The sequence below is a fragment of the Orenia marismortui DSM 5156 genome (assembly GCF_000379025.1).
GTDB lineage: Bacteria > Bacillota > Halanaerobiia > Halobacteroidales > Halobacteroidaceae > Orenia > Orenia marismortui.
On the sequence record NZ_KB900617.1, the window covers coordinates 476,232 to 533,902 of the forward strand.

The 57,671-nt window shown below is 30.9% G+C and carries 50 protein-coding genes (2 of these 50 cut by a window edge); 5 read left to right on the forward strand and 45 right to left on the reverse strand.

The genetic code is table 11. The annotated features are described in order from the left end of the window. From OREMA_RS0102065 to OREMA_RS0102185, 25 genes are all read right to left on the reverse strand, one after another. Window positions 1–85, reverse strand: partial view of a glycoside hydrolase family 3 protein gene (locus tag OREMA_RS0102065; protein WP_018247629.1) — the start only. 1,817 nt of this gene lie to the left of the window's left edge; only the first 85 of its 1,902 coding nucleotides appear in the window; it begins with the start codon at window positions 83–85; the stop codon falls past the left edge of the window. Between the two features lie 29 nt (window positions 86–114). After that, window positions 115–1,743: a methyl-accepting chemotaxis protein gene (locus OREMA_RS0102070; RefSeq protein WP_018247630.1), complete on the reverse strand. Its 1,629-nt coding sequence runs from the start codon at window positions 1,741–1,743 to the stop codon at window positions 115–117. 274 nt (window positions 1,744–2,017) lie between these two features. Then, window positions 2,018–3,505, reverse strand: coding sequence for a sensor domain-containing diguanylate cyclase/phosphohydrolase (locus tag OREMA_RS17025; protein ID WP_018247631.1), 1,488 nt, complete (start codon window positions 3,503–3,505; stop codon window positions 2,018–2,020). An 820-nt stretch (window positions 3,506–4,325) separates the two neighbouring features. Next, window positions 4,326–7,103 (reverse strand): carbohydrate binding domain-containing protein, encoded by a 2,778-nt coding sequence (locus OREMA_RS17030; protein ID WP_018247632.1) that lies wholly within the window; start codon window positions 7,101–7,103, stop codon window positions 4,326–4,328. Between the two features lie 107 nt (window positions 7,104–7,210). Beyond that, on the reverse strand, window positions 7,211–8,581 hold the full coding sequence (locus OREMA_RS0102085) for a glycoside hydrolase family 30 protein (protein ID WP_018247633.1): 1,371 nt from the start codon (window positions 8,579–8,581) through the stop codon (window positions 7,211–7,213). A gap of 134 nt (window positions 8,582–8,715) precedes the next feature. Beyond that, window positions 8,716–9,840, reverse strand: a complete 1,125-nt coding sequence (locus OREMA_RS0102090; RefSeq protein WP_018247634.1) for a glycoside hydrolase family 16 protein — start codon at window positions 9,838–9,840, stop codon at window positions 8,716–8,718. A 109-nt stretch (window positions 9,841–9,949) separates the two neighbouring features. After that, entirely contained in the window at window positions 9,950–12,181 is a 2,232-nt protein-coding gene (locus OREMA_RS0102095; protein ID WP_018247635.1) for a carboxypeptidase regulatory-like domain-containing protein, read from the reverse strand. A 191-nt stretch (window positions 12,182–12,372) separates the two neighbouring features. Continuing rightward, a complete protein-coding gene (locus tag OREMA_RS0102100) occupies window positions 12,373–14,280 on the reverse strand; it encodes a porin family protein (RefSeq protein WP_018247636.1) in 1,908 nt (635 codons plus the stop codon). A 351-nt stretch (window positions 14,281–14,631) separates the two neighbouring features. Continuing rightward, on the reverse strand, window positions 14,632–15,660 hold the full coding sequence (locus tag OREMA_RS0102105) for a LacI family DNA-binding transcriptional regulator (protein ID WP_018247637.1): 1,029 nt from the start codon (window positions 15,658–15,660) through the stop codon (window positions 14,632–14,634). A gap of 209 nt (window positions 15,661–15,869) precedes the next feature. After that, window positions 15,870–19,130: a hypothetical protein gene (locus tag OREMA_RS0102110; protein ID WP_018247638.1), complete on the reverse strand. Its 3,261-nt coding sequence runs from the start codon at window positions 19,128–19,130 to the stop codon at window positions 15,870–15,872. Between the two features lie 255 nt (window positions 19,131–19,385). Beyond that, window positions 19,386–20,366 (reverse strand): phosphotransferase family protein, encoded by a 981-nt coding sequence (locus OREMA_RS0102115; RefSeq protein ID WP_018247639.1) that lies wholly within the window; start codon window positions 20,364–20,366, stop codon window positions 19,386–19,388. A 127-nt stretch (window positions 20,367–20,493) separates the two neighbouring features. After that, the gene (locus tag OREMA_RS0102120) at window positions 20,494–20,694 is read right to left on the reverse strand and encodes a hypothetical protein (protein ID WP_018247640.1); all 201 of its coding nucleotides are present in this window, start codon (window positions 20,692–20,694) and stop codon (window positions 20,494–20,496) included. A 30-nt stretch (window positions 20,695–20,724) separates the two neighbouring features. Continuing rightward, complete coding sequence (locus OREMA_RS0102125) at window positions 20,725–21,153, reverse strand: cupin domain-containing protein (protein ID WP_018247641.1); 429 nt, start codon at window positions 21,151–21,153, stop codon at window positions 20,725–20,727. A gap of 423 nt (window positions 21,154–21,576) precedes the next feature. Next, window positions 21,577–22,572, reverse strand: a complete 996-nt coding sequence (mgrA, locus tag OREMA_RS0102130) for an L-glyceraldehyde 3-phosphate reductase (protein WP_018247642.1) — start codon at window positions 22,570–22,572, stop codon at window positions 21,577–21,579. Between the two features lie 71 nt (window positions 22,573–22,643). Continuing rightward, the gene (locus OREMA_RS0102135) at window positions 22,644–25,379 is read right to left on the reverse strand and encodes a GH36-type glycosyl hydrolase domain-containing protein (protein WP_018247643.1); all 2,736 of its coding nucleotides are present in this window, start codon (window positions 25,377–25,379) and stop codon (window positions 22,644–22,646) included. Window positions 25,380–25,434: 55 nt separating this feature from the next. Beyond that, window positions 25,435–26,754 (reverse strand): 6-phospho-beta-glucosidase, encoded by a 1,320-nt coding sequence (locus OREMA_RS0102140; protein WP_018247644.1) that lies wholly within the window; start codon window positions 26,752–26,754, stop codon window positions 25,435–25,437. Beyond that, the gene (locus tag OREMA_RS0102145) at window positions 26,744–27,094 is read right to left on the reverse strand and encodes a PTS lactose/cellobiose transporter subunit IIA (protein WP_018247645.1); all 351 of its coding nucleotides are present in this window, start codon (window positions 27,092–27,094) and stop codon (window positions 26,744–26,746) included. The genes OREMA_RS0102140 and OREMA_RS0102145 overlap by 11 nt, the downstream gene beginning before the upstream one ends. Window positions 27,095–27,141: 47 nt before the next feature. After that, window positions 27,142–28,494 carry a GH1 family beta-glucosidase gene (locus OREMA_RS0102150; protein WP_018247646.1) on the reverse strand — a complete coding sequence of 451 codons (1,353 nt, stop codon included), beginning with the start codon at window positions 28,492–28,494 and terminating at the stop codon, window positions 27,142–27,144. Window positions 28,495–28,576: 82 nt separating this feature from the next. Further along, window positions 28,577–29,452 carry a carbohydrate ABC transporter permease gene (locus OREMA_RS0102155; protein ID WP_018247647.1) on the reverse strand — a complete coding sequence of 292 codons (876 nt, stop codon included), beginning with the start codon at window positions 29,450–29,452 and terminating at the stop codon, window positions 28,577–28,579. Between the two features lie 14 nt (window positions 29,453–29,466). Then, window positions 29,467–30,378, reverse strand: a complete 912-nt coding sequence (locus OREMA_RS0102160; protein ID WP_018247648.1) for a carbohydrate ABC transporter permease — start codon at window positions 30,376–30,378, stop codon at window positions 29,467–29,469. 51 nt (window positions 30,379–30,429) lie between these two features. Continuing rightward, a complete protein-coding gene (locus OREMA_RS0102165) occupies window positions 30,430–31,764 on the reverse strand; it encodes an ABC transporter substrate-binding protein (protein ID WP_018247649.1) in 1,335 nt (444 codons plus the stop codon). A gap of 752 nt (window positions 31,765–32,516) precedes the next feature. Next, entirely contained in the window at window positions 32,517–33,809 is a 1,293-nt protein-coding gene (locus OREMA_RS0102170; RefSeq protein WP_018247650.1) for a PTS sugar transporter subunit IIC, read from the reverse strand. Window positions 33,810–33,883: 74 nt separating this feature from the next. Next, window positions 33,884–34,183, reverse strand: a complete 300-nt coding sequence (locus tag OREMA_RS0102175; RefSeq protein WP_018247651.1) for a PTS sugar transporter subunit IIB — start codon at window positions 34,181–34,183, stop codon at window positions 33,884–33,886. 14 nt (window positions 34,184–34,197) lie between these two features. Continuing rightward, window positions 34,198–34,917 (reverse strand): GntR family transcriptional regulator, encoded by a 720-nt coding sequence (locus OREMA_RS0102180; protein ID WP_018247652.1) that lies wholly within the window; start codon window positions 34,915–34,917, stop codon window positions 34,198–34,200. 346 nt (window positions 34,918–35,263) lie between these two features. Beyond that, window positions 35,264–36,415 (reverse strand): YkvI family membrane protein, encoded by a 1,152-nt coding sequence (locus OREMA_RS0102185; protein ID WP_018247653.1) that lies wholly within the window; start codon window positions 36,413–36,415, stop codon window positions 35,264–35,266. A gap of 391 nt (window positions 36,416–36,806) precedes the next feature. Between OREMA_RS0102185 and OREMA_RS0102190 the strand changes: the two genes are divergently transcribed. Then, window positions 36,807–37,229, forward strand: a complete 423-nt coding sequence (locus OREMA_RS0102190) for an Hsp20 family protein (protein ID WP_018247654.1) — start codon at window positions 36,807–36,809, stop codon at window positions 37,227–37,229. Between the two features lie 155 nt (window positions 37,230–37,384). On the opposite strand, the gene OREMA_RS0102195 is transcribed toward OREMA_RS0102190, so the two are convergent. Continuing rightward, the gene (locus OREMA_RS0102195) at window positions 37,385–38,140 is read right to left on the reverse strand and encodes a tetratricopeptide repeat protein (protein ID WP_018247655.1); all 756 of its coding nucleotides are present in this window, start codon (window positions 38,138–38,140) and stop codon (window positions 37,385–37,387) included. 35 nt (window positions 38,141–38,175) lie between these two features. Beyond that, on the reverse strand, window positions 38,176–38,616 hold the full coding sequence (locus OREMA_RS0102200; RefSeq protein ID WP_018247656.1) for an S-ribosylhomocysteine lyase: 441 nt from the start codon (window positions 38,614–38,616) through the stop codon (window positions 38,176–38,178). 225 nt (window positions 38,617–38,841) lie between these two features. Here OREMA_RS0102200 and OREMA_RS0102205 point away from each other — a divergent pair, with 225 nt between their 5' ends. Then, window positions 38,842–39,132, forward strand: a complete 291-nt coding sequence (locus OREMA_RS0102205; protein WP_018247657.1) for a hypothetical protein — start codon at window positions 38,842–38,844, stop codon at window positions 39,130–39,132. A gap of 30 nt (window positions 39,133–39,162) precedes the next feature. On the opposite strand, the gene OREMA_RS0102210 is transcribed toward OREMA_RS0102205, so the two are convergent. The 8 genes from OREMA_RS0102210 to sigG all read right to left on the reverse strand — a co-directional run bounded on the left by OREMA_RS0102210 (window position 39,163) and on the right by sigG (window position 45,442). Next, window positions 39,163–39,942 carry a nucleotidyltransferase domain-containing protein gene (locus OREMA_RS0102210; protein WP_018247658.1) on the reverse strand — a complete coding sequence of 260 codons (780 nt, stop codon included), beginning with the start codon at window positions 39,940–39,942 and terminating at the stop codon, window positions 39,163–39,165. A gap of 33 nt (window positions 39,943–39,975) precedes the next feature. Continuing rightward, window positions 39,976–40,626 carry a hypothetical protein gene (locus OREMA_RS0102215; RefSeq protein WP_018247659.1) on the reverse strand — a complete coding sequence of 217 codons (651 nt, stop codon included), beginning with the start codon at window positions 40,624–40,626 and terminating at the stop codon, window positions 39,976–39,978. Between the two features lie 169 nt (window positions 40,627–40,795). Beyond that, a complete protein-coding gene (gene nrdR, locus OREMA_RS0102220; RefSeq protein ID WP_018247660.1) occupies window positions 40,796–41,248 on the reverse strand; it encodes a transcriptional regulator NrdR in 453 nt (150 codons plus the stop codon). Window positions 41,249–41,417: 169 nt separating this feature from the next. Further along, on the reverse strand, window positions 41,418–42,488 hold the full coding sequence (locus OREMA_RS0102225; protein ID WP_018247563.1) for an IS30 family transposase: 1,071 nt from the start codon (window positions 42,486–42,488) through the stop codon (window positions 41,418–41,420). A 175-nt stretch (window positions 42,489–42,663) separates the two neighbouring features. Then, the gene (locus tag OREMA_RS18770; protein WP_018247661.1) at window positions 42,664–42,807 is read right to left on the reverse strand and encodes a hypothetical protein; all 144 of its coding nucleotides are present in this window, start codon (window positions 42,805–42,807) and stop codon (window positions 42,664–42,666) included. A gap of 611 nt (window positions 42,808–43,418) precedes the next feature. Then, window positions 43,419–43,688, reverse strand: coding sequence for a YlmC/YmxH family sporulation protein (locus tag OREMA_RS0102235; protein WP_026188887.1), 270 nt, complete (start codon window positions 43,686–43,688; stop codon window positions 43,419–43,421). A gap of 243 nt (window positions 43,689–43,931) precedes the next feature. Then, the gene (spoIIR, locus tag OREMA_RS0102240; protein ID WP_018247663.1) at window positions 43,932–44,651 is read right to left on the reverse strand and encodes a stage II sporulation protein R; all 720 of its coding nucleotides are present in this window, start codon (window positions 44,649–44,651) and stop codon (window positions 43,932–43,934) included. Between the two features lie 11 nt (window positions 44,652–44,662). Continuing rightward, a complete protein-coding gene (sigG, locus tag OREMA_RS0102245) occupies window positions 44,663–45,442 on the reverse strand; it encodes an RNA polymerase sporulation sigma factor SigG (protein WP_018247664.1) in 780 nt (259 codons plus the stop codon). Between the two features lie 181 nt (window positions 45,443–45,623). On the opposite strand from sigG, the gene OREMA_RS0102250 reads away from it, so the two are divergent. From OREMA_RS0102250 to OREMA_RS17035, 3 genes are all read left to right on the forward strand, one after another. After that, window positions 45,624–46,160 (forward strand): LysM peptidoglycan-binding domain-containing protein, encoded by a 537-nt coding sequence (locus OREMA_RS0102250; protein ID WP_018247665.1) that lies wholly within the window; start codon window positions 45,624–45,626, stop codon window positions 46,158–46,160. A gap of 305 nt (window positions 46,161–46,465) precedes the next feature. After that, window positions 46,466–46,870: a helix-turn-helix domain-containing protein gene (locus tag OREMA_RS0102255; RefSeq protein ID WP_018247666.1), complete on the forward strand. Its 405-nt coding sequence runs from the start codon at window positions 46,466–46,468 to the stop codon at window positions 46,868–46,870. After that, entirely contained in the window at window positions 46,860–47,207 is a 348-nt protein-coding gene (locus tag OREMA_RS17035; RefSeq protein ID WP_018247667.1) for a hypothetical protein, read from the forward strand. The genes OREMA_RS0102255 and OREMA_RS17035 overlap by 11 nt, the downstream gene beginning before the upstream one ends. A gap of 92 nt (window positions 47,208–47,299) precedes the next feature. Here OREMA_RS17035 and cobC read toward each other — a convergent pair whose 3' ends face one another. The 10 genes from cobC to OREMA_RS0102310 all read right to left on the reverse strand — a co-directional run. Further along, window positions 47,300–47,908 carry an alpha-ribazole phosphatase gene (cobC, locus tag OREMA_RS0102265; protein ID WP_018247668.1) on the reverse strand — a complete coding sequence of 203 codons (609 nt, stop codon included), beginning with the start codon at window positions 47,906–47,908 and terminating at the stop codon, window positions 47,300–47,302. Window positions 47,909–48,041: 133 nt separating this feature from the next. Continuing rightward, the gene (gene cobD, locus OREMA_RS0102270; protein WP_018247669.1) at window positions 48,042–49,103 is read right to left on the reverse strand and encodes a threonine-phosphate decarboxylase CobD; all 1,062 of its coding nucleotides are present in this window, start codon (window positions 49,101–49,103) and stop codon (window positions 48,042–48,044) included. A 4-nt stretch (window positions 49,104–49,107) separates the two neighbouring features. Then, on the reverse strand, window positions 49,108–49,986 hold the full coding sequence (locus tag OREMA_RS0102275) for a GHMP family kinase ATP-binding protein (protein WP_018247670.1): 879 nt from the start codon (window positions 49,984–49,986) through the stop codon (window positions 49,108–49,110). A gap of 178 nt (window positions 49,987–50,164) precedes the next feature. Then, the gene (cobS, locus tag OREMA_RS0102280; RefSeq protein WP_018247671.1) at window positions 50,165–50,899 is read right to left on the reverse strand and encodes an adenosylcobinamide-GDP ribazoletransferase; all 735 of its coding nucleotides are present in this window, start codon (window positions 50,897–50,899) and stop codon (window positions 50,165–50,167) included. Continuing rightward, window positions 50,899–51,501, reverse strand: a complete 603-nt coding sequence (cobO, locus tag OREMA_RS0102285; RefSeq protein WP_018247672.1) for a cob(I)yrinic acid a,c-diamide adenosyltransferase — start codon at window positions 51,499–51,501, stop codon at window positions 50,899–50,901. The genes cobS and cobO overlap by 1 nt, the downstream gene beginning before the upstream one ends. 96 nt (window positions 51,502–51,597) lie before the next feature. Then, entirely contained in the window at window positions 51,598–52,098 is a 501-nt protein-coding gene (locus tag OREMA_RS0102290) for a hypothetical protein (protein ID WP_018247673.1), read from the reverse strand. A 170-nt stretch (window positions 52,099–52,268) separates the two neighbouring features. Beyond that, on the reverse strand, window positions 52,269–53,651 hold the full coding sequence (locus OREMA_RS0102295; protein WP_018247674.1) for a cobyrinate a,c-diamide synthase: 1,383 nt from the start codon (window positions 53,649–53,651) through the stop codon (window positions 52,269–52,271). A gap of 232 nt (window positions 53,652–53,883) precedes the next feature. Then, a complete protein-coding gene (cbiB, locus tag OREMA_RS0102300; protein WP_018247675.1) occupies window positions 53,884–54,837 on the reverse strand; it encodes an adenosylcobinamide-phosphate synthase CbiB in 954 nt (317 codons plus the stop codon). A 174-nt stretch (window positions 54,838–55,011) separates the two neighbouring features. After that, entirely contained in the window at window positions 55,012–56,532 is a 1,521-nt protein-coding gene (locus OREMA_RS0102305; RefSeq protein WP_018247676.1) for a cobyric acid synthase, read from the reverse strand. Window positions 56,533–56,534: 2 nt separating this feature from the next. Then, window positions 56,535–57,671, reverse strand: partial view of a cobyric acid synthase gene (locus OREMA_RS0102310; protein WP_018247677.1) — the 3' portion only. 390 nt of this gene lie beyond the right edge of the window; 1,137 of the gene's 1,527 nt are visible here — the last part of the coding sequence; its start codon lies beyond the right edge, outside the window; it ends in the stop codon at window positions 56,535–56,537.

Genomic DNA, 57,671 nt, shown 5'->3' on the forward strand with positions numbered 1-57,671 from the left:
CACTTTTTTCCTGCTTCATACAGCCTACAGATAAAATAATCAAAATTAAACTTAGATAAAAAAAATATAATCTTTTATTATACAAAGTTTATCCTCCTTATTTGCTCCAGATTATTATTTTAAATTCTGATTAACTTCTACCACATTATTGATTAAATTCAACTGTTCTTTAGATATTTTGGCCTGATCTTGAATTTTAAAATATAGATCTGTATTGGCTTTTGTTACTTCCTTAATTATCTCACCCATCTCATTTACAGAGACTAGTGCTTCTTGACTTTGACTAGATACCTCTTCACTTGATGCAGATATTTGTTCAGTCAAGGAACTTAGCTGTTCACTAGCAACAGCTTGATCTTGAGCTGAATTAGTAACTCCCTCCATTCTAGTAGTGATGTCAGTAACTAAATCATTAATCTCACTAAAAATATTAACTACATTATCTTCTTGATCACTAGACTTTGACATCATGGCTACAACTACCTTTACTACATCTTCTATTTCATCAGTCATCTTCTTAACCTCTTTATTTGCTTCCATACTCTCATTAGCCAAATCCTTAATTTCTTCTGCTACTACTGCAAAGCCTAGACCAGCCTCTCCCCTCCGGGTTCCATTAGAACCCTCCGTAGTAAAACTTACCCTAGCTGCTTCAATAGCAGCATTTAAAGCCAATAGATTAGTCTGATCTGTTATCTGCATAATCTTATCTGAGAACTTATTAATCTTCGCTACACTAGTCTGCAATTCTCCCATAGCATCTGCTGCTCTATTAACAATTTCTGATCCTGATTTGATTCTTTGATTAGTAACTTTGATAGTATCATAAGTTTCTTTACCAGATAGTGAAATAAACTCAGCTTTTTCTGATAATTCTGTAATTCCAGTGGATATTTCTTTAATAGCTATAGCTACTTCTTCTACAGCTTCTGAGATTTCATTATTTCCATCCATAAGATTTTGAATAACTTCATAACTTTCAGTCACTTTATCCTCTAATTCATCGGCAATATTTTTCATATCTTGAGCAGAATCATTAACTGCTTCTGACTTGTTAACAGCTTGATAGGTTTCAGATTTAATTTTACTAGTAACCTTATCAATACCTTTATTAATTGTTAAGCCTAGAATAAAAGTAATCATCATACCTATTAAATTTATTATTATTATTTTCTTCCTATTTGCTTCTGATTCCTCAATAACATCATTAAGAGTTTTATATAATCTATTCCAATTATACTCTTTTAAATATTCATTAACTGTATTAATATTACCCTCTAATGTTCTTAGATCTTTTAAGAGAATATTTTTCATCATTCCTTCACTATCTTTCATCTCTTTATTTATTTCTATAAAATCATTATTATAAGCCTTCAACATATTTAATGCTTTTAAGGTTTTTTCATCCTTTATATATTCTTTTAATTTATCTATACCTTTCCCTATTTCATCAAAACGTTCTTGATCTGTAAGCCCCTCAGAATCTGTAAAGGATATTCCTGCTTCTTCTCCATAAATTCTCTTAAGTTCTTTAGATAAGTGATGATCAATACTACTTGCAGTTTTAACAGCAGGAACAAACTTAAAATTCAACAATTCAACCTCTTTTTTCATCTGATTAGTATTGGAGACTACAAAAAAACCAACAACAAATATTATTAATAATAATGAGGTAAAACCTATTTTAAATTGTTTATTAATTGTTAATCTAGTAATTTCTTTAAATGGTTTAAGCATTTTCATTAGTATCACATCCATTCTGATTGAGTTTTAAACTAATGCTGATTAGATTAAAACTATAATTACTCTTTAATCTAAAAATAAACCTATATAATACTTCTGAATATATCATATTAAAGACATTTAATTAAAAGATTTCAAAAATCTTAACTTCACCTCTTAAACAGATCAAATTTAAGATTTATAAAAACTTTCATCTCATCTAATAAGTTTGTAAACTTTTTTAAGATTACATACTAAAGTAATCGATCAATAGGTAGCTATTCACTATCTAAGACTAATCAAACAAAGTAATAAAAGCCTCTATTATCTTGGGATCAAAAAATGTACCTGCTTTATCCTTTATTTCTTTTAATACAAATTCTTTAGAAATATCATTCTGATAATCATAACAATTATAATGACTACCTAGTATATAAGCAGTCTTATAAGTCAAGGCATAATAAATATCTAAAACATGAGCAATACGAGATAAAAGAGGAATTCTTTCTCCCTTTAATCCTTCTGGATATCCACTACCATCCCAATTCTCATGATGATATAATATATATTCTGAAATTGAATTTAGATAAGTAAAATTTCTCGAAATATGATAACCTAGGATAGAATGTTCTTTCACTTTTCTTTGCTCTTTAGATGTCAATATTTCTTCTTTATTAGCTATATCTTCTGTTAAATTTAAAATTCCTATATCATAAAATTCAATTAATAAGGATAGCTTTTCTAAATCATTCTGGCATAAATTCAACTTACGCCCTAGTCTTACAGCCATATCTTTCATACTTTCTATATAAGAGATCCTTTGATAGTCGGTTTCAGACAACTTATTAATTAGAGCATTTAATAAAAAATTATCTGATGAGTTTTTAATTTGTGATTTATTTTCATACATTTTTTTACCTGCTACCTTAAATATATCTTCTATAGATTTTATCCCTTTTTCAAATTCATATTTAGTAGAAATCCCCAAAGATATACTAGGGGGAATAGGTTTTAAATTTGACTTTTGGCATAGATCTTTAATTCTTCTGACAACATGATCTGCTCCTTTATCATCAGTTTGAGGTAGAATAATACAAAATTCATCACCACCCCAACGCACTACAATATCAGAGCTGCGAGTCGATTTATTTAATATATCTGCTACCTCTATTAATAATTTATCACCCATTTGATGTCCAAAGATATCATTTGTCATTTTTAAACCATTTATATCCCCCATTATTAGGCTCAGGGGATAATTACTTTCTACATCTAATTTTTTGATAGTTTCTTCATAATAATTACGATTATAAAGACCAGTTGTTGTATCATGAAAGGTAAGATAGTTTATTTCTTCTTGAACTTGCTTTTTTTGGGTTATATCATGAATTATTGAATATAATAGTTTCTTACTTTTAGTCTTTATAAGACTAGCATAAACCTCTACATCTCTTATATCTCCATTAGCCAATCTATGTTTAAAATAAAAATGATTTTTTTCTTCATCCTCTACCTTTCTTATTTTTGCCAATAATTTTTGGAAGGATAAAGTATTTATATCCGTTAAATTTTTCTTTAAAATTTCTCTTTTACTATAGCCATAATAAGATAGTGCAGCAGAATTAACATCTATAATATCACCATTTTTAGGATCAGCTAAAATAATAACTGAATAATTATCTTCAAATATATTTTTATAATAACTTAGATAATTTCGATTTTGATTTATCTGAAATATAGTATAAATCAGAAAAATAACCAGTAGTAATATAACTAATGACATATTTTTCTCCTTTTTATTATTTATTTTCATCTATATAACTTTAAAAATATGAAAACTATATTTATAAAATATTTATTTTGAAAAATCTAAAACCTAAAATTTAATCAATTATTTACGACTTAATAATTAGAGAAAATAGGGTAAGAAAGGAGGCACAATGCTCCTCTCTCTTTATATTTATGGGTATTTAATTGAAGAAAACTTAGTTGTTAATTTATTATCTATATTAACAATCTCATTCCCATAAATCCTTAGTAGTTGAGAAAGGAGTTATGATGCTCCTTCCTCTTTAGATTTATAGGTTTTAATTGAAGATAGCTTAGTTATTAATTTATTATCTATATTAACAATCTCATTCCCATAAATTATCAGTAGTTGAGAAAGGAGTTATGACACTCCTCTCTCTTTATATTTATAGGGATTTAATTGAAGGCTACTTAGTTAATGTTTCTATAGATCAATCAAATAAAAATAAATTAATAAAATAGTCCACATAATATTAATAGCAAAATAGAATATTTCTTTTATTAACTATGCAAATATTTTAATTTGTAAGAGAAAGAGGTTAACCTCTTTCTCTTATCTATTTTAAAGGGAAAACAACAATTTAAGAAATCTTTATATCTTCAGTGAAAGTATATAAAAATTCTAACTCATCTTTTTATTTGAAAACTACTTCAATACAATTATCACTCTCTAATAGAATATATTGTAAACCTTTGTTTTTCTTCTAATCATCAAACTTATATCTGAAAATATAGACCAAAAAAAGTTAGTTATCCAATCTTCCTAATATATACTAATATATAAGTTAAACTGATTAATTGATCTGTTCAATACTTACATCATCAATATAAATTGTAGTTGCTACTCCATCTTTAGTTTTTCCTAAACTAAATACTAACTTTGGATTATCATCTCTACTCATTGATACATCAAAACTATACTCTTTCATCTCACTACTAAGAGTGGAATTAGTTTCACCATATATAGTCCATGATCCTCCATCTTCTTGTACCATTACTATTATATCTCTATCTTCTTCTGCTCTTGCTTTGAAAGAAATTTTGTAATTTCCTTTGCTCAATTTTAAATTTTGTGCAAATTGAATTGCCCAACTTTGACCTCCAAGAGCAGCCACATCAATCTTAAATTCACCATTTTCTGCACCATATTCATTAACTGCCCCACCTTCACCAGTCCATACATACCAGTTACCTGGAGCACCTAACTTGTCTTGAATTTCTTGATCAAAATTACCATTAGCAATTACACCTTCTTCAGCAGAGACAGCATTAGGGTTTTCTGAGCTATGATCTCCCCAATTCTTCTCATATTCACTATCCCATACCTCTTGACCATCAATTGATTCTGGATTTTGATCTTCATAAATTTTAATATAATCTATCTCCATAGTCTGTGGGAAAGTTGTTGTTTCATCAGGATTTCCTGGCCATGTTCCACCTACAGCAATATTTAAGATCAAGTAGAATGGGTGATCAAATACCCAAGTACTACCTACTTCGGCCTTATTTGCAACATGGAATAATTCTCCATCAAGATACCATTCAATCTCATCTTCATCCCACTCTATAGTAAAGTTATGGAAAGCTTCAGAAAACTTGCTTCCATCTTCTAATCTGTATCCACTACCTTCACTACCATGTCCAGTTCCACCAGGTCCTGGTCCATGAATTGTTCCATGAGTAGCAGAGTCTCCATCTCCTCCACCAACCATTTCCATAATATCTATCTCACCAGATCTTGGCCAACCTACTTCAGCAATATCATCACCTAACATCCAGATTGCAGGCCAGATACCTTGACCTTCTGGAAGTTTAGCTCTTACTTCAATCTTTCCATATTCTTGATTGAAATTACCTGCTGTAATCATTCTAGTTGAAGTATAGTTATAGCTTCCATATCTATCTCTTCTTTTTTCCTCTTTAGCAGTAATCACTAACTTACCATCTGATATCTCTACATTTTCACCATCAGTATAATACTCTAATTCATTATTACCCCAGCCTGGGATACCATTGGCATGACCATTTCCTACCTCAAATTCCCAGTCAGATAAGTCTGCCTTAGAATCAAAGCTATACTCTTTAACAAGCTTCCAATCCTCTAGCTTATCTTCCTCTGCTTCAGTTAATGTGCCCTCTTCAACCAACTCTACTTCTCCTGTCTTAACTAAAAGAACATCATCGATATAATAAGTACCAGGATTTAGTAACCAAAACTCAAAGCGAGCATTAGCATTAGTATCTTTCTCCATCACAAAACTTGCTTCATAAGTACGCCATTCAGTTGTTAATCTATTGTTGGTTTGAACATATGATGCCCAAGCTGCATCTCCTACTCCACCAACTTTCATAGTTAAGTCTATTTTAGACTTAGCTTTAGCCTTAAATTGAACTTTGTACTTACTTCCTCTAGTTAAAGTAAGTGGACCTTGTAATAGTTGAACAGAATAACCTGCATCATTTCTATTAACATCAATCTTAGCAGCTCCATTAACTATAGTAGCACTTCCTGAACCACCACTACCTTGATAATAAGACCAGCTTCCCTCTGAATCTAGACTTCCTGATGGAAGATCTCCAGTACCATCAGCTGGTTTTTTATCTGATAAAGGCAGATCAAAAGTACCATTACCTAAAATACTATCGGCAGGATCAATAGGTGCATTATCTTCTGTACTTAAACCTTCTGATTCACCCTCACCTTTAGCCACTTCAACCATAACTACATCATCAAAATAAACTGTACCTTTTGTTCCATTAGACGTCTTTCCTAATTCAAAAGCAATCTTAGCTAGATTTGAAGTTACACCTTCAGCAGTAAATTCATAACTATAGCTCTTTCTATCTGTTGTTAGATCAATAATCTCTTTACTGTATTCTCTTCCACCTTGGACATCTTCTAGAACCTTTACATTCATATCTCTAGCAACATCTGCCCAAGCATTAAAAGTTACCTTATAAGTTGAACCTTCTACTAACTCTAAACCAGTTTGGAATAATTGTAAGTTCCAAAATTCCTCACCTACATTACTAATATCAAACTCTAAAACACCGTTATTTATATTATAGTTTGCTTTAGCAGGTCTCCAATTCTCATACTCTGTAATATTAAATACCTGCCAGGCAGCTTTAGCATTAAATTTAGCAGAATCTCTACTAGGATCTGCAGCAAATCCAAGCTTATTTATATCAAAGCTACTATTTTTAATCATGTTAGGTACTATAGCAAAATCTTCTGCACCTAAAGTAACTATCTGGTTTAAATCTCCAGCATTAATTACTACCCCATCAATATTTTTAGTTCCATACTTTTCATTACTTACTTTTAAAGTGTAATTACCCTGTTCTAGTCCAAACTCCACTGCAGAACCTGTTTTTGGACCAGCAACTTTAGCTCCATCTTTAAGTACTTCTACAGTAGCCTCTACAGCATCTTGATTTTCATCTTGAAATGCAATTCTTAAATAAGGCTTTCTTGAAACCTTATCATCTTGGCATCCTGCAAAGACCATTACTCCTATTAATAAAAATGTTAATACAATAAATCGATTTCTAGAAAATGATTTTTTCATTTTTCTCCTCCTTATAATATTTAATATATATATCATCAGGAGTTGATTATAAAGAGAATTTATAAACTCTTTTTCTTATATTCTTATAAATCCTTAATAATCTATTACTAATACAATAAAGTCTGAATAGAATGAGCTGGGATCACTAATTCTACAACCTTCTCTCCATCCTTTAATGCAAATACTTCTTCTTTATCACTTTCATTCATTACTACAACGGCTATACTTCCATCGGTATTTTCAAAAGCAGTAATATTTAATTCTTCTAAATCAGACTTCCATTCAATCCTTTTTGCACCTGGAAGGATATATTTACTGAAATGCCCCATATAGTAATAAGGTGTATTATAATATAGAATATCTTTCTCTCTATCTGCCATAATAGGTGCATCACAAAGATTCCCTACATGATTTGGTCCACCTTCTTCATTTAAGTACATATTCCAATCACACCAAGCTACAGTCCAATGATTTAGATCAGCAATAATATGGCGAGCATACTTCTCACCAGTCCACCATTCACCAATTAAATTATCAGTATCGATATTATAATAAGGATTACATCCTTCAGTAAATACTAGATTGGTATTATAAGTCTCATAGGTATAATCTAATACACCATTATCTACTGTAGATTTGCTGTCTTCAGGACCATACCAGTGAAATCCTACTCCCCAAACCCATTTAGCAGCTTCAGGGTCAGACATAATAGTATCCACTCTTGACTTCATAATATCTTTATTATGATCCCAGACCATAATCTTCACATCTTCTAGACCCTCTTCTTTCAAGGTTGGTCCTAAAATCTTAACAAAGTCTCTTTCTTGCTCATCAGTATAAATACAATTATCCCAAGGAGTTGTAGCCATTGGTTCATTCTGAATTGTTACTCCCCAAATATCTATACCTTCTTTTTTATACTCTTTAATATACTTAGCAAAATATTTAGCCCATACTTCTTTATATTCATCTTTTAGGCTACCACCATTATTCATTCTCTCATTAGTCTTCATCCAAGCAGGAGGACTCCAGGGAGAAGCAAATAATTTGAAGTTTTCTCCTTTAGTCTTCAAAGCATCTTTAATCAAAGGAAGCAAAGACTTTCTATCTCTTTCAATTGTAAAATCTTTCAACTCTACATCACCAGGGGTCTCAGTATAAGCATAGTTCCCTAAGGAGAAGTCACAACTGTTGATATGAGTTCTACAAAATGTATAATTAATTCCCTCATCTGGATCAAAATAAGCATCTATGGCTTCTTGTCGTTTTTCAGGACTTAATTGATCAAGAGTTGAAGAAGCTGCTTCTGTAAAGGCTCCTCCAAAACCAATAATCTCTTGGAATTTCTTATTTCTATTAATCTCTACAGTAGGGATTTTTTTAGTATAGTCTTGTTGAAAGGATAAAGCTTCCTTTTCTGTTAATCTATCATCTGTATCTTTTGCTGTTTGAATTACTGTAATTTTATCTAGCTTCATCATTATACACTCCTTTACTTTTTATTAAGTTAGAGTTAGGATTAATAGCTGAACATTAATCACCTTAAACCTTAGTAATCAAGTTATTCCAACTTATATTATCTAAATATAATATAATCAACCTTAAAAATATATTATTGATATACTCTTACCCAATCAATATACATCTTCTGTGGAAAATTTGTTGTAGAATCAGGATAACCTGGCCACTCTCCACCTACTGCCACATTTAAAAGTATATAAAATGGTGCTTCAAATTCATCAAACATAGGATCACTCATATCTTGTCTATGGTATTCAACACCATCTAATTTCCAGATAATTAAATCAGAACTCCACTCTACTTCATAGACATGGTAATCATTAGATAAATATTCTGACAGAGCCTTAGACCCACCTATATATTGCCATTCATTTAATTGATTGGCAAAATGAACCGTTCCATGGACTGTCTGCTCTTTAGAATTATTACCTCCTATTTTTTCCATGATATCGATTTCACCACAGTAAGGCCAATCAACTGTTCCACCAGTTTCACTAATATTTGTACCAAGCATCCAAAATGCTGGCCAAATCCCTTGCCCTTTTGGAACTTTAATTCTGGCAGCTATCTTTCCATACTTATATTCTACTTTCTCATTAGTGATCACTCTTGCTGAGGTAAAATTACCTCTATCAAGACCATTACCATTATACTTTGCTTCAATTACAAGTACACCATCACTATTATCTTCCTGCATTTGGATATAAGAGTTTTCAGAACTATCAGTATAAGCCTGCCATTCCTTATTGAATTTGTATGTTGTTTCTACCGGAAGTACTTGCCGAGTCCAGTTAGAGGAGTCTAATGTTGGAGAATCAAATTCATCTCTCCAATCAAGAACCCAACCAGCACCAGGCTTCCAATTATCCGGTGGAATCGATATTTGTGAAAAGCTTATGTCTATCCTTTCGTTACTACCATTAATTAAAATATCTCTAATTTTAGTATGAGATTTATTATATATCTTTATAGTATAATTCCCATTACTTAATCTGAATTGAACTAAATCTCCTTCATCACTAGTAATCATTTCTCCCTCTTTATAAACCTCTACTTGGAAAGTAGAATCTAAACTATGCTCAATATTAATAGTCAAGGTATATTGTTGATCAATATTACCTCCTCCACCACTAGTTTCTTCAGTACAACCACTTAAAATCATAATTATCCAAATTAAAAGTAATATAAAAAATGATTTCCCCTTAATCTTAAGCATATTATTATCTCCTAGTCTATAGGTTTTAAGTTCCTATTTTAGCTAATTAAGTTAACCATCAATCGCAGACACCTCAGCATCCACGATTTTGATGGTTTTGAAACTATTACTACTGAGCAGATTCAAAATAAATATCTGTTAATAATATTTCCATACCTGCTGTTTGATCTGCCGAATTATTGTGTATTGCTAGTTGAGTAACTCCTGATAAATCTCCATAACGAGCTAAATCAATAGTAAGCTCTTTCCACCCGTTCCCTAAATCTATTATTGTATAGTTACTATCTGAAGTAGTCAAATCATATGGAAACTCTGGTGTATCGGCTCCTGTTAATTGTACTAAAATCATTGGATAATCACTTGTTTTAACTTTAAGCTTCATTGTATCATAACCTGCTAATGAACCTGCTTCAATCTCATTATAGGCTAGTACATTACCCCAACCAGAACCATATTGAATGCTTATACAAGGGTTATAATCTGTATCATCTGCATAAGAGAGATTTTGTGTTGTTCCTGTACCCCAAGTATCTAAGCTACCTACTAAATCTATAGCACCACTTGGAATTCCATCAGTTGCATATAAATATACTGGATCTGTTGTTGCTTGAATTTCTTCTAATGTAAGATTGATAGTTGTGTCCCCTGATAATACTATAGTTTTTGAAGCTTTTTGATATCCTGCTAAATTTGCTTCTACAGTATATTGTCTATTCTCTAAATTGAACACTGCATTTCCTAAAGCATCTGTTGTTAGTGGAGTTGCTGTATTAGTCTGCTTAATTGATACAGTTGCTCCCTCTAATGCGGCTGTCCCATCTGTTAGATTTACTGTCAACGATGATGTTGATAATGCTGTACCTGATGTTACTTTTACATTATCTATTGTTACAGTAGATGCTAGACTTGCATCACTTATTGCTCCTAAACAAAAGTTAAGTTTATAAAGGGGAGCTGTTGTGAGTCCAGAAAATTCAAAACTTGCTTGATAAGTCTGCATTGTATCTGTTAAGCGAAAATCAAATTGTCCTGGTGATACAGCTGCACCTGTTGGTGCTACTTCTAATCTAATATCTCTTGGCACATTTGACTTTGCCTCAAATGTAACTAGATATCTTCCTGCTCCTGGTACTGTTATACCTTCTTTATAAAACTGTGTCTTCCAAAATGCATCTCCTACTTCATTAACATCTAATTCTACCGCTCCACTTTCTACTGTAGCTGTTGTTCTTCCTTCTGACCAAATTGTCCAATCTTCACCATCTAATGTAACTGTTCCATCTGTTGTTCCAGTACTTGTTGCTGTAGTTAAAGAGAAGTCTAAAGAATTATCTGCTCCATTAATAGTCAACGATTGAGAAGTAGTCTCATAGCCACTAGCACTTACATCTACTGTATAAGTTCCATCTGACAATGTAAATGTAGCTACACCATTTGCATCTGTTGTAGAATCTATTCCATCAACTGTTACTGTTGCCCCCTCAATTACACTATCACTAGAATCTCTAACAGTTGTTGTTAACATATATTCTGCTGGTTTTTGTGCTTGAACTTCTTTTAGTGAAACATTATCAATATAGAATTTTGTTGCTTCACCTGTTCCTAGTTCAAATATTAAATCTCCTGTAGTTGCTACACTCATATCTGCAGTAAACTCTACAGTATATGTCTGCATTTCTGTATTCAAACTCTTAATGTGATTTCCTCCTATATCATTGAACCAAGGATCTGCATCAAGCTGTTCTCCAATATTAACTACAATATCTCTTGCTACATCTGCTCTTGCATCAAATCTAAGTATATAATCAGTTCCATCTACTAATGTTATTCCAGATTGAAATAACTTTGGATCATAAGTATTTCCACCAGTAGCTGTTACATCTGCTACTAATTCTCCATTTCCTATTGCAAGTGATACTGCTCCTGCATCACTCCAAGTTTCCCATTCACTTCCTAGTTCTGTTTCAAAGTCTCCATTTGTAATTAAGTTTGTAGAGTTATCTGTAGAACCACCATCAGTACTCTCAGTTAATGTTATGTCTTTACTGCTACCGTCTCCATCAATAACTACAGCTTCAGTAACAGTTTCATAACCAGTAGCACTTACCTCTACTGTATAATTTCCGTCTGTTAATACCACTTGAGCTATACCATTTGCATCTGTTGTAGCAGTTGTTCCATCAATTGTTACTGTAGCACCTTCAACTGCACCACTAGAATCTGCAACATTTACTGTTAATGTATACTCAAGAGCATTATTTGTATCATTATCATCACTACTACATCCAGCAAAAACCAATAACCCTATTAATAAGATCATTAAAATAGGTAATCTCTTCATTATTATCCCCCTTTGAATTTATATCAAGGTCAGTAAAATTCAATTCAATTTCTGATCAAAGATAATGATTATTAGTTCATATTAAATGAGGTAAGGATAACTTAATTTAGTATTTAATAATAGTTGTTATGAAAGCTTACAACCTATTTCAGCTAACCTTACCTATATAACTTTTATAATTTGATTTTTGCTTAGAAGTTTACGTTATAAGTAGCTTTAATCTCATGTGTTGTATAGCCACTATAGTTTGGAGCAATTGTACTAGTATTAGGCCAATTATTCCATGCATAATTCTCTGGTCCATGTTCCCAACTTTCTGCACCATCATACCATTGATGCTCTGCTTCTTTTTTATACACTGAATTTACTAAATCATCTGCAGTAGCATCTCTATCTAAATTATAATTATCGTATTTATACATTAAACTAAAGCTACTATTTTCAGTAATCTTATAGCTAGCTCCTAATTTAATTAAATGTTGTCTACCACTAGCATCTTTTATCACATCATTATCCTCTGTTGCATAACCGAAATCATAGCTAGTAGTTAAAGTAACAAATTCATTTAATTTATAACTACTTCCTGCCCCTACTTTAAAACGAGTTTCAGTAGAGAAGTTCTGATCAATAGCCTTATCATCACCAGTATAGTAATTAATATCACCATGTAAATCTGCAGTTAATCTTTCATCATCAACCAACTTATATGAGCCATTTACATTAAAATCATTATATTCCATATCTACATCAAAGTTATCATTCTCTCTAGTCATAACTCTATATGAAGCACCTAGACTCCAAGGACCATCACCAAAGGATACACCAGCTTCAACCTCTGTCTCAGTATCATCTTCGTCACCATTTAATTGGCTTCTAGTCATTTCATAATTAGTTAAATCTAAAGTAACTGTTGGATTAAACATTGTCTTTAAATCATAACTAGCATTCAAACCTAAACCTTTCTCATACCCTGTACCATCTCCATAATTGAAATTAGCATCTCCAAACCAAGAATCCATATCATGATCTGCTCCAATTACAGCTATATAATCTTCTCCTACATTCTTATAAAAAGTATTAACCTTTAAATTAGGTAATGGATTTACAGTAGCACCAACCTCAAATATATCAGTATCTTCCTTAGCTCCTTGGCCGCTTAAATCATAAGCTGGTGTATGCCATGGAATATTCTGCACATTAATAACTTCTGTTACATCATCACCATATTTAGCAGTAATAAATTCACCATTTAAAGTAACCTTATCTGTTAAATAATAATCACCATTAATAACTAAATGTAAATTATCAAGGTCTTTATCAAAGTTCTCTCCTTGTTCATCAGAACTTTTATCATGAGTATTTATAATAAGAGCCCCAAGCTTTCCTTTAGCCAAATCCTTCTTCAAATCTGCACCATAAATTAATTTATCTGCTTTCTTAAATGTATCATGCTCATTAACTATTATGTCATCTCCAGCACTACTTGCAGTACCAGGAGTACCCTTACTTGTTTGGAAGACAAATCCCTGTGTAGCCACTCCAGCTATATCAGTCTGTACCAATATCCCTTCACCATAAGGAGTCATTTCTCCCCAGTTATCTTCAAATTGAGTAGCAAGAACTCTTTCATTAAAATTATAGTTGAAATTATTAGTAGCAATTATTTTAGCATATTTAGTATCTGCAGTAAGAGTTAAATCTCTTAACTGAACTGGAGAATTATCTCTTACAGTTGGAGTCTCTTGTACTCTAGTAGCTCCTGTACCATTAGGATAACCATTAAACTCATCTGTAAGTGATTCAAATCCAGCATTGATTGTTACAGTATCATCTACTGTAATTTTAGTATTTAATAATATCTTGCTTTCAAATTTCTCTCGATTATCATTTGGATTATCAGTTGTAGACTGTTTCCAGTCACCAGTCCCAAATATATTAGTGTTACCATTCATAGAATACCAAGGATTTCCATCAACTTCTGTAAATTCATCAAAAGTCAACCATAATCCCCCATCAAATTCGATTTCTGTCTCTGCAAATGCAGGTAGTGCTAATGAAAAAACTAATAAAAAAGTAAGTAATAAGGAAATCTTTTTCATAAATAAACCCTCCTAATATTAATTAAGTTTAAATTCTAATATGATTTCTTTCAGATTTAAATTATTAGGACTTATAGGCTTATAAACTTATGCATATAATTCAAATTAATATTAGCTAACTATCCCCCTTTTTAATTTAATAGTTTTGCTATTATTATTAAACTGTCAAATATCACAATGATATTGAACAGTCTTCCTTATCAAAGTTAATATATATTGATGAGTTGTTTTGTTGACTTATACAGGACTATACCACTAGATCTAAAATTTAATTATAACCTTATTATTTTGTACACTTTGATATATAACACAAAATATACATAATAATAAAATTATAATTCAACATTAATTCTAAAGTTTATTTAAAGAGATTACAGATTCTCTTTTAATTAATTCCATATCATAGACTATATCTTTAGAGCTATCTATTATTAATTTATCATCTATTTTATTCATTAACATTTCCATTCCTACATATCCCATTTCATATCTAGGCTGTTTAAGAGTAGTTAATGGAGGTGTTATTAAAGAAATTATATCTAAATCATCACAACCAACTATAGAAATATCTTCCGGTATTTGCAGACCAAATTCCTTGATAGCCCGAATACCACCTAAAGCCATTGCATCATTAGCATAAAAAATTGCTGTTACTTCTCTATGATTCTTCAAGATTTCACAAGTAGCTTGATGTGAGTCTTCCCCATTAAAATAACCCGATTTAATTAGTCGATAGTCTATCTCAAAATCAGCTAATGCCTTCTCATACCCCTTCACTCGATCTCGAGAAGATTGTAAAACATCTGGACCTTTGACACAAGCTATCTTTCTATGTCCCAATTCCAAAAGATAGTTAGTAGCTTTATAAGCAGCTTTACAATTATCAACATTAACTGAAGGTATATTATCAGAATCAACTCTTCTATCTATAAATACAATTGGTATGCTGCTCTCTTCCAAAAATTCAAGATAGGATTCAGATATATCTATCCCGCCACCAATCATCAAAACTCCATCTACTATTCCCTCTCTTAGCATTTTAATCTCTCTTAGTTCTTCTTTAGCAGTCCAATGACTACTACATAACATTAGATTATAATCCTCTTCAATAACCTTCTTTTCGGCACCTTTAATATATTCTGAGAAAAAAGGATTAGCTATATCAGGTATTATCAAACCAATCGTTTGAGTCTTATTAGTAGCTAAACTTCTTGCCAATTTACTAGGCAAGTAATTAAACTCTTTCATCACTTTTAAAACCTTTTCTCTTGTTTTTTTACTAACATCAGATTTATTATTTAAAACTCTAGATACTGTACTTTTTGATACTCCAGCTTCCTCTGCAATAGTATATATATTTACACTTTTATTGCTAGACATAATATAAGATCCCCTTTTCGGTACCGCTCCCAGTAGATATTTATATTATAATATAATCCCAGTGACTTTTCAAGACTTATTTTAAAATAAGATGTATTTTTTTCCACTTGATTTGAGGAGATTATTTTTATTTAGATTTTTAAAGTAGGTCGCTAAGTAAATTTCTTTAATTCAATCTATATATTTAGCAACCTACTTTTAATGATAAACTAAGCTAAGAAGATATCTATTCTACTAATCTCTCCTTGTCTAACTTTTTCAGCAAGATCAGCTTTAACTTCTGAATCTTCTACTACAATCTCTTCCCCATTTTTAGTCAACAACTTATAACTTTCAATATCTACTCTATTATCACCAAAAGTATTAGCTCGACTAGGGTTATGATAAACCACTAAAGTCTCACCTAGGAAACGATGAGCAAAACTATTTTGAGGAATTGCTATCTCTTTGCTTTCAACTTCACTAATCTGAAGTTCTATAGTTTTAGCTTCAGTGGTAAATAAATTACTAGATAATACTGGTTCTGGTTTATAAATTAACTCTCCATCATTTACAGTAAATGGATTAGAACCAAAGCACATTAATGACCACATATGAATATATTCAGCAGTAGCTCCACTTAAACGAGCAATATATCCTCGACCATGATTTTTCTTATCACTATTAAGAGTACTTAGAATAAAAGAACTATTTTCCAATATGCTACGACCGTAAACTTTAGGGTCTTGGAAAGGAACTAAAGCAGTATCAATAGCTTGATAATATTCATCATAAAGTCCTGCTTTCAATAATTCTAGCAAGTATTTATATTCCATATGCATCCAAATAGAACCATTCTCGAGCCATCCTGGACTGAATGCTCTAGCACGACCAATTTCATAGCTTTCATCATTTAAATCACCATTAACTCGATACATCCCTAAAGGTTGATCATATAAATCACTATTATGAACACTTTCATGTAGTTTACGAGCTTCTTCTTTATCCTCTAAAACTTTCATAGCCCTTACCTGTCCTTCTAAGAATGCAGGTAATCTATGTTGCTCAAATTTAGTTACTTTTACATGAGCTAATCCTTTAGACGAAGTTTCACCAGTCTTTTCATACTCTACTGCATCATAGGAGAAGTACATTGTAAATAATCCTGTATCCTCTTCCTTAGCAGCCTCAATTCCATAATTTAATTTAGCTAAAGCCTTATTGAAGAAATCTTTAAGAGTCTTGACAGATATTTCTTCTTCTGCTCCAGCAAAGCCCATAAATACTTCTTCACGATATCCTTCTCTTAAAGAAGTAGCAAGCTCCCAATATTTAAAGTTATCTTTATCTTCAATCCAGGCATTTAAAGCATCTACAATGCCTTGATAGAAACTATAAAGCTCTTGAGGTAATTTAATAGTATCATCAACATCTGCTAGAGAATCATTTAAAAAATCTATAATTCTCTTTATTTCAATACTTTCTGCTATAGCAGAACCAAAAAGTCCAGGTAGACCATTAAGAGCATCATACCACCCTGGCTTATTAGCTTCCATCTCAATTCCCATACCATATGGATCTAAAGCAGAGACTTTATTAACTGCTAAAGCAAGGAATTTAACAATCAAATTCGTATAATAGACCTCACCTGTTCCTTTATTAGTTCTGACAGCATAAGGAAGATATTCTCTATTAGCAATTAACTGCTCTTTTTCTTCATCTTCATGGACAGATTCATATTGTCTTGGACCATTATCAGTTAAAACATACTTTTTGCTTCTTGGCAAGACCTTAGTAAAGTTATCATAGAAGGTATAACTTTCATCAAATAATAAATCTTTTAAATTTTCAGGATATACAGCTAGATAATTCTCTACTAAATCTAATGTATAAGTCCAGTGATCTATCCAATATCCTTCACCATGCTTAGCCACTGTCCAAGAATCAGCATTATCTATAACTAGATCAATAAAATCTTTCATTTCCAAGTTGATATCTATATTAAAGTTATCAATAAACACAGCAATTTCACCTGGCGTAAAAGGTTTTTCCAACCTTTTTGCTAATTTTTCTTTAGCTTCTTCAGAAACTTCATCTAATACAACATCTCTAGCTTCTGTTGTCGGAATATAGAATTTACTTCCCTCAATTACTAATGGATTATAGCCATCAGCTTGGATTAAATTAGCAAACACTTTGATATTATCCTCTTTTACTTTAGGATTAAAGTAGTTATCACAACGACGGTTCTGATTTACATCTCTAAAGTTACCATTACCCTGTGAGTAATAAGTAGGTTCTAATAAGAATTCATTATAGTCACGTTCTAAGTCTCCATGCTTACGAGAAAAAATATGGTAAGTCTGTTCATTCCCCTGGCTTCCTAGGCTAATAGGGAATCCGCCTCTAAGTAAGTTATCCATAAAGGTTTGACGACTATAAGCATCTAAAGTAGGCTCACCACTTACAGTGAAAATATAGTCAGCATAGTAGTTATGAACCTTTTTCGTTTCTTCTTCTTTATTATCCAAGAAACTAGCTGCTAAAACCTTCTCTGCTACTTCTGCAAGTCTATCTTGATCAGCAAGGTTTCCATAAACTGAATCAATTTGAACCTCTTGACCTGCTTCTAGCATTTTTTTAGTTGCAGACATAGCTGTTGGGAATCTATTCTCTAAGATCTGTTCTCCCTTATAATCAGCTAATTCCTCTCTAATAAACCCAAGTGGTTCATCTAAGCTAGTCATTTCAGCAAAAACAACATCTGGGTCAACTAATGGCATTAGTAGTTTATTATTTTCTCCTTCTTTTACAAAAGAAAGATAGAAATTACCTGCATCCATCTGTTTTACTTCTGCTTCATCCTCAGCTGAAGCTCTAAGCTTATAAAAAGGAGTCTTATTTTCAAAAGAATAAACCTTAGCCCATGCAGAAACAGTCTGACTAACTTCTTTTAAAGCCCCATTCTCCATACCATAAGGTACTAATATAGGCATACCATCCAGAACTTCAACTTCTTGATCTTTATCAGAAATATTTTTTACTTTTACCCTGCGGACTAAAGCACCAAAATCTTCATTAGGTACGATGAAATAATTTACTTTAACCTTAAATCCTAATTTTAAATTTTCTTCTTCAATTGTTAAAGCATGAGGAGCAATTGTCATCTTGGTTGAAACTCCCTCACTCAACTTTCTAAAGGGTTCATAAACAATTTCTTCTAAATCTTTTTTTAGCTTAATAAAGGTTCTAAAACCTTTAGTTGGAACATTGCGATAGGACTTATTAGCTGGGAAAAATTCCATAATCGGATTATCCTTATCCTTAGATCCAAAACTAGCAATTCCTTGACCCCGATTAACATAGAAAGCCCAGATAGGAATTCCTAATTTACCAGCAATCCCAGGTAAGAAACTTGCAAAAGTACGTTTATTCTGATAATTTTCTATAATAAAATGTCCTTTTTCATTTAGTGAAAATTCTTTACTCATTTATGTTACCTCCCTCTATTATTGTTCTAAATAAAGATAAACTTAATGATATTTTCAAATTTATTTGTTCATAACTATACAAGTTGAACTAATTATTTTCATAAAGGATATAAAGCAAAACTTTTTTGATGCAGACTAAAATCTGATTTAAAACTTTAATTCATTTAATTTTTCAATCTTTAATCTCTATTTATCTGTGTAAATCTTCATCCCAATCTTCTTATAGTGAGCTTAATATAAAGAACTTTAATACAGTTATATACACTTTATTTCAATTAGATCATTCAATGTATTATTAAGCTCTGATCTTGCCCAATTAGCTATACTTTTGTCCTTATATTGCCTATAAGTGGACTCAATTATCATGATAAGATATAAATATATTTTATACAACATACACCTTATTTCCTCATCTTTACTTAAACTATCTTTTCCCATATATGCATCCATGAAAATATTATTTCTCATAAGAAACCCACATACTGCTTCCAATAATGGATCTCCAAATAAAGCACGCTCACAATCTACAATTCCAGTAATTTGGGCTGATTTGGGATCTACAAAAATATTTCCTTCCCATAAATCCTTATGAACAAGTGATGGGGTTTTTACTTGATTTAATATATCTCTTTGTTCATTGAGAATATCATATAACTTATCATTTTTATATGAAAATGATATTCTAACATCTTTAGCATCATCCAAAAGATCTTTTATCATATTTAAAAAAGCTTCTGCCCATGTACTAAACCTCTTATTTTCTTGAGAGATATGACCAAAATAATCTCCTCTTATCATATTTATCTTCTTAACAATTTTACCTAGTTCTAAATAAATAGCATTATACTGTTGCTCTGTAAGTTGTTCACGTATCTTATCAAGAGAAGATCCAGATACAAATTCCATGAAAAAAAACTCACTATCAATAATCTCTCCACTACTATCATAATATAAAACCTTAGGAACAGGAATACCTTCGCTTTTATACATCTCATTTAAAGCAAATACCTCTGTTTTCATAAGATTATTCTCATATCTCATAACTTGAACATCTTTCACAGGAGAAACCTTCAGTACAGTTTTTGGACCTTCACTAATATCTATCATATAAGCAGTATTAAAAAAACCATCGGTTAATTCTCTGATCTTTTCTAGCTTTACATCTCTTCCAAAAGCTTCTTGTGTAAGTCTTATAACTTCTTCTTTTCTAAGCTTTGTTTTGGTTATGCTCTGCATAATCTCTTAAGGCTCCTTATTTGAATTTAAAAATAACTTAGCAAAGGCTTATTAGTCAATTATACCAATTTCCTCTTTAGTTATTACTTGAATCTATCTCTAAAGACCTTAAAACTTATTAATTAATTCACATCTTAATTGACTTATAATACTCTAAAACTAATTCATTTAAACCTTCTCTAGAGTCAGTGATATCTGCAACTATAAATTCTGCTTCTTCTCCTATGATTATCGCCATCAATTTATTGATTCTACTATTAACTTTTTTAAAAAATTGAGTATATATATCACTATAGAATTGATGGTATACTTGCTCATATGCTTCCATTATTAGTCTCCTTATAATTTCATTAACTTATTATTTCCAAAGAGATTCTGTTAACTCAACTAATTTACTCTGTTGCTTTTCATTTAACTCTATCTCTGGTGAGTTCTCTAAAGTGGTATCTCTATTCTCTACAATTAAAACCATAGCATCTTCACTTAAAGTATGGGTATGCCAAACTCCTTGCTTAATATTGTACATTTTACCTGGCTTCATATCTTGACCATATATTTCTCTAACCTCTAATTCATCACCATCACCGATAAATAAGATACATTTACCTTTTAATAACACAAAAACCTCATCAGTCTGATCATGCTTTTGCATTTTAGTAATCTCCTGTGGAAGCAACTCATCACAATAATTTAAAATTGCTACTCTCCATTCACCATAATCAACTACAGGCTTATATCCTTCATCAATATACTCTTTTACCTCTAATAAATCTTTGATAATCCCCATAGTTTCACTTCCCTTTTCTATCATATTAAAATCTTAAACTTTCTAATGATATCTATAAGCTTCAAAACTTTACTATCTATATAGAAACCGATAAATATTTCATTATAAGTTGAAGTAATTACTTTAACAAAAGATATAAATAAAAATCTTCTTTTAGCACGAATAAACACGCGCCCTGAGAGTGATTTTCTCGAAGAAGTACTCTTGGGGTGAATCTATACTAATAGTTCAAAAGAATTTTATTGATAAGTTAATTTTTTAGTCCTTTATTCGTGTTAATCACCCCAAGAGTACTTCCTCAATCGACAAAAGTCCTCTCTTTCAAGGCGCTGTGTTAATTCGTGGTTAAAAAATCTTTAAATTTTTTTGTGTTCTATATAGAATCTGTGCCATTCTGTGTCTAATTCTGCTTTTGCACAACATTTAAGCTTTTAAAATTGCTTCTATCTTAGCTAACTCTTCATCACTGAAATCTAAGTTTTCTACAATCTTTACATTCTCTTCAATCTGACTGGCCCTACTTGCCCCTACTAACACAGAAGTCACTCTTCCTCTTCTTAATACCCAAGCAAGTGCCATTTGAGCCAAAGTCTGATTCCTTGATGAAGCAATCTCATTTAAACTTCTAACCTTATTAAGTTTCTCTTCTGTAATATCTTTATCATTTAGAAATTGACTTGAACCACCAGCTCTAGAATTAGAGGGAATCCCTTTTAAATACTTATCTGTCAATAACCCTTGAGATAAAGGAGAAAAGACTATTGAACCAACACCTTCATCTTCTAATAGATCTAATAGTCCATCATCTTCAACCCAACGATTAAACATTGAATAAGAAGGTTGATGAATAAGGCAAGGAGTTCCTAAATCTTTTAATACAGCTAAAGCTTCTTTAGTCTGTTCAGAATTATAATTAGAAATACCAACATAAAGAGCCTTACCTTGGCGAACAATACTATCTAATGCACCCATAGTCTCCTCAATTGGTGTATTAGGATCTGGACGATGATGATAAAAAATATCTACATAATCTACCCCTAACCTTTTAAGACTCTGATCTAAACTAGATATGAGATACTTTCTTGAACCCCAATCACCATAAGGGCCTTCCCACATTCCATAACCTGCCTTAGTAGAGATAACTAATTCATCGCGATACCCTGCTAAGTCTGTTTTAAGTATTCTTCCAAAATTCTCTTCTGCTGAACCAGCAGGAGGACCATAATTATTAGCTAAATCAAAATGAGTTATACCTAAATCAAAAGCTTTACGAATCATAGTTCTACTATTTTCAAAATTATCATTATTACCAAAGTTATGCCACAAACCTAAGGAAACTGCAGGCAATTTCAAACCACTATTACCACAACGATTATATTTCATATTCTTATATCTATCTTTGCTTGCTACATATTTCATATATTAGCCTCCTATAATAAGGCTATAAGTGTGACATTAATAAGCAATCACACTCAATACCTTTTTTATAATTAACCTAATGTAATCTCTACTTGATGAGTATTATCTGCACTTAATTGATCTACTACATCTCTTTTAATTACTGTATATCCATCTTTTACTTCAAAATCAACCTCTTTACCATTGATTATAACTTTTTTAATACTGTATTCTCCAAATTCAATACCATCTTTATTGTTATAAGTCACATTTAAAGGTCTATTAGCAAAAATAGTATAGATACTAGCATTCCCTTCATTATCAAACTGTTCTTTTAATAATTTAGGGTCTAATACTAAATTACCTAACTCTCCTCTAACTCCATAAACTTGAGTTACTTCTGTTAATAACAACCAGCTAGCAGATCCAGTCAAGTAGTGGTATAGACCTCTTCCACGTTCATTGATATACTCTGGTATCCCTGGATAGATTCTGCTTCTTTCAAAGTCATTACAATGTTTATAAATAGAGTTAATAACCTCATATCCTTCCTTAGCAAAACCACGTTGGTAAAGAGCATTACCATACATTACAGCCATATGGCTAAACATTGCTCCATTCTCTTTATGACCGAAAGCAAAACCAAATAATCTTCCTAAGTTGGTCTTCAGCTCTTTAAAGTTAGTATTTAAACGATATCCACCAACTCTATCATCTTTTAGATAATGGTCAGCTGCTTTGACTATCTTCTCTATCTGTTCATCAGTAGCTACTCCACCCATAATAGGAAATACCTGACCTGTTAGAGTCATTCTTGTACCTAATGGGTGATCACCTTCTAATCTCTCTCCATCATTATCATAATAAGCATTGAACCATTCATAACCTTCACTATTTCTAATCAACTCATTCTTGCGTAGATGATCTACAATCCACTTACCTTTAGCTTCTAAATCATTTGCAAGTTCCTCAATGGAAATTTCAACCTTATCGCCAGAAAATTCACTCGCACAACTATCAAAATATTTATCTAACAATTTATGCTTAGCTTCTACTGAATCATAATCTATCCTATCAGCTAATGTATCTAATAATAACTTCATCTCTTCAGCAATCTCTATTTTATCAATACCTTTGTTTTCTGATAGCTTGCGTAATAGCTTAGCCATCTCTAATAAATTACTAGAATATAAAGCTGTAAAGGCTACACTCTCCCCTCTTTCTTCAGCCATATCTAAACCATCATTCCAGTCAGCACCCTCTAGCTTGAAGTTATTATGCTCACCTACATTAAAGAATAAGGTCAAATGCTGAACTAACATATGCTCTAAAATACTTCCCTCATAAACATTACCTTCTCTATCTAATAATTTATTTCCATCTTCAGGCTTCCAATTTTCATCCTTCTTCTCTGAGCGATAAATTTGAGCATCTTTAAAATAAGTCTGACCTTCTAATAAGAACTCTAAATCTCCACTCTGATCGATATATAGCTTAGTAGTTAGAAATGGCCAAGAACCATGATCCATCCATACCCTGCTGATATTATTTCTATCTGCTATAAATTCTCCAGGCTTAGAACCAATAATAGTAGCGTTACTTCCATCAATTCTGACTCCAGCAAAGTTATTGAACAATAGATCCCTTACACCTTCAGGCTCCATTAAAAGAAGTGCCAAACAATCTTGCCATAAATCTCTCCATCCTCTTCCTCCACGACCATAATCGTGATGTGGTAGGAAAGAACAACCATAAATTCTTCTTAAAATAGGTTGTAAAGTAACCCACTTCATCCATTGATCATAATCTTGATTGCCAGAATTGAATTGCACTGTATTAATCTTCTCTTCCCAGTAAGCTTTATTCTGACTTATATACTTATCAAATAAATCTTTACTTAAATATTTTTCTGCTATTTTTTCTAAATTGGTAGCGTTTTCATTAATTACAATAGCCAGAATATAAGATTTCTCTTCCCCAACTTTTAATATCCTGTCTTTAAATCTCAATGCTCCAATTGCCTCAAAACCTTCTGTTTCTTCACCAGATTGACAATAAACATCTGTATCTTTAGCAATAGACTTAGGCCACTCTAAATTTCCACCTTCTCCAATGAAATCTTCTACAACTGGACAGAACTCTATAGGTTTCTTCCCATCCTGCTCTGCTCCTAAAACACCATAGCTAACATTATTAACCTTATGTCCCCGTTCATCAAAAGATAATGTAGGATTGACAACTATACCACTGTCTATAGTCTTAATCTTATGTAGCAAAGAAGTTACATGCCGATGATCTCTTAAATTATCAGCAGAACGACCATATACAGGTATAGCAGCTGTAGGAGTTATCTTCTTATCTTCATCTCCTGTATTAATAATCTTAACCTCCATCAATTCTACTGTATCATCATTAGCAGGAACAAAACTAGTTATCTCTGATTTAATTCCTAACTCACCATTTTCTCTAATTACCTTATGCCATAGTAGACCAGCTTCAACAGTAACGCTTTCACCATCTTGCTTAAATCGTGAAGCTATTTGTTGAGCTGAATTTCCTGTAGCAGACCAGATATCTCTTCCATCTATATTAATCCAAAAGTTTCTTGCTGATTTAGTATTATGCAAATCCTCAACTGAAACTGGCATCAAAGCAAAGGTATTCTGACCTGTCTTAATATCCCCATGCAAATTAGGAGTGATCGCAGACATCATTCCAGCTTCATTTGTCAATGGAAAATAAAGATAATTACTCTTATCTGCATCTTCTAATCTAAACTCTCCATTCCCTCCAATAAATTCCCAAGTTTTATATGATTTTTCTGCCATAAACTTATTCCCCTCTCTTTTTATTATAAGAGTCTTATATTTAAACTCAGTCTTACTAACTATTTAGACTAAACTGAGGTAAGTAATCTATATTCTCTCTAATAATATCATCTAATAAAGGCTTTACAACACTACTTTCAACTAAGGGATGCAAAAGTAAAGCTTGATAGGCAGCATCATAATCACCATGAACCCCTGCTTCAATAGCTAAGATTTCATAGTCATTAATCACCTGTATCAAACCTCGAATTTTAGGAGATAATTCTTTACAATCCAGAGGATGAGCTCCTTTACTATCTACGTAACATGTTCTCTCAATAACTGAATCATTAGGTAAAGAAGCTATAGTTTCTTGATTTGGAACATTTAAATAATGAATATCACCTTTATCATTATAGATAGCACTCATAAGTTCACAAGCGGCATCAGAATAATAGTGCCCTCCTCTTTCATTTAATTCTTGAGGCTTCTCCCTTAAACTAGGATTCTGATATAATTCAAATAGAAAATCCTCTAGTTCTTTAACAACCTCTCCTCTAGTACCTTCATTTTTGGAAGCTATAAGCTCCGCTTCTAATATTTTCGCCGTATTATAATAATATTTATGATAAGGACAAGGCAACATCTTTAATGACTGAATTAAATCTTTCTCCCAAGGAAAATCTGATATATTCTTTACTGTAATCTTTCGTTCAGAAATTAAACCTTCTATAATATCATCTATTTTACTCTCACCTTGATAAATTACATCTCGACCCCAGACCAAATGATTTAAACCAACTATATCTAAATAGATATCATCTCTACTTAACCCTAAAATATCAGCTGAAACATTATGCATTACTACTGGGACATTACACAAACCTATACATTTTATCTCAGTATACTTCTTAACTGTTTCTGTAATAATCCCACTTGGATTAGTAAAGTTAATTAGCCAGGCATTAGAGGCTAACTCCTCTATATCCTTACAGATATCTAATATAACTGGAATAGTTCTCAAAGCCTTTGCCATTCCTCCGGCTCCTGTAGTCTCCTGGCCTAGACAGTTATATTTCAAAGGAATCTTTTCATCTCTAATCCTAGCATCTAACTGACCAACTCTAAACTGAGTAATGATAAAATCAGCATCTTTGATTGCTTCTTTTCTATTCAAAGTCAGATGAACTCTGATGTCAACTCCAGCTTCTTGCACAATTCTTTTAGCTAATCCACCAACAATCTCCAACTTCCACTGCCCTTGCTTAATATCTACTAAATATAAATCTTTGACCGGAAATTCATCATACCTTTTAATAAGACCTTCAATAATCTCAGGGGTATAACTGCTTCCTCCTCCAATAACAGTAAGCTTTAAACCATTCTTAGAGTTCAATATTATCCCCCCTTTTATTCAAACTCTTCTTCAAGCTATGGATCTCTTTTTCGGATTGAATTAGCTCTTTGACTAAATCTCTACTTAACATAGCATTCATCAAATGATCTTGGGCATGTATCAATAATAAACTTATTTCAAAATCCTTTCCTTGGGCCTCTTTAGTCATCAAATCTGTCTGTTTCTTATGAATTCCCTGTAATACTTCAGTTGCTTCGTTTAATTTAACTTCTGAATCGTTAAACCTTCCTGCTCTAGCTAATGACAAGGCTTCAAAAATAATGCTTTTAGCCTTACCTGCCTGAGCAATTATTGTGAATATAGTTTCTTTAGGGATCATAATAAACTCCTCCTAACACCTTATCTTGTAAAAATAATTATTAACAATTAAATATCTAAAGTATTATTTGCTATTACATTTTGATACCAATAAGCACTATCTTTTAAAATCCTTTTTCTATCTTTATTATAATCTATATATATAATTCCAAAACGTTTGTCATATCCATAAGCCCATTCAAAGTTATCCATTAATGACCATACATAATAACCTTTTAATGGAACCCCTTCTTTTATAGTTTTATAAGCCCTTTGAAAATGGCTTTTTAAGTAGTTAATTCTCTCTTGATCATGGACTCTACCATCTTCAGATATCTCATCATCAAAAGCAGCACCATTTTCAGTTATATATAGAGGCTTTTGAGTATATTCTCTATTAACTTTAATTAATAAATCATAAAGCCCATCAGGATAGATCTCCCAATCCATAGCTGTATATTTACTATCTTCAGGTTTTACTCCTTCAATTTTGAAGAAATCAGAATCTTCATTATGTCTAACTAAAGAACGACTATAATAGTTAATACCTAAAAAATCTATCTCCTCTTTAATAATATCCATATCACCAGCTCTAATATCTAGTTGATTAAATTTTGCTCCATAAAGTTCAATCAACTTTTCTGGATATTTCCCCTTAAAAAGTGGTTCTAAGAACCAACCATTAATACAAGCTTCCATTCTTTTGGCTGCTTCATTATCTTCTTGACTATTAGAATTAGGATAGGAAGAAGTTAGATTTAAGGTAATTCCTATCTCACCATCTAACTCCAATTCTCTATATTTCTTAACTGTTAAACCATGTGATAATAAGATATTGTGAGCAACCTGCATAGCAACTTTAGGATCTTTAATCCCTGGTGCATGTGATCCAGTAAGATGACCATGAACAGCTACTACATAAGGCTCATTATGAGTAATCCATTGTGATACCACATCTCCAAATTCATTAAATAGAATCTCAGCATAATCTACAAAGTACTTTACAGTTTGACGATTAGCCCATCCACCTTCATCTTGTAAAGCCTGTGGCAAATCCCAATGATAAATAGTAATTGCAGGTTTAATTCCAGCTTTTAAAAGTTCATCAATTAGATTTCTATAAAAATCTAAGCCTTGTTGATTAATTTCTCCTTTACCTTCTGGTAATATCCGTGACCAGGATATAGATAAACGATAGCTATCAATGCCTATCTCCTTCATTAATGCTATATCCTCTTTATATCTATGGTAATGATCACAAGCTACATCCCCTGTATCTCCATTCTCTACTTTACCTGGTGTATGACTAAATCTATCCCAGATAGATTCACCCTTAGCATCTTCATCAAAAGCACCTTCTACCTGATACGAAGCTGTAGCCGATCCCCAGATAAAATCTTTAGGAAAAATCAATTTATTCATATCCTGCCTCCCATCAACTAAGTATTCTATTCAATAATCTATTTCAGATGTTTTTTCTTTAAATTTAACTGTAGATTAATCTTTAGCCTTTAGTTGCACCATCGGTTATACCAGCAATAAACTGCTTAGAAGCAATAACAAATGCAATTACAATTGGAGCGATAGCTAAAGTAGCACCTACAGCTTGGCCACCCCAGTTTTGATCTATCTTTCCTCCTAATTTAGAAAGAGCTACAGGAATAGTGTACATCTCTTTCTCCTGTAAGATTAAAAGTGCTTGCATATAATTGTTCCATGCTGCAAGGAAAGTTAATATTCCCAAAGTTCCTAACCCTGGCAAACTCATTGGAAGTATAATTCTAAAGAATATTTCAAGTTCTCCACACCCATCTATTCTAGCCGCCTCTATAATATCATCTGGAATATCCTCCATAAATTGTCTCATCAAGAAAATCCCAAAGGCATTAGCCATACCTGGTACAATTAAAGGCTTAAAACTATTAATCCAACCAAACTCCTTCATCATAATAAACCATGGAATAACAGACAATAGACCTGGAATCATCATTGTACCTAACATAATCAAAAATAGTTTTTCTTTACCTTTAAATTCATACTTAGCAAAACCATAGCCTCCTAGAGAACAGAAAAGTAAAGTAGCTGCTGTAGCTAAGACTGAAACGATTATACTATTCAAGATATTCTTATAAAATGGCATAGCATCTAGTAAAGTCTGTAAGTTATCCTTGAAAGAATCTCCAAACCAAATTGGTGGTGGGAAACTGAAGATTTCTACATTGGATTTTGTCGATAATACTAACATATAGTAAAAAGGAAATAATGTAACTATAACCCCTAAGAATAATAGAAAGTATATTAACCCCTTCTTTAATCCTCCTTTAAACTTTTTAGCATATCCCTGTGAGGCATCAATCTCTGTATTAACATTTGCCTTCATCTAATTCCCCTCCTTTATGAATCGTCTCTAAAGAATTTATTATTTAACAGTGATAAACCAACTATTAGGAAACAAAGTATATAAGCCATAGCACTTCCAGCCCCAAAGTCTAGATACTCAAAACCAGTTTGATATAAATACACAGCTGTAGTTAGACCAGCCTGATTTGGACCTCCACTACCTCCAACTAATAGCATAGGTTCAGCAAATAACTGTAGATTTCCTATAATAGACATCGTTACACCAAAAAAGATAATTGGTTTTAATAGTGGCAAAGTAATATTAAAGAATTTCTGTCTAGTACTTGCCCCATCAACCTCTGCTGCTTCATATAAGCTATCAGGTATTTTTTGCAAACCAGCATAATAAATAATCATATTCCAACCTGTAAACTTCCAAGTAACTAATAAAGCAATAGCCGGTTTTACCCACTTTGCTGACCCTAACCATCTTATAGGTAACTCCAAACCAATCAGATTAAACAACCAGTCTATTGGTCCAAAGGTCGCTAAACTCTTCAAAAAAGCATTTAAAATCCCAAAATGTTCTCCATATAAAAGTCCAAATACCATTGCTATTGCTACTGAAGAAGTTATATATGGAAGAAAATATGCAGATCTAAAAAACTCTTTGAACTTTACTGTTCCTTTGTGTAGCATAAATGCTAAGAAAAGAGCTATTACATGTTGAGGAATAGTGGTTAACATAAATATTACTAATGTATTATAAATTGACTTCCAAAACCATGGATCTGTTAAAACATATTTATAATTACCTAATCCAACAAACTCCATTGCAGACATACCATCCCAGGTATGAAAACTTAAAAAGAACGAATATAAGATAGGGAATACTCCAAATATGGCAAATAAAATAAAAAATGGAGAAACAAAAATATATGGTGCTACTTTTTTACTTAACCTCATCATCAGACCTCCTTTTTAACCAAGGGGATGCCATCCCCTTGGTTGTTATTCTTATCTTCTTTTAGTCTTTCTTTCAATTAATTGTTTAGCTTCTGTTAATGCTTTCTTAGGATCTTTATCATTTTCTAATACTTCAGTTAAAGCACTTCCTAGAATATCTCTAGCAATCGCATCATTTGTATTAGTAATAACATTAGGGATGTTTTGAGCTGTTTCAGCCCAAAGTTTTCTTACTTTCTGACCCCCATAAAACTCTACTTCTTCATCAAATATTGGAGCATCATATGTTTCTGTTAAAGATGGGAACATATCAGCTGACTCAAATGATTCTAATTGAATATCTTGTCTTGTAGCTACAAATTTAATAAATTTCCAAGCAGCATCCTTATGATCTGCATCTTTAGGGATTCCAGCAAAAGATCCTCCCCAACTTACATTCATACCATTTGGAAGTTCTGCAACTCTCCATTTTCCTGCTGTATCAGGAGCAATCCAATTTTTGATATGTCCACCTAACCAAGCACCTGAAGGAGCTATCAAAGCTGTTCCTTGTTTAAAGGTTGCATACCATTCATTAGTCCACTCTCCAATTTTACCATCCAATCCTAAATCTCTAACTTTCTTAGCCATTGTAAAAGCCTTTACAAACCGTGGAGAATCAACTATACAATTTCCTTCTTCATCAAAGTATCTCTCTTCACCACTTTTAGCAATCATATTATAAACATTTGTTGCATCTGCTATTAACCACTGATCATTAACACCATCACCATCTCTGTCTTTAGCAAATCTCTTTCCCACCTCAATCCAATCTTCCATAGTCTTAATGTCATCAATGCTAACACCTAACTCATCAAGCTTATCTTTTCTATAGAAAATTGTACCAGGAGCAATATCAGTAGGCATTGCAACCATCTTACCATCTTGAGTTGTTGCTTGAGCCCATGCATAAGATACAACCCCATCTTTAAATTGTTGAGCGTTATAAGGTGCTTGATTTAAGTCTTCAAATCCACCTTTAGCTGCAAACTTTCCAATGTGAGCAATTTCAACATAAGCCACATCTGGAACTTCTGCACCTGCTGCAATCTTAGTTAATAAAGTATTGTGATGATCAGCAATATCTGTTATCACTGGTTCAACCTTAATATTTGGATATTTCTTCTCAAAAGCAGGAATCACAACATCTACCATAGCCTCATCTGCCCAAGAAGATACCTTAAGTGTTATTTGTCCTGCCTCAGTATCTTTACTGGATTCTACCATCTTTTCACCATTAGATGAATCCTGAGAAGTCTCAGGTGCTTTTGATGAACAAGCTGATAATAATAAGACAAAAACTAACATACCCATAATAACTAGATTTTTCAAACCATCTTTTTTCATTATTATTTCCTCCTCTGAAATAAAAGTGATTTTTCAGTTAATTTTATAAATTACTCAAGTTATATAAAAATCTTATAATATTAATCAATCACTTATATTGTATCCATAAACATTAGTATCATTTATAAAATTAACTATTGTGTAAATAGGATGCTGTTAACTAAAAAACTCCTACCTTAACTATCCTTATAAAAATATCTAACTTATCTAAGTTATAGTAGGGAGATATAGTTTTTATCATATTATATCACTATCAAATGAGTAGTGATTTCTTATGTTCTTATATAAATAAACTATAAAAATATACTAATTAGTACAAATATATGTTGCTAATTCTAATAAGCCTAAATCTTATAAAATTATAATCTTATCAAATTTAAGGCGACTATATATTGAGGAGTTTAGGTATTGCGGTCTATACCACCTTATTCTAAAAATAAACAACTCCCCTAATAGTAGTTGTTTAATTATAAACTTATTCACCTTAAATCTTATGAATAAAGAGATAATAGAATTAAACCTGAACGTTTATAAACTCTTTATTAATTATAGTATAACAAAAGTAAACTTCTATTTCAAGTTCTAATTTCAATTACTTTTAAAATAAATTTTTTATAATATAATTCCAAATATAAGTAGATTTTATTAAATAATCATTTTTATCTTCATAATTTCATATAACAAAGAAACTTAATTTAAAAATCAACTATTAATGAAAAAATCACCGCCTTATCTTAGACATAATAATTCTTCTAATGAAGTTTCTTCTGTTTATTTATAAGATAATTTTCATACTTTTTGAAAAAAGGATAATAAAGTATTCCAGACAAAAATATCAAAAATATTACTAATATAACTGATTTCCAATCCAAAGTAGATAAAAAAGCTCCTAAAGGTGCAGGCATTATCCACGGAACCCTAACAAAGTTCTTCTGTACAAAACCATGACTTATAACAAAATATGCTACTACCCCAATAATAGGTTGTACAAAGACAAAAGGCAAAAACATAATCTTATTTAAAACTAATGGAGAAGCAAAGATAAGAGACTCATCAACATTAAATAAACTTTGAATCAAACTAATTTTCCCTATCTTTTTTAACTGTTTTGAAGAACTCCTCCAGCACAAAAAAGATAAGGCTAAAGTAGCACCAGACCCACCAATTAGCATATAGAAATTTAAAAATTGAATTGTAAATATTCTGCTCATCTCTTGTCCTGATAGATACAAAGCAATGTTAACCATCCAATTATACTCTAATATCGGCCTTAAAAAGGCACCAACTGTAATAACACCATGGATCCCAGTAAACCATAATAATTGTACTAACATCCCAAAAAAGAAAACACCTATAGGAGTATCAACCATTTTAACTATAGGATTGAAAAATCCACTAATCACTTCAGGTATTGATATTCCTATCATACTATGAAATCCCAGATCTAAGAAATAAAAAATCAAAACAGAAGATAAAAATGGAACTAAAGATGTAAAAATCTTTATAGTAGCTGGTGGTATATCAATGCTTGTACTTAATTCAACTTCAAAACTCTCTACTTTCTTTATGATCTCTACTGTCAAAATAGCTATTATAATTGCTGTAAATAAACTTTCTCCATTTAAACTATCTATTCTCAATAAATTACCATCAAAATTAACAGATACTAATAGAAAATTTATTATAGCAACTTTAGCAATAAATATTTCCTTTAATTTATACTCTTTTGCTAAATTATAGCTAACAGCTGATACTAAGAAAACACCATAAAATCCTATACTAACCTTAAACAACTTCATAATAACTTCACTATTTGCATTTGACCACTTTTTCCACAATAATAAAAATTTAAAAAGAAAATCGTTATCTATATCAAGATTAAATGGAGGATATCTTAAAATTATTGCAATACTTCCTATAAAAGTGACAGGAATAGTACTTAAAAGTCCATTCCTTACAGCTTTAATATGTCTTTGATTAGATAACTTAGCCATAAAAGGAACTAAAGAATTTTGTAGCCAATTAAATAATTTATCAAAATTCATTATAATGTTATTCCCCTTTTTAATTTAACTATTTATAAAACTTTTTAGCTTTATAGAGTAGCAACTATAAAAAATTATAATAAACTTAAACCATAATCTAATATACTACTTCCATTAAGCATACCATAATCTATAGCATCAATTATACCCAAAGAGATATTATTTTGGGCAGCTAATTTCTTACACCTTTCTTTCTGATATCCTACTTGTGGCCCTAACAAAACTATATCGTATTTATGAACTATATCTTGAAATACATCAATAGCATTTGCATCTATGCTAATCTCTAAACCTCTTTTTCTAGCCGCTTTATTCATCTTTTCTACAATTAAACTACTACTCATTCCAGCAGCACATACTATTAAAATTTTCATTCTTAGCCCCCTTACTAAATAGATAATGTAGTATGAATACTATAGTTATCGCCTCGATAGAAGTTTAGACTAAATTCTACTGGAGTAGTACTCGAATAAGTAACTCTTGTATTACGCAGAATTGGTTGATCTACACTCCCTCCTAAAAGTTCAGCCATCTCCTCATCTGACAATATAGCCTCAACCTCCTGATTCGCTATCGTTGGCTTATATCCTGCTTTACTTAAGGTTTTATAAATAGAGCCTTTAGAAAGATCAATATCTAATAACTCTGGACAGATATGATAAGGAACATAAGATTTTTCATATCCTATAGGTTCATTGTCAGCCAAGCGTAATCTAGCAGTTAAAATCACTCTATCTCCCTCTTCAATACCTAAACGTTTAGCTATCTCATAAGTAGCCAAAAATATCTTATGCTCTAAAACCTTGCTAGAAGGTTTCATTCCTTTCATTTCAATATGCTCATTAAACCCTATCAAACCAGGGAAAGTATCTAATTTTTTTTCAGAAACAAAAGTCCCTTGACCTCTCCTTCTCTCTAAGATACCTTCTTGTACTAAATTGCTAATAGCTTTTCTAATAGTCATTCTACTTAGATTAATCTCTTCACTAAACTGTCTTTCCGATGGAATCTTGTCACCAGATTTATATTCTCCTCTTTCTATCTTCTCCCTAATTATATTCTCTAATTGATAATATAAAGGAATTGGACTATTCTCATTTAATCTCATATTATCCCTCCTAATTCTTTGACTATAATTCATTAATAAGCTAAAAATTTATAAAACAGTCGGTTTAAGGTGTATAGGTCTATACCTGCCTTTGTAAAAAAATACACAATTTAATTATAACAAGTATAATATAAAATATCAATATACTCTAATATTTTATAATCATAATTTATTACTATAAATATAAAATTATTGATCTACTCAAGTAGATATATTAAAATATGTATTTAAAACTTTAATTAATTTAACTAATCCATTCTTTTCTCTTGATTAGAATAACAACTTTTATTTCAAATAACTCTTTTCTCACTAAAATACTTTATTTAAGCCAAATTTCAAGTCTAGATTAAGCTTTCTTGATGTAACTTTTAACCATTCCAAAGCTTAAGCCTCCTAATAAAAAGAATCCAGCATATCCAACGGCAGGATAAAGAATACGTACCAAAGTAGTAAAACCAAATTGACTAGCTATTAAAGCGACTATACTAGTAATAATTACATATACTTTATATTCAGAACCATCTGGATCAGTTAATCTAGCTACAAAACCATAAAGATTACCTACAGCCGTAGTATAAATTTCGGCTATTAAGATTGCACTGTAGACAATCTGCACCCAAGGAGCAAAGCTTCCTGCAACATAAACCATAGGAACCTCAAATTTGGCTGCAGTAGGTAAATTCAAAACCAATGCAAATAAGATTGACATAGCTCCAATCCCTAGAGCTACTCCTCCAAATATAGATCCCCATTTCAACCTAGACTTCTCTTTAACCTCTTTTCCTAAAGGGGCTAATACAGCCACTGCTATAACCAGATTATATGAAGCATAATTAATAGCAGATAAAATCCAATTTGGAACTGGTGGCTTTCCAGCAACAACTTGCTCTAAAGCACTAAACTCAAAGGGAAGTTTTGAAAGAATGGTCATAATTGTTACCGCAAATACTCCCGTTAATAATAGTGGAACTACAAAGCTAATAGCAGAAATAACACCACTAATCCCTAATAATGTTGTTAGCAGAGAAGTGACAGCCATAATTATATTTCCCCATAAAGCAGGAATAGCAAATTGTTCTTCAAATATTGCTCCTGAACCTGCAATCATAGCAGTCAAAGCACCAAATAAAAAGAAGGTAATTACTATATCTATTAATGCACCTAGCCATTTTCCGGCTGCATATTTTATAACCTGCAAGTGAGATTTTGCTTGATATTCTAGTCCTAAGCTTAAAATTATGTAACCATATATCACAAATAATAAAGTGGCTAATAATAAACCTATAAAACCTCCAAATCCATAGTAGCCAAAAAACTGTAACACTTCCTGCCCTGAGGCAAATCCAGCTCCGACCACTGTTCCAATGTATGTAGCTGCTATCCGAAAAGTAGATAAAGCAACTTTATTATCTCCTTTATTTCCACCCTGACCTATATTCTTAACCTCTTCTTTTCTTCCTAAAATATCTTTTAAATCAATTTTATTTTTTAGATTCAAAAAAACCACCTCTCTTAAACTAGTTTAATAAATTTAGAGGTGATTTATTCTTCAATAAATTAATTTTATATTTCTTTTATTATAATTCAAGCCATAGGTTTAAACCTGTGATTCATAGAAAATACTTTATTCTTTTATATTGTATATAGCCTATTATATCTAACTAAGATATACCTTCAAAAATGGTTTTAATTTTAAGTATAGCATGGATTTCTTTAAATAACTCTATCCTTCAAATTCTTTAAACAACAGAGTTAATCGCTAATAATTACTATTAATGATAAGCAATGAAAGTATTTAAGCATATGGGTAGTTTGAAAAATTACTACTCTCCTCCTATAATTATAAACACAAGATAAAGATAAATATTCCATTTGGAGGTGGATAGTATATGTTTGAACCCTTAAGTACAAGAAAAAAAGAGTTAACTAGTAACTTAAAATCCTTTTGGAATGAAACAAGCTTCTTTAATAATTCTATGGACATGGCAAATATAGGTTTTGAAACTGATATTAAGGAAGATAATAAAAAATATATTATCACAGCAAACTTACCTGGTTTAAATAAAGAAGATATTTCAATAGAGGCAGATAAAAATTACTTGACTATCTCCGCTAATAACGAAAGGTTAGTAAAAGAAGAAAGAAAACAAAATCATATCTACCGTGAAAGTCATATCAGTAATTATCAACGTAGCTTTTATATTAATAATACTATAACTAGTGAAATCACTGCAAAATTCGATAATGATATTTTAAAGATTAATATTCCAAAGAAAAACACTAGTACTAAATATAAAATTGATATCAATTAAAATTTAATATAACTCAAAAAATAAGGATAGGAATTATGCCTATCCTTAATACACAAACCTATAACATAAAGTGACTTCTTAGTTTCAAAGGAAGTCTTAGAGTCGCTTAGGTATTAATAAAAGACACAGCATTTCTGCTGTGTCTTTTATTAATTTTATTTTTTACTTTCAATCAATCTGCTAACACGATTTAAGTTAACCTTAGCTTTACTATAATTTGGATTAACTGCTAAAGCTTTTTGATAAGCTGCTTTAGCATTATCTAATTGACCAATATTTTCATAAGAAATTCCTAGATTATTATATAAATATGGTAACGATGGTTTTAATTTAGTTGCTTGCTTTAAAACAGGAATAGCTTGACTATACTGTCCACTTTGAATATAAGCAAGACCCAAATTATTTAAAGCATAATAGTTATTTGGAGCAAACTCTACTGCTTTTTTATAGTTAATTATTGCTTCTGATAAATTTCCTTGATTCATATATGCTCTACCTAATACATTGTAGGCATCATCTTGTCTACCATTAGCTACTATTGATTCTTTAAGAATATTTACCGCTTCATTCAACTTATCTTCTTTCAAATAGGTCCTAGCTAAATTAACCATAACCCGATAATGCTTAGGATTAATTTCATGAGCTTGTTTTAACTGAGTTTCGGCAAACTCCACTTTACCTAAACGATAATAAGTTAATCCTAAAATATAATGTGGGTACATTAAATCAGGATTTTCTGCAACAGCTTCTACCAATTGACCAACAGCAGCTTCGTAATTACCAGCTCTAAAGTAATTTAAACCTTTCTGATAAGGGCTCAGATTAGCTTCAGAGGATGCAAAAACACTTCCTGTTAATAACATAATTAAAATTGAAACAATTACTATTAAATTATAAGCTTTCTTCTTCATAAATATCACCTACTATTTCAATTTTTTATTCTTATCTATTTCATTTTGCTAACGAATTCTTCTAATTTAGCTTTAGCTAATTTGGGTTGATGTAATCTATAGTTACCACATTGAATCTCATTCATAGCTGGAACTTCTTCAACCTCGCTTGCAGCTTTAAAACTTTCTACTATTTTGGCTTTAATTTCTTCTAAATCTCTCTTCCCAAAAACAGTCAAATAAAATCCTGTCAGACAGCCCATAGGTGATAAATCAATTACACCTTCAATAATATCTCTAATCTTATCTGCTAATAAGTGTTCCATAGAATGAATAATTCCCGGTTCTAAAAAATCTTCATTCGGCTGGCATACCCTAATGTCGTATTTGCTCACAACACCATAATCTTCATTCTCATATACTACTACCTCTCTAATATATGGTGCTGTTACTTTTCTATGGTCAAATTCAAAGCTTTCTACATTAGTCTTTTTCATAGTCAAATCCTCCTTTAAAGTATCTATAAAATATATTCAATTTAAAAATCAATTTCCCTGCAAATATACTAAAACTACTTTAGTTATTTTTAATTCTTTATAATTTTATCTTATAAGCAATTATCAAATTATCAAAATCAATTAAGTTTAATTCTTATTTATTCACGAATTAACATCTAGAAATAGGAAAAGATAATTAAAAAAGGGGGGATTATTATTTCTTACTTGGAAAAAATCAAAGAAAAAAATTCAGATGATTTCTGCTTTGAAGTCAGACATAAAGTTCTAGAAATACCACGCAACACATATATTAAGGCATTATCAAATTTTGAAAACCCATTTTCTGAAGAAGCAGCCCAACAACTAATCGAAGAATATCTAGACTGGAAAGATGATAATGGTTTACTAGGAATGATTAGAATCAATGAGATTAAAAAAGATAATCTAGTAGAATTAGATGCAGCTGTTAGATATGTAGTAAATTGTGAACCAAGCACATGCCAAGAATGCCAATAGCCCTGTCACTTATTTGCAGGGCCTCTTTTTTTATAAACTTAATCTCCAAATCTCCTCTAAGGATTTTTGAAACAGCTTATCTAAACAATTATAGTCAATTGGATCTTTACCCTCCACCTTTAGTACATATTCCTGATAATAATTTATCTGTGTTTCTAAAAAGTCATCAATAATATCTAATCTTAATATCTCTTTATTATACTTATCAGACTTTTTTTGAATTAATAATGAACTTATTTCCTCTAATAATAGTGAATTATTTAATTCAGAATTCATTAAATTATAAAAATTCATAACTGGGATCTTCTTCTTATTCTTTATATAACTGCAGGCTAAAAGAGGCATTATTATATAAAGATACTTTTTTAGATTAATTTTATTTTCTCCTAAATATTTTTTATAGTTTGCTTTAGCCATATTTAAATAATGATATAATAAAGCCTTAGGTGAAAAATAATCTCTACTTAACCTTCTTAGTCGATCTATTAAAGTTGAATTTTCTATATAAATACTTGATGAATGTAACCATTCTAAGATAGATGGATTAGATTTTCTAAATAATTTCAAAGTTTTCTGTAGATCCCAGCCATGTAAATCAATTGAATTATTTATTTGAAGATCTATATAATCTTCTTTCTCTTCTATACTTAAGTACCATTCTATAGGGTGAACATATATAAACCTAATATCATAATCACTAGTTTCAGATGAAAAACCCCAAGCTCTACTACCAGCTTCCACTGCATACAATATTCTAATATTATTCTCCTCTTCTATATCTCTTAATTTAGAAATAATTCGATTATACATATTAACTAACTCCAAACTATTACTGATTAGAAATCAAATTCTTCTTAACAATGCTCTTAGTTTATCCATTGAATCATAATGGCTCCACTGGTTAAAAGATGGATGAGGAATATCAGAAATAATCTCTTTTTCTTTAATAATGTCTTCTACTTCCTTAATTAAGTTTAAATAAGTTGAAGCAAATTTTCCACAAGGAACTAAGTATTCAATACTTGCTTCATTATTTAAAGTAATAGTTAACCTTTTCTTAAAGTTATCCAGCAAAATACTTTTAACACGATTCCAATCCTTATTCTTATGAAGCTTAGACTTATAATTCGTCCTCAACTTTTCTAAAATATTCACTACTCTCTCATCGCTATCACTTAAGTTATATGCTTTCAAACCACCAGCTTGCATAGGAGCAGAGGTAACATTTAAAATACTAAATTCCTGAAGATCATTATACTTATCATTATATTTGTCTACTTGACTGACAATCTTTCCGAAAGGATCTTTATACTCTTTTCCATAAATAAATTTGGTCATTTCAACACCTGAACTCCCAGCAACAGGATAACCATATTTCATTTCCTGAGTATGGGGTGATTCCAAGATAAATAAGACTTTGGAAGATGGGTTAATTACATCTTCAACTTTATATTCTTCTAAATATTGCTCTGTTATCTCTAATAAATTCGACATTATTATCCTCCAATTTCTTAGATCAATTCTTAATATCTAATAATATGCTTTTCTATATCTAAACTTTTTATCCTTCTTAACTTAAATTATTAATTATCTCAATAAAAACAGATATAATTCATAATAAAAAACGAGGATAATTCCTCGTTTGTCTCTGATACTTCTAAATTTAATTATCTAACAGCTTATCTAATTCCATTCTAAAGGTCTCAATATCTTTAAACTGTCTATACACTGAAGCAAATCGAACATAAGCTATTTCATCCAATTTACTTAAATATTCCATAACTATCTCTCCTATAACAGTGCTCTCTACTTCATCTTCCATCTGATTTCTAATCTTCTGCTCTACTGAATTAACTATTCCTTCTAGCTGATCTCGAGATATTGATCTTTTTTCACAAGACTTTAATAAACCATTTAAAATCTTATTACGATCAAATCTTTCTCGACTTCCATCACGCTTAATTATCATAATAGGTAACTCATCTATTCGTTCATAAGTTGTAAACCTCTTAGCACACTCTAAACATTCTCTTCTACGTCTAATGGTTGTATTCTCTTCTGTTGCTCTAGAATCAACTACCTTACTTTCAAGATATGTACAATATGGGCATCTCATAATCTTCATCCTTCCTTCTAAATTTCAAGAAAAACATATACAATATATTGTATACATTGACATAATACCATACTGTATATGAGATGTCCAACTTTTTTAGGATTATTTCTGAATATATAAATTGCAATATAAAATGCACGGTTTTTTATTACTCAATACCTCATAAATTTTAAGCTGCCTTTAACTGTTCTTCAAATATATAATTTGCATTCTTAAACCCAAACATTTTTCGTGGATAATTATTTATCCATCGCTCAATTCTTTTAACTTCATTTCTGCTAATATTCTTAAAGCTACTTCCTTTTGGTAAAAACCTTCTAATCATTTTATTTAAATTCTCATTACTACCTCTTTGCCAAGAACAATAAGCATCAGCATAATATTGACTAGTTCTTGAGATATCACTTCCTGTAAAGGAAGTTTCTATCCCTTCATAATCATAGAATTCTTTACCATTATCTGTAGTTATAGTTTTAAATAAGTCTCTAAATTTTCTAACTCCTATTCTTCTTTCTACGCGATCTAATCCTTTTATTACAGATTCTTGAGTCTTATTAGGTATTAGTTCTATTATTTCTTTGCGACTATATCTCTCTGTTAAAACTAATAAAAAGGGCTCATCTTTACCTTTCCTACCCTCTACTAAGTCCATTTCCCAATGACCTATTTCTGACCTTTTATCAGCTTCCTTAGGCCTATCTGATATCTTTCTTCCCTCTTTTCTCCTTTTTGTTGATTCTTTTTCTTTCTGTTTAGATTTATTAGTCTTTTTATATCTACCATAAACCAAATCTTCTCTATCTATAAACAGAATGCCTTTATCTATATAATTATATATCGTCTTCCAATGTATTTTAATTTCAAACCCATCATCCTCTTTAATCATCTCTGCAATTACCTCTGGAGAATAATTTCCTTTTATTTTTTCTTCTATGAATTCAGCTAATTGATGATCTTTTCCTATTTTAATCTTAGCTCCTTTAGCAGTCGCATTGTTATCATATAAGTTTTGAGCTATATCAGCATCGTATTCTATTCTTTTAGTGTAATCTGAATTTAATAATACAAGCTTTCCCCTTTCAATTTCTCGACTTATTGTCGTCCTATGCCTCCCTAACTCTCTTGCTATTGCTGTCTTCGATTTGTTTTGTATATTATATAAATGTTCTATTATCTTTCTCTCTTCCCACTTTAAATGTTTTCCTTTTCTACTTTTTGTGTTATAATTATTTTGGCACATATTTAATACCTCCAATGTTTGCTTTGGTCAGTTAACATTATATATGAGGTATTAATGTGTGTCATTTTTTATTTTTTGAACTATCCGTGCATTTAATTATACAATGCACCATTATTTCTGAATATATAAGTAATTTATTCCTTAATAAAAAGTATCTCTTAAGAGATACTTTTTATTAAGCCTTATCTTTAACTACCATTAATTTTATATTCCGATTTTGCTCATCTTCATTAATAGCATTTTCCATATTTTCAAGTTTGTCCAACTCATCAGTACTTAATTTAGCTAACCTATTACTAAACTTTTCTTTTAAAGACATAATTACCTCCTTTATTAAATACCAAAAATAAATCTAATTCTTTTTATATTATTTATGGTTTAATTAAAATGATATTTGCTTTTATTTTATCTAATTAATAAATCAATTATTCGCAGCTAAATAAAAAATATTGGATCTTTAACGATTTTTGTGAAAATACTATATCTAAATTATTTTAAAGATTATTTTTTACCACGAAGGCATACAGATATCCAGAAATTAATTCAAGAACATTTTAAAGAATAAATTCAATCTCTTGTTCTTTATTAGTGTCAATTAGCATTTGATTCATTGCTAAACTAATCTTTTTATCTTTTAACCTTTAGCCCCATTTCATCAGCCCAAGGCTACTTAATCAAGAAGTAAAATACCACTTCTTTCACAGCGCTGTGTTATCAGTGGCTAATTCTCTAGGTCTTTAAAAAAAACTTTCGCAATAAATTTGCTACTAGCCACTAGCTAATTACTATTTATGATAATTCCTGGTTTCAAAGTATTTTTTATATGATTTAATATTTGCTTTTTATGTTTTAATCAAGATCTTAAATTATTGTTAATCACAAAGTTCATTGTTGAAATAAAATCCCTTTTAAAAGGGATTTAACTAATAATTAAATTTCATTGTTTGTATTACTAATATTATTCACTCTATTTACATTAACTAATATTACATCTTCACCTATTCTACTTATTTCTTCCCAAGGTATGTATACATCATCACCTTTTAGAAAAAATTTGAATCCCTTATCTTCTTTTGGAACTGATATACCTTTGATTTTACCTTCTACTAAATCAATATCAATATCTGTTATAAGACCTAACCTTTGACCAGTATTAACATCAATAACTTCTTTAGCCCTTAAATCTGAAGTTTTAATAATAATCATCCCCTCCTAATCAATAATTCACAATTTAATTAATTGAACAAAATTTATAAATATAATATCTACTAAGAGTTAAGTTTTTAATATGATAGATTAGTTTATAAATATTATATGTATTAAAGATCAGTATGTTACTTATTTAAATAAAATTTTATTTAAATAAGTAACTATAACTTTATTAAGTTACAAGCAAATTCAAATTTTAATAGATAGTATTTAAATACTATCTATTAAAATATATTAATTAGATCCTGATTTATTATTTTCTTCAGCAGGAAATAACAACTTATTTAAATTTGGAAAAGAAGTCTCTAAAATATGAACTAATTTTAATTTGGACTTAACAAACTTAGGATTTTCTCTTATAAATTCTACGAACTTAAATTTAAATTCTATATCCATCTCTTTACTTACCAATTGTTTATTTTCAGCAGCTAATTCTTCTAATTCTTTTTTTGATGATTCATCCATAGAATCAACAAAACATAGTGGAGGAAATAATACACACCACCAATTTTCTCCATTACCTTCCCCTAATATTACTTTTAAAGCTTTATATTTACCAGACTCTAATGTTTCATTACCATAACTTCGCGTAGGAAAGTAGAAATTATTAAGCTTTAAATTAACATCATAGTCTTTATTATGTTCTAGTAATTTTTGGGTGATTATTTCTTTTATGTCTGGTAAGTGTTTTTTTACAATAGCTTCAGCTTGAAAAGGATTATCTAATGAAACAAAAAATTTAGATGAGTTTTTAATAATCACATCTCTAACTTCTCTTTTTATTTTTTGATCTTCTAATGAATTACTATTAGCAACAACATGTAATCTTAATAGTTGATCTTTAGTATAATTATTAAGACTTGTACTATCTAAAACAATAGTATGTTTCATTCCTACTATAAAGAACGTACTTATTATTATAACTACTAAGATTACAAATCTAACGCGTCTCATACTAATCCTCCTCAATCTTCCTTAACATACTTCTTTAAATTATCTAAAGCTGCTTTTTCTAATCTTGAGACCTGTGCTTGTGAGATACCTATATTCCCAGCTACCTCCATCTGAGTTTTGCCTTCATAAAATCTCAATACTAAAATCAATTTCTCTCTATTTTCTAACTTTCTTAATGCTTCTCTAACAGCAATGGCTTCAAGCCAGTTTTCATCTTCTTTCTTACTATCACTAATCTGGTCCATCACATATATTGGATCACCACCATCATGATAAATTGGCTCAAATAATGAAATGGGATCTTGAATAGCATCTAATGCATAAACTATATCTTCTCTAGATATACCCAATTCTTCAGCTATCTCATTTAAATTAGGTTCTTTAGACTTTTTATTCTCTAAACTTTCTTTCATTTGTAGAGCTTTATAAGCAGTATCGCGTAAAGAACGACTAACTCTAATTGGATTATTATCACGAAGATGACGTTTAATCTCTCCTATAATCATTGGAACAGCATAGGTAGAAAATTTAACATTTTTGCTTAAATCAAAATTATCAATAGCTTTCATTAAGCCGATACATCCTACCTGGAATAAATCATCAATTGGCTCACCTCGATTGTTAAAGCGTTGTAATACACTTAAAACTAATCTTAGATTACCTCCTACTATTGTATTTCTAGAACTATCATCTCCATTTTGCATTCTTTTAAATAACTTTCTCATCTCTTTATTAGATAAAACTGGCAGTTCTGAGGTGTTGACACCACAAATTTCTACTTTTTTTCCCATCTACTACCCTCCCACTTATTGCCAAGTTGAAGTTTTCATTAACAGTATTCTCACTAATAAAAAAATATATACATTTATTTATCTATCTTATTTTAATTTAAAAATTAATTAAGTATGTAACACCTTTATTCTAAACCGCATACTGTATATTAAAAATAATTGTATAGAAAGGAGGAATCTAATGCCTACTTCACTTGAAATTGCTGAAAAATTATTAAAAAATGAAAAAGCTAATCGAGCACTATACGGCCAGTTAATAGATTCTTTAGATGATCCAAGATATATTAGGCTAGCAGAAAATCTAGAGCTATTACAAAATAGGCAACTGAATATACTTAATAGATTAATTGCTGAATTAGAAGAAGATGTTCCACCACCACCACAAGATCGTTACTATGCCCAACATGTTTTACAACCTGGTGAAACACTTAATGTATTAGCTATTAAATACAATACAACTGTATCTAAAATAAGACAACTCAATCCAAATTTAGGGCCAAATCCTCAAGCTGGTCAGGTCATCACTTTACCAATTGAAATTCCAAAACCACCACCTGGACATATTAAATATTATGTACAACGTGGTGATAGCTTATACCTAATTGCTGATAGATATAATACAGATGTAGATACTTTAGTTAGGTTGAATAATATCGCTGACCCTGATGTAATATACCCTGGTAGAATTTTAATTATTCCTAGAACTTCAAGAGGATAATAGTTATCAATTACAAACTCAATTAGAATTAAAATTTAGACCATTTATAATCACAAACATTATAAAAAAATTTATGAAGCCCCACATTAACCTAATATAAAAAATTCATAAAATAAAATTAGTCTTATTTAATTTTATACTTAATAAAAGATGTCAATTTATGTAGAAAAAAATTATTATATCTATTAATAAGAACTTATTAGAAGGATTTTGTATAACTATAGGAGAATACAATAATTAAATCAAAAGACATATCTACTACTAAAAATATTATTACTTAATGGATTAATAGAGGTGGTGTTAATATGAATACTTTTAGAAACAGACTTGAAGAAGAAAGAAAGAAAAAAGGATTAACTCAAAGAGGTTTAGCGGTAGAATTAAATATTCCAGTTTCAGAAATTGCTTTTTATGAGTTAGGGGATAAAAAACCAAATTTAGATACATTAAATAAACTAGCTGACCTATTTGGGGTCTCAACAGACTATCTACTTGGTAGAAGTGACCAGCGTCAAAATATAAATCAACAAATTAAAGATGTACTCTCAAAAGACCCAGTTTTACATGAATTTTGGGAAGAAATATCAAGGCGGGAAGATTTACAACTTTTATTTAAGCAGACTCGTGATCTTGAACCAGATTCAATCTATAGGGTTATTGAAATAATAAAGACTATAGAAGATGAGGAGAGAATGAAGTATGGAGGTTAAGAATGACATCGATTCTTTTCTTGAGAATATTCAAGATACCTCCCATAAATTCTATGAATTAGCCAAAGCATATGATATTTATCCCAAGATAACTAAACTGAGTTCACAATTATGGGGCTTTGTCTATAAGTCTAGTTATGGAAATTACTATATTATTATCAATAAAAATCTTAGCTGTGAATTGCAAAAGAAAGTATTTATCCACGAAGTTAAACATATCCGTGATGATATGCCCAGCAAACCATATTTTATAGGTTTAAATATGCAATATTCATCCTTTGAAAAAAAAGCTGATCTATTTGCTTTAGATAAAATAAATTTACATCAAAAAAGATAGGAAGGAGTTTAAACTCCTTCCTATCTTTTTTGATGTACTTGGCAAATTTTAAATACTTTACAAAAAAATGCATCCTAAAAGATGAATAATAATTAGTCATGCAAATGGGCAGTAGAATTTAATAACTCCAAAATAATATCATCCTCATAAAAAGATAAAATATTAACTGCTGTATTAGATTGCATCAAACGCCATGATTTATCAAGGGGTAGTTCCAAAAAAGTACTTAATAGTATTTTATTGACCCCACCATGAGCAACTATTGCTATAGTCTCTTCTCTATGATTAGAAATAATCTCCTTTATCTTTTTAACTACTCTCTCTCTAACATCTTCTAAACTCTCTCCCTGAGGAGGTCTATTACTTGAACTTGATTGCCAATTTCTAAACTCATCTTCATATTCACTCATAATCTCATCAAAAGTAAGACCTTCCCAAACTCCAAAATTAATCTCCTGTAAGCTTGAATATGATTTAACTTCTAATCCATGCTCTTGACTTAATATCTGAGCTGTCTCATAGGCTCTACTTAAATTACTTGAATAAATTGCATCTATCTTCTCATCTGCTAATCCTTTGGCCAATTTTTCAGCCTGCTTACGACCTGCAGGATTTAATTCTATATCCTTATTTCCTTGAAAACGACCTGCTTTATTCCACTTTGTCTCTCCATGTCTAATCAAAATTAATTTTGTTCCCATTAGCTTTCCTCCTAAGTAATTTCAGATTATAGAATACAAAGCTCAAAATTCCTTTGAAGTAATGAATATATACTAATTAAAGTAACTAAAATTTAAAATATATTTAATAGAATTTATCAACATTTCTTAATTGTTATAGTATATCAAATAGCTTTGCTACAAGCTTAATATTATCTTCTCTACTCTTAACTGCTACCCTAATAAAATCTTCACCTAAATTACTATAATTATTACAATTTCGAATTAAGATTCCTTCCTTAGCTAATTTATCTTCTATTTCACTAGCCGAGTACTTAGCAGAACTAAGATCAATCAAAATATAATTAGCACTAGGATAATAAGCTTTGAGATCAGCCATTTCACTTAATTTATGATATAAAAAATCCTTTTCCTCTTTTATCATCTTTTTAGTTTCTAAAATATATTTTGTATCATTAATCACAGTTCTTCCTACTTTTTGTGCCAACGAATTAACATTCCAAGGATCTTTACTCTGCTCTAATTTACTAATCAATTTAGAGTTTGCTGCTCCATAACCCAAACGTAAACCAGGAATAGCAAAAAACTTAGTTAGAGAACGCAAAACTAATAAATTATTATACTCCTCAACTAAATCAATTACTGTAAGATCTTCTTCCAAAAAATCAATAAAAGCTTCATCAATAACTATAAAGCTATTATTCTTAATCCCATAATCTAAAATTTTAATTATCTCAGATCTAGTGATGAATTTAGCAGTGGGATTATTAGGATTACATAAAAAAAAGAGATCAACTTCAGCAATTTTCGGTAATAATTCAACTATATTTAATTCAAAATCTTCCTCTCTACGTAATTGGAACTCTTCCACCCTTCCACCTATACTTTCTACCGACAACCTATACTCTGAAAATGTAGGCGCTAATACCAGAGCATTTTTAGCTTTTAATACCTTGGCAATTAAATAAATTAACTCTACTGCCCCATTAGAAATTATTAAATTTCTCTCTTTTAAATTTAATTTATCAGCTAAAGCATACTTTAGTTCTAAAGAATTAGGCTCAGGGTAATTTTCAATTCCTGCTAAATTATCTTGAATTACTTTCTTAGCTGAAGATGGTAATCCAAGAAAGTTAATATTTGCACTAAAATCTATAATCTCTTCCTGCTTTAGTCCATATTCTTTAGCCGCTTTTATAATATTACCACCATGCATAATCTCATCCCTCTCTAACTACCTTATATCCCCCATTTATTATCTTCGTCTCCATTAAATAATTTAATCTTGGAAATTTATCTTTTATTTTAGCTAATACTCTTTTTTTACCAAAATCAGATCTTAATAATACTCCAATCAAGGTTCCACTATGGGCAATATTAACTCCTAAAATACCCCTATCTTGATTGCATAGCTTAATTAATTGATTTAAATAGGGCTTAGTTAAAATTTTCTGATTTGCTAAACTACTTATAATTGCTCCTCTAGCTAATAAATCTAAATTATTCTTTCTAATTCCTTCTTTAATCAACTCATAGGCTCTTTTCACATCTTCTTGCTTAGCTAATTTTAATTCAGATAAATCATGTCTAGAATTAAAATCTATAGTATTCACCTTGCCTCCAACATCAAAAATTAATAATGGTATAGCTTTAATAGCACCTAGATAAACTAGCTTTTTACCCTGCAAATGATCAAAAGCTACTATTCCCTTTAAAAAAGATGCATCTGTCGGTTCAATTCCTAAAGCTATTCTTCTTACTAATTCTAGATCAACCCTATTATCTGTAATAATTATTGTAGCTATAATTCCAGCAACAATATCAGCTGTGCTACTAGCCATTCCCTTAGCAGAGATTAATTTAGAATCTATACTGACATTCAAACCTAGATTCGCATTAAAATGCTCTAAAGTTTTCTCAATAGCTAATCTTGTCTTGACAAATTTTGGATCTATTCTTATTTCTGATAAACTCCTATTTAATCTAATCTTTACTGAACTATAAACATCTATTGGACAGCTGATATGAAAATTAACTCCATCTATTACCCCCTGTACTAACTCTCCACAAGTTCCTGGAACTTTAACTGTTACTTCCATAAGTTTACTCCTTACTGATATAAACAAACAGTGATGAATAACAAGTAACAGGTTACAAATTGAATTCTTTCTGCAATTTCCTAAAGCGACTCTTTATGATAAGCTTCATTAAAAAATTTGATGTTAATCCCTCTATTACTTACCGATCACTTGTTACTAAACTGTCACAATATATCTATTATAAAACAACCATCATGGTCAATATGGAAAAAACCTCAATCAATTCGTTAATCGCCCCATAATTATCACCGGTTAAACCATCTATTTTAACTATAATCATCTTAATAATTAAAATAGTTAATAACCAAGAAAACAAAAATATTATTAGCCCCTGTAAATCAAAAAGAAATATTCCTACTGCTAAAGTCCAGATTGTAGCTAATAAGAAATGTTTTAATTTTAGATATTGAGCATAAGTCTTACCCAATCCCCCTTTACGAGCAGAAGGGTAATACAAAGCAGCATAAACTATCGCCCAACGACTAATAGTTGGGAAATAGATCAAAACAGAATTTTTATAACTATTAGAAATCTCTACTAATAAACTAAACTTTAATAAAAATACAGAAATAAGTGCAATAACCCCAAAAGCCCCTACTCTACTATCACGCATAATCTCCAAGATTCTATCTTTGTTTTGCCCACTAAAAATACCATCACAAGTATCCATTAACCCGTCAAGATGAATTCCTCCTGTTAATAATATCATTCCTATAATCAATAAGCTATTTGTTATTAACGGGGCTAAATATAATTCTCCTAAATAATTAATTAAAACTAAACTCCCCCCTAATAAACTCCCAATTAGCGGGAAATAAAGCATACAACTCCCTAAATCTTTATTGTTATAATCTAATTCTTTCTTAATAGGAATCCTAGTAATAAATTGCAAGGCAATTAAAAAGCGATTCATTAATATTCAATCCCCCATCTACTCTTAATACCTTGCTCATAAGGATGCTTAATAGCCTTCATCTCTGTTACTAAATCAGCTCTTTCTAGAATTTCTTCTGGCATTCCTCTTCCAGTCAATATCAATTCAGTCTTATCACTTTTTAGCTTAATTAAATCTAAAATTTCTTCTACCTTTAATAAATCATAGCGCAATGCATTATTTATCTCATCTAAAATAACTAAATCTTTCTTACCTGCTCCTAAAACTTGTTTAGTATATTGATAAGCCCATTCTACAAACTTTAAATGAATCTTTTTATCCTTATCTTCTTCACCTTTAAAAAAACAATCGCCACAAGCAGTACACTTCATTAAACCTTGACGAATTCCAGCAGCATAAGGACACCCTTTTCCAAATTGTCTAATATTAAAATTAGATAATTGCTCAGTAGAAAATAATTCTCCACTATAAGTACTTCCCTTCATATATTGAATCATTTCTACCTCTAATCCATGACCAGCAGCCCTCAATCCAAGCCCCAAAGCAGCAGTAGTCTTTCCTTTACCAGTCCCAGTATAAACTTGTACCAACCCTTGAGTTAGCCTATCTTTTAGCTCCATCTTATCACTCCTCCAAATCACCTATTAATCTCTAAAATCAAATAGATACCACACTTCAATATGTACTTCTTTAAAATAACTTCTTCTCAGCCGATATCAAAACTTCATTCCAAGATTTGCTATATAGCCTGAAACTCCAAAAAGTGATACCTCCAATGAAAACTTTTCATATCCTATACCTATGCTTGGTATAACCGCTGGAAATGTTCCTAAATCATTCATATAAGAAGAGTACTTACCGTTTTCATCATCATAACCACTAATAATCCCATAGGTTAATTTACCATATAAGTTGAAATCTGATATTTCCTTATACTGATAAACTTTACCAGCATATATATACCATGTAGGTTGGAAATATGAATTCTGAAAATATGCTATACCATAAAGCTTAGAATTAGACTTATGGTATTCCAAACCTATCAAATCCTGTTTATTATTACGATCAGGATTTTGATTCCAATGATAGGTTGTCAGACTGGTCTGTAAAAAGAAATAACTTTCATTTTCAACCTCTTGAGCAGTTATAGGCGTGGAGTGAAATAAAAACATTACTAAAAATAGAATAAATAAAATCTTAATATTGCCTCTTATCATCTTATACACCATCCTTAAGCAATCAGATAAAATTAAATTTTCTCCGATTTATATTATTTTCCACGCCATATTATAACATATATCATCTCATTTTTGTAATTTTTAGAATAATTACATATAATTTAGTGGGCTTTAATAAATCATGGTATACTATTAATTTTAAATAAACACTAAATTATTATCTCTTTACTAATCGTCTTTATAATTTCCAAAAATCTTTTCACTATCTCTAAATTGCTTCCAAAATGTAAATGAACATAGCTAGCCAATAAATTCTGCTTAGCAAAGCCTTCATATCTCCCTTTCTTTCCTTTACCTCCATATAATTGATAAGCACTATTAACTTCTTTTAAAGCAATTAGTTTTGAATAATGAAATTCATGGCCTTTAACTGTTTCAGCTTCTTTTAATAATAAATTATCATTAACAGCTTTAGCCCTTACATAACCCATAGCCTGCAAACTATCCATCATTTCTATCTTTGCTGGTACTACCCCTACCATTGAATAACGATTAGCATTAAAACCTCTAATCTCTTCTGCTAAATACATCAGTCCTCCGCACTCAGCATATGTAGGTAATCCAGCTTTAACTTTTCGATAAATATCTTCTTTTATTCTATTATTCTCTGCTAACTGCTCCAAAAAACTCTCTGGAAATCCTCCTCCAATGTAAAGCCCATCAACTTCTGGTAATTTGTGATCTTTAAGTGGGCTAAAATATTTTAACTTAACTCCCAAATTCTCTAAAATATCTAGATTATCCTGATAATAAAAATTAAAAGCTTCATCATAAGCTACCCCTAAAGTTAAATTATACTCCTGACTTTGAATAAAAATCCTCTCTTCTTTAAACTCTAATTTTGGAGTACCCTCAGCTAAAGCTACTAAAGAATCTAAATCAATATAGCCTTCTATTAAGTCAGTTAGTCGGTTTACAAAAGCAACTAACTCTTTACTTTCAGTAATTGGTACTAAACCTAAATGCCTCTCTGTTAATTCTAAATTCTTTTGATAAGGTAAATAACCTAATACCTTCAAACCTAATTCCTCTTCAATTCTTTCTTGAATCATCTGATAGTGACCTTTACTACCTACATTATTTAAGATTACTCCAGCTACATGCAATTTAGGATCAAAGTTCATATAACCATAAGCCATCGCTACAGCACTTCTAGCCATCTTTCCAACATCCATTATTAAAATCACCGGTGCTTTTAAAATTTTAGCTATATGAGCCGTACTTCCATAATCATCTCTCCCCTTCTTTCCATCAAAAAGACCCATTACACCTTCGATCAAAGATATATCTGCACCTTTAGCAGCGTGAAGAAAGCATTCTTGTACTCCTGCTTCTCCTAAGAGATAACTATCTAAATTTCGTGAGGAGTTGCCTGTAACTAATTTATGAAAACCAGGATCAATATAATCAGGACCAACTTTATAAGGTTGTACATTATAACCTCTTTTCTTTAAAGCTCCCATCAATCCCATAGTCAAGGTTGTCTTTCCAACTCCACTTGCCGTTCCTGCTATTAATAATCTAGGATACATTCTTGACCCTCCCACTATTTTCTAATTTATAATGTATAATTAAGATCAAATTCAAAACCTTAACCTCTACTACAGACCTTTTATCTCATCTAAAAAAGAGGCTATATAAAAATTAGTCTTTTTATTAGAAGTGAGAGCATTCATAAGTATGAGCAATATTTTTCCTTACTCCTTAGTTAAAAGCAAGAAGCAAAAAATGGCACCTCAATTATCAATTATCAATTATCAATTATCAATTATCAATTATCAATTTAAATAGATAATAAACAATCAAAAATAACCCCACATTCCAATACATCAAACTAATTGTCTCTTTAATCTGTTCCTTATCAAATTCAACTTTAGATTCTCCTAAATAGGCTCGAAAACTTTCTCGACCATGATAATAATTTCTCCCACCCAAACGAATACCTAAAGCCCCAGCTACCGCTCCTTCTGGAAATCCAGCATTAGGGCTAGGATGTTTTTTAGCATCTCTAGCAATTATTCTTATAGCTCCTGTCCAATCAGATCTATTAATTAAGGCTGCTATTACAAATAAAAAAGCCGTAATCCTAGCTGGAATAAAATTAGCTATATCATCTATCCTTGCTGCTGCCCAACCAAAATAACGATACTTCTCATTCTTATATCCTAGCATAGAGTCTAAGGTATTAACGGCCTTATAAGCCATAACTAAAGGAGCTGCTCCAATGATAATATAAAAAAGAGGAGCAATTATTCCATCGCTAGTATTTTCTGCAATAGTTTCTATTGTAGCTCTAATAATCTCACCTTCATCTAAATTATCAGTATCACGACCTACAATCCAATCTAATCTGCTTCGAGCCAAATTTAAATTATCTGCTACAAGAAGATGATAAATATTCTTTCCTGCTTGACCCAATCCCTTGATAGCAATTGTAGTTGATAATAAAAATAGATTAACTATTAACCCTAAATGATAATTAATCTGATAAGCATAATCTATTATCCACTTAGTTACTAAATAGCTTCCTACTATTATAAATAGCACCAAAATTATACCTGATATTCTTTCGCTTAATTTATCTCTACAAAATCTACGTAAAATTCTTTCGAAAATAGATATTCCTCTTCCAATAATAATTACAGGATGGGGATAACAATTAGGATCTCCGATAACTATATCGATCAATACTGCCATAAGTAATAAGTAAAGATTCATTCTTTCACCTCAATCTCCAATTCTCTACTAATAAAAAATAAAGTTTAATTATAAGATAAGTATTACGACAGTTTTAGCTGCTAGCTATTGGCTACTAGCCATTGGCTTAGAGCTTATAAAAATAATAATAATAGCCAGAGGCTAGTAGCTAGTGGCTGATCGCAAAATATCCATTTAGCGATGTTTCATAGCAATAATTTCATATAATAATTCCATATTTAAATTATCTCGCACCAAATCAGCTAAATTATTATAAGCTTCTTCTCTTTCCTTTTCAGTTGAAATTTTTCCCTCTCTTAAAGGAGCTAATCCCTTCTCTCCCCTTAACTTATTAATAAAACTTCTTCTAAATTGCTGATTATCAAAGATACCATGCAAGTAAGTTCCCCAAACTCGTCCCTCTTCACTACAAGCTCCATCACTAACATTAACCTCTTGCTGAGATCGCTTAGTTATTCTAAAAAGTGGCTTAACCTTCTCCCCCAACTCTGTCCTTCCCATATGTATTTCATAAGCTTTTACAGAACTATCAGCAATCTCTAATAATTGCTTATTAATTAATTTGGCTTCTACTTGACTAGTTATCTTCTCCTCTTCTATAGTAGTCTCAATATCCAATAGTCCCAGAGCTTTAATCTCCTGCTTCTTACTTTCAATTCCATCTGGATCCTTAATTATACTTCCTAAGATCTGATAGCCACCACAGATACCAACAATAGTAGTTCCTGATTCAAAGCTTTTAATAATCTCTTTATCAAAATCAATCTGATACAAATAATCGAGATCATCAATCGTATTCTTAGTTCCAGGTATGATAATTACATCTGGATTTCCTAATTCAAACTTATCCTTCACATAACGAAGTCTAACTCCTGGCTCCTCTGCCAAAAGATCAAAATCGGTAAAATTGGAGATATGGGGTAAAGTAATCACTGCAATATCAACTTCATAATCTTTAGCACCTTGCACATACTCAGCAATTACATCCTCTTCTGGAATTTTGAACTCATTGAAATAAGGTATTACTCCTAAAACAGGCACTCCTGTCTCCTGCTCAATATATTCTATACCCGATTTTAATCGGCTAACTTCTCCTCGGAATTTATTGATAATAATAGCTTTGATTCTATTCTTCTCTTCTTCATTTAGTAACTCAAAAGTTCCAATAATATCAGCAAAAACACCACCTCGATCAATATCAGCTACTAATATTACAGGAGCAGCTGCCAATTTTGCTACCTTCATATTTACTAAATCAAAATCTCGTAAGTTTACCTCAGCAGGGCTTCCAGCTCCTTCAATAACCAAAACTTCATACTCTTCTTTCAATCTCTTTAAAGAATCTTTAATTGCTTTTAATCCTATTTCTTGCTCACTAAAATAATCTTTAGCCTTAATCTGAGTAGTTACTTTACCATGAATAATCAATTGAGCAATTGTATCCTCTTGTGGTTTTAAAAGAATTGGATTCATATCCACTGTTGCCTCTATCTTTGCAGCTTCAGCCTGCACAGCTTGAGCCCGACCAATCTCTCCTCCTTCTCTAGTCACATAAGAATTAAGAGCCATATTCTGTGATTTAAAAGGAGCTACCTTATATCCATCTTGATAAAAAATTCTACAAAATGCAGAGCTTAAAACACTCTTTCCTACATGGGAAGCTGTTCCTTGGATCATAATTGTTTTAGTCTCCATAACTAAAACTCACCCTCTTCTAAAATGTCATAGATTAATTTCAGATCTATATTCTCTCTAACAATTTGAGCTAATTGATCATAGCTTTCCTCTAATCTTTCCTTGCTCACAGTAGATTCTTTCTTTAATTCATCCAAACCCTTCTTTCTTCTTAACTGATTAATAAAAGCTCTTCGAAAGCTATCATTATCAAAAATACCATGTAAATAGGTACCCCACACTAAGCCATCCTGACTACAAGCCCCCTCCATAATGTCTATTTCTTCTTCTGAACGAGAAGTTATCTTAAACATAGGATTGGCTTCTGATCCTAATCTGCTATCTCCAGCATGAATTTCATAAGCTTCAAGTTCTTTTTCAGTTAAAGATTTTAAAAAGCCTTCTTTTCCTTCAACTATAGCTTCAGTCTGATGGGTCAACTTATTTTGGCTAAATGTTGTCTCTACATCTAATAAAGCTAAACCTTTAATCTCTCTGATATTACCCTCAGTCAAATTAGGATCTAATAATCTCTTTCCTAAGATCTGGTATCCACCACAAATACCTACTATAGCTTTACCTTGTTTAGCATAATTAATTATCATTTCAGCTAATCCTGTCTCTTCTAAGTAATTTAAATCAGCAGTAGTATTCTTAGTTCCTGGAATAATAATTAAATCATAATTCTCTAGAGAATCATTAGCGCTTAGATATTCAACTTCCACTTCAGGTTCATAAGCTAATACATCAAAATCACTAAAATTAGAGATATGAGGAAGATTAATTATTCCAATCTTAATCTCTCTTTCTTGCTTACACAAGTTATCTAAAGAGAGTGAATCTTCATCAGGAATTTTAAAATCTTTACAACAAGGAATAACTCCTACTACCTTTTTTCCTGTTTTCTCCTCTAAAATATCAATCCCTGGCTTTAATAAATCATAATCACCCCGGAACTTATTTAAAATAATCCCTCTAACCAATCTTCGTTCTTTGGGCTCTAATAACTTCAATGTACCTACTACTGAAGCTAAAGCTCCACCTCGATCAATATCTGCCACTAACAAGACAGGAGTCTGATTTAATTTAGCCACCTTCATATTAGCAATATCCTGATCTTTAATATTTATCTCTGCTGGACTTCCTGCCCCTTCTAAGAC

What these genes read in the sequence shown, in the direction of transcription:
- OREMA_RS0102070 (WP_018247630.1), bottom strand. Translation starts at nt 1,743, where the DNA reads ATGAAAATGCTTAAACCATTTAAAGAAATTACTAGATTAACAATTAAT.
- OREMA_RS17025 (WP_018247631.1), bottom strand. Translation starts at nt 3,505, where the DNA reads ATGTCATTAGTTATATTACTACTGGTTATTTTTCTGATTTATACTATA.
- OREMA_RS17030 (WP_018247632.1), bottom strand. Translation starts at nt 7,103, where the DNA reads ATGAAAAAATCATTTTCTAGAAATCGATTTATTGTATTAACATTTTTA.
- OREMA_RS0102085 (WP_018247633.1), bottom strand. Translation starts at nt 8,581, where the DNA reads ATGAAGCTAGATAAAATTACAGTAATTCAAACAGCAAAAGATACAGAT.
- OREMA_RS0102090 (WP_018247634.1), bottom strand. Translation starts at nt 9,840, where the DNA reads ATGCTTAAGATTAAGGGGAAATCATTTTTTATATTACTTTTAATTTGG.
- OREMA_RS0102095 (WP_018247635.1), bottom strand. Translation starts at nt 12,181, where the DNA reads ATGAAGAGATTACCTATTTTAATGATCTTATTAATAGGGTTATTGGTT.
- OREMA_RS0102100 (WP_018247636.1), bottom strand. Translation starts at nt 14,280, where the DNA reads ATGAAAAAGATTTCCTTATTACTTACTTTTTTATTAGTTTTTTCATTA.
- OREMA_RS0102105 (WP_018247637.1), bottom strand. Translation starts at nt 15,660, where the DNA reads ATGTCTAGCAATAAAAGTGTAAATATATATACTATTGCAGAGGAAGCT.
- OREMA_RS0102110 (WP_018247638.1), bottom strand. Translation starts at nt 19,130, where the DNA reads ATGAGTAAAGAATTTTCACTAAATGAAAAAGGACATTTTATTATAGAA.
- OREMA_RS0102115 (WP_018247639.1), bottom strand. Translation starts at nt 20,366, where the DNA reads ATGCAGAGCATAACCAAAACAAAGCTTAGAAAAGAAGAAGTTATAAGA.
- OREMA_RS0102120 (WP_018247640.1), bottom strand. Translation starts at nt 20,694, where the DNA reads ATGGAAGCATATGAGCAAGTATACCATCAATTCTATAGTGATATATAT.
- OREMA_RS0102125 (WP_018247641.1), bottom strand. Translation starts at nt 21,153, where the DNA reads ATGGGGATTATCAAAGATTTATTAGAGGTAAAAGAGTATATTGATGAA.
- mgrA (WP_018247642.1), bottom strand. Translation starts at nt 22,572, where the DNA reads ATGAAATATGTAGCAAGCAAAGATAGATATAAGAATATGAAATATAAT.
- OREMA_RS0102135 (WP_018247643.1), bottom strand. Translation starts at nt 25,379, where the DNA reads ATGGCAGAAAAATCATATAAAACTTGGGAATTTATTGGAGGGAATGGA.
- OREMA_RS0102145 (WP_018247645.1), bottom strand. Translation starts at nt 27,094, where the DNA reads ATGATCCCTAAAGAAACTATATTCACAATAATTGCTCAGGCAGGTAAG.
- OREMA_RS0102150 (WP_018247646.1), bottom strand. Translation starts at nt 28,494, where the DNA reads ATGAATAAATTGATTTTTCCTAAAGATTTTATCTGGGGATCGGCTACA.
- OREMA_RS0102155 (WP_018247647.1), bottom strand. Translation starts at nt 29,452, where the DNA reads ATGAAGGCAAATGTTAATACAGAGATTGATGCCTCACAGGGATATGCT.
- OREMA_RS0102160 (WP_018247648.1), bottom strand. Translation starts at nt 30,378, where the DNA reads ATGAGGTTAAGTAAAAAAGTAGCACCATATATTTTTGTTTCTCCATTT.
- OREMA_RS0102165 (WP_018247649.1), bottom strand. Translation starts at nt 31,764, where the DNA reads ATGAAAAAAGATGGTTTGAAAAATCTAGTTATTATGGGTATGTTAGTT.
- OREMA_RS0102170 (WP_018247650.1), bottom strand. Translation starts at nt 33,809, where the DNA reads ATGAATTTTGATAAATTATTTAATTGGCTACAAAATTCTTTAGTTCCT.
- OREMA_RS0102175 (WP_018247651.1), bottom strand. Translation starts at nt 34,183, where the DNA reads ATGAAAATTTTAATAGTATGTGCTGCTGGAATGAGTAGTAGTTTAATT.
- OREMA_RS0102180 (WP_018247652.1), bottom strand. Translation starts at nt 34,917, where the DNA reads ATGAGATTAAATGAGAATAGTCCAATTCCTTTATATTATCAATTAGAG.
- OREMA_RS0102190 (WP_018247654.1), top strand. Translation starts at nt 36,807, where the DNA reads ATGTTTGAACCCTTAAGTACAAGAAAAAAAGAGTTAACTAGTAACTTA.
- OREMA_RS0102195 (WP_018247655.1), bottom strand. Translation starts at nt 38,140, where the DNA reads ATGAAGAAGAAAGCTTATAATTTAATAGTAATTGTTTCAATTTTAATT.
- OREMA_RS0102200 (WP_018247656.1), bottom strand. Translation starts at nt 38,616, where the DNA reads ATGAAAAAGACTAATGTAGAAAGCTTTGAATTTGACCATAGAAAAGTA.
- OREMA_RS0102210 (WP_018247658.1), bottom strand. Translation starts at nt 39,942, where the DNA reads ATGTATAATCGAATTATTTCTAAATTAAGAGATATAGAAGAGGAGAAT.
- OREMA_RS0102215 (WP_018247659.1), bottom strand. Translation starts at nt 40,626, where the DNA reads ATGTCGAATTTATTAGAGATAACAGAGCAATATTTAGAAGAATATAAA.
- nrdR (WP_018247660.1), bottom strand. Translation starts at nt 41,248, where the DNA reads ATGAGATGCCCATATTGTACATATCTTGAAAGTAAGGTAGTTGATTCT.
- OREMA_RS0102225 (WP_018247563.1), bottom strand. Translation starts at nt 42,488, where the DNA reads ATGTGCCAAAATAATTATAACACAAAAAGTAGAAAAGGAAAACATTTA.
- OREMA_RS18770 (WP_018247661.1), bottom strand. Translation starts at nt 42,807, where the DNA reads ATGTCTTTAAAAGAAAAGTTTAGTAATAGGTTAGCTAAATTAAGTACT.
- spoIIR (WP_018247663.1), bottom strand. Translation starts at nt 44,651, where the DNA reads ATGAGACGCGTTAGATTTGTAATCTTAGTAGTTATAATAATAAGTACG.
- sigG (WP_018247664.1), bottom strand. Translation starts at nt 45,442, where the DNA reads ATGGGAAAAAAAGTAGAAATTTGTGGTGTCAACACCTCAGAACTGCCA.
- OREMA_RS0102250 (WP_018247665.1), top strand. Translation starts at nt 45,624, where the DNA reads ATGCCTACTTCACTTGAAATTGCTGAAAAATTATTAAAAAATGAAAAA.
- OREMA_RS0102255 (WP_018247666.1), top strand. Translation starts at nt 46,466, where the DNA reads ATGAATACTTTTAGAAACAGACTTGAAGAAGAAAGAAAGAAAAAAGGA.
- OREMA_RS17035 (WP_018247667.1), top strand. Translation starts at nt 46,860, where the DNA reads ATGGAGGTTAAGAATGACATCGATTCTTTTCTTGAGAATATTCAAGAT.
- cobC (WP_018247668.1), bottom strand. Translation starts at nt 47,908, where the DNA reads ATGGGAACAAAATTAATTTTGATTAGACATGGAGAGACAAAGTGGAAT.
- cobD (WP_018247669.1), bottom strand. Translation starts at nt 49,103, where the DNA reads ATGCATGGTGGTAATATTATAAAAGCGGCTAAAGAATATGGACTAAAG.
- OREMA_RS0102275 (WP_018247670.1), bottom strand. Translation starts at nt 49,986, where the DNA reads ATGGAAGTAACAGTTAAAGTTCCAGGAACTTGTGGAGAGTTAGTACAG.
- cobS (WP_018247671.1), bottom strand. Translation starts at nt 50,899, where the DNA reads ATGAATCGCTTTTTAATTGCCTTGCAATTTATTACTAGGATTCCTATT.
- cobO (WP_018247672.1), bottom strand. Translation starts at nt 51,501, where the DNA reads ATGGAGCTAAAAGATAGGCTAACTCAAGGGTTGGTACAAGTTTATACT.
- OREMA_RS0102290 (WP_018247673.1), bottom strand. Translation starts at nt 52,098, where the DNA reads ATGATAAGAGGCAATATTAAGATTTTATTTATTCTATTTTTAGTAATG.
- OREMA_RS0102295 (WP_018247674.1), bottom strand. Translation starts at nt 53,651, where the DNA reads ATGTATCCTAGATTATTAATAGCAGGAACGGCAAGTGGAGTTGGAAAG.
- cbiB (WP_018247675.1), bottom strand. Translation starts at nt 54,837, where the DNA reads ATGAATCTTTACTTATTACTTATGGCAGTATTGATCGATATAGTTATC.
- OREMA_RS0102305 (WP_018247676.1), bottom strand. Translation starts at nt 56,532, where the DNA reads ATGGAGACTAAAACAATTATGATCCAAGGAACAGCTTCCCATGTAGGA.